The 57,671-nt window shown below is 48.5% G+C and carries 47 protein-coding genes, 1 tRNA gene and 1 pseudogene (1 of these 49 running past the window's edge); 36 read left to right on the top strand and 13 right to left on the bottom strand.

Annotation, left to right across the window (positions count from 1 at the left end; genetic code table 11):
* The 4 genes in view from ACG2F4_RS13365 to ACG2F4_RS13350 are tightly spaced (at most 17 nt apart) and all read right to left on the bottom strand, a layout consistent with a single transcriptional unit that may run on beyond the window.
* A protein-coding gene (locus tag ACG2F4_RS13365; protein WP_395261379.1) for a Pycsar system effector family protein crosses the window boundary here: on the bottom strand, positions 1 to 380 show its 5' portion. It extends 154 nt beyond the left edge of the window; 380 of the gene's 534 nt are visible here — the first part of the coding sequence; it begins with the start codon at positions 378 to 380; its stop codon lies beyond the left edge, outside the window.
* Positions 364 to 1,545 carry a restriction endonuclease subunit S gene (locus tag ACG2F4_RS13360; protein WP_395261378.1) on the bottom strand — a complete coding sequence of 394 codons (1,182 nt, stop codon included), beginning with the start codon at positions 1,543 to 1,545 and terminating at the stop codon, positions 364 to 366. The genes ACG2F4_RS13365 and ACG2F4_RS13360 overlap by 17 nt, the downstream gene beginning before the upstream one ends.
* A gap of 2 nt (positions 1,546 to 1,547) precedes the next feature.
* Positions 1,548 to 3,044, bottom strand: coding sequence for a type I restriction-modification system subunit M (locus ACG2F4_RS13355; RefSeq protein WP_395261377.1), 1,497 nt, complete (start codon positions 3,042 to 3,044; stop codon positions 1,548 to 1,550).
* Positions 3,045 to 3,061: 17 nt separating this feature from the next.
* Positions 3,062 to 3,646, bottom strand: coding sequence for a restriction endonuclease subunit S (locus ACG2F4_RS13350; RefSeq protein WP_395261376.1), 585 nt, complete (start codon positions 3,644 to 3,646; stop codon positions 3,062 to 3,064).
* Between the two features lie 95 nt (positions 3,647 to 3,741).
* On the opposite strand from ACG2F4_RS13350, the gene ACG2F4_RS13345 reads away from it, so the two are divergent.
* Complete coding sequence (locus tag ACG2F4_RS13345; protein WP_395261375.1) at positions 3,742 to 4,692, top strand: hypothetical protein; 951 nt, start codon at positions 3,742 to 3,744, stop codon at positions 4,690 to 4,692.
* Positions 4,693 to 4,780: 88 nt separating this feature from the next.
* Here the strand turns inward: ACG2F4_RS13345 and ACG2F4_RS13340 are convergent.
* A tRNA-Arg gene (locus tag ACG2F4_RS13340) sits at positions 4,781 to 4,853 on the bottom strand.
* 176 nt (positions 4,854 to 5,029) lie between these two features.
* Between ACG2F4_RS13340 and ACG2F4_RS13335 the strand changes: the two genes are divergently transcribed.
* Positions 5,030 to 6,061 carry an SMP-30/gluconolactonase/LRE family protein gene (locus ACG2F4_RS13335; RefSeq protein WP_395261374.1) on the top strand — a complete coding sequence of 344 codons (1,032 nt, stop codon included), beginning with the start codon at positions 5,030 to 5,032 and terminating at the stop codon, positions 6,059 to 6,061.
* 664 nt (positions 6,062 to 6,725) lie between these two features.
* Here ACG2F4_RS13335 and ACG2F4_RS13330 read toward each other — a convergent pair.
* Positions 6,726 to 7,766 carry a zinc-dependent alcohol dehydrogenase family protein gene (locus tag ACG2F4_RS13330; RefSeq protein WP_395261373.1) on the bottom strand — a complete coding sequence of 347 codons (1,041 nt, stop codon included), beginning with the start codon at positions 7,764 to 7,766 and terminating at the stop codon, positions 6,726 to 6,728.
* Positions 7,767 to 8,440: 674 nt separating this feature from the next.
* Between ACG2F4_RS13330 and ACG2F4_RS13325 the strand changes: the two genes are divergently transcribed.
* The 8 genes from ACG2F4_RS13325 to ACG2F4_RS13290 all read left to right on the top strand — a co-directional run bounded on the left by ACG2F4_RS13325 (position 8,441) and on the right by ACG2F4_RS13290 (position 16,297).
* Positions 8,441 to 10,450, top strand: a complete 2,010-nt coding sequence (locus ACG2F4_RS13325) for a cation:proton antiporter (RefSeq protein WP_395261372.1) — start codon at positions 8,441 to 8,443, stop codon at positions 10,448 to 10,450.
* A gap of 57 nt (positions 10,451 to 10,507) precedes the next feature.
* Positions 10,508 to 10,837 carry a TraR/DksA family transcriptional regulator gene (locus ACG2F4_RS13320; RefSeq protein WP_395261371.1) on the top strand — a complete coding sequence of 110 codons (330 nt, stop codon included), beginning with the start codon at positions 10,508 to 10,510 and terminating at the stop codon, positions 10,835 to 10,837.
* Between the two features lie 338 nt (positions 10,838 to 11,175).
* Positions 11,176 to 11,838, top strand: a complete 663-nt coding sequence (locus ACG2F4_RS13315; protein ID WP_395261370.1) for an energy transducer TonB — start codon at positions 11,176 to 11,178, stop codon at positions 11,836 to 11,838.
* A 259-nt stretch (positions 11,839 to 12,097) separates the two neighbouring features.
* Positions 12,098 to 12,295: a hypothetical protein gene (locus ACG2F4_RS13310; protein WP_395261369.1), complete on the top strand. Its 198-nt coding sequence runs from the start codon at positions 12,098 to 12,100 to the stop codon at positions 12,293 to 12,295.
* Between the two features lie 273 nt (positions 12,296 to 12,568).
* Positions 12,569 to 12,820, top strand: a complete 252-nt coding sequence (locus ACG2F4_RS13305) for a hypothetical protein (RefSeq protein ID WP_395261368.1) — start codon at positions 12,569 to 12,571, stop codon at positions 12,818 to 12,820.
* A gap of 748 nt (positions 12,821 to 13,568) precedes the next feature.
* Positions 13,569 to 14,348 (top strand): dihydropteroate synthase, encoded by a 780-nt coding sequence (gene folP / locus ACG2F4_RS13300; RefSeq protein WP_395261367.1) that lies wholly within the window; start codon positions 13,569 to 13,571, stop codon positions 14,346 to 14,348.
* 87 nt (positions 14,349 to 14,435) lie between these two features.
* On the top strand, positions 14,436 to 15,254 hold the full coding sequence (gene cdaA, locus ACG2F4_RS13295) for a diadenylate cyclase CdaA (protein ID WP_395261366.1): 819 nt from the start codon (positions 14,436 to 14,438) through the stop codon (positions 15,252 to 15,254).
* A gap of 152 nt (positions 15,255 to 15,406) precedes the next feature.
* Positions 15,407 to 16,297, top strand: coding sequence for a DUF4097 family beta strand repeat-containing protein (locus ACG2F4_RS13290; protein ID WP_395261365.1), 891 nt, complete (start codon positions 15,407 to 15,409; stop codon positions 16,295 to 16,297).
* 58 nt (positions 16,298 to 16,355) lie between these two features.
* On the opposite strand, the gene meaB is transcribed toward ACG2F4_RS13290, so the two are convergent.
* Positions 16,356 to 17,441: a methylmalonyl Co-A mutase-associated GTPase MeaB gene (gene meaB / locus ACG2F4_RS13285; RefSeq protein ID WP_395261364.1), complete on the bottom strand. Its 1,086-nt coding sequence runs from the start codon at positions 17,439 to 17,441 to the stop codon at positions 16,356 to 16,358.
* A 68-nt stretch (positions 17,442 to 17,509) separates the two neighbouring features.
* Positions 17,510 to 17,811 (bottom strand): annotated as a pseudogene (locus ACG2F4_RS13280) (endonuclease domain-containing protein).
* A 379-nt stretch (positions 17,812 to 18,190) separates the two neighbouring features.
* Here ACG2F4_RS13280 and ACG2F4_RS13275 point away from each other — a divergent pair.
* Positions 18,191 to 18,424: a hypothetical protein gene (locus tag ACG2F4_RS13275; protein ID WP_395261363.1), complete on the top strand. Its 234-nt coding sequence runs from the start codon at positions 18,191 to 18,193 to the stop codon at positions 18,422 to 18,424.
* Positions 18,421 to 18,720, top strand: a complete 300-nt coding sequence (locus ACG2F4_RS13270; protein WP_395261362.1) for a type II toxin-antitoxin system RelE/ParE family toxin — start codon at positions 18,421 to 18,423, stop codon at positions 18,718 to 18,720. Before ACG2F4_RS13275 ends, ACG2F4_RS13270 begins: the two co-directional genes overlap by 4 nt.
* A gap of 68 nt (positions 18,721 to 18,788) precedes the next feature.
* Here the strand turns inward: ACG2F4_RS13270 and scpA are convergent, their stop codons facing one another.
* Both scpA and ACG2F4_RS13260 read right to left on the bottom strand, forming a co-directional pair.
* Complete coding sequence (gene scpA / locus ACG2F4_RS13265; protein WP_395261361.1) at positions 18,789 to 20,933, bottom strand: methylmalonyl-CoA mutase; 2,145 nt, start codon at positions 20,931 to 20,933, stop codon at positions 18,789 to 18,791.
* Between the two features lie 79 nt (positions 20,934 to 21,012).
* The gene (locus tag ACG2F4_RS13260; RefSeq protein WP_395261360.1) at positions 21,013 to 23,037 is read right to left on the bottom strand and encodes a methylmalonyl-CoA mutase family protein; all 2,025 of its coding nucleotides are present in this window, start codon (positions 23,035 to 23,037) and stop codon (positions 21,013 to 21,015) included.
* A gap of 170 nt (positions 23,038 to 23,207) precedes the next feature.
* Between ACG2F4_RS13260 and ACG2F4_RS13255 the strand changes: the two genes are divergently transcribed.
* The 4 genes from ACG2F4_RS13255 to ACG2F4_RS13240 all read left to right on the top strand — a co-directional run bounded on the left by ACG2F4_RS13255 (position 23,208) and on the right by ACG2F4_RS13240 (position 28,550).
* Positions 23,208 to 24,371 (top strand): acyl-CoA dehydrogenase, encoded by a 1,164-nt coding sequence (locus ACG2F4_RS13255; protein WP_395261359.1) that lies wholly within the window; start codon positions 23,208 to 23,210, stop codon positions 24,369 to 24,371.
* 175 nt (positions 24,372 to 24,546) lie between these two features.
* Positions 24,547 to 25,809 (top strand): PAS domain S-box protein, encoded by a 1,263-nt coding sequence (locus tag ACG2F4_RS13250; protein WP_395261358.1) that lies wholly within the window; start codon positions 24,547 to 24,549, stop codon positions 25,807 to 25,809.
* 296 nt (positions 25,810 to 26,105) lie between these two features.
* On the top strand, positions 26,106 to 26,546 hold the full coding sequence (locus tag ACG2F4_RS13245; RefSeq protein WP_395261357.1) for a SufE family protein: 441 nt from the start codon (positions 26,106 to 26,108) through the stop codon (positions 26,544 to 26,546).
* Between the two features lie 159 nt (positions 26,547 to 26,705).
* Positions 26,706 to 28,550: a response regulator gene (locus ACG2F4_RS13240; protein WP_395261356.1), complete on the top strand. Its 1,845-nt coding sequence runs from the start codon at positions 26,706 to 26,708 to the stop codon at positions 28,548 to 28,550.
* Between the two features lie 394 nt (positions 28,551 to 28,944).
* Here ACG2F4_RS13240 and ACG2F4_RS13235 read toward each other — a convergent pair whose 3' ends face one another.
* Positions 28,945 to 29,157, bottom strand: coding sequence for a cold-shock protein (locus tag ACG2F4_RS13235; protein WP_310686388.1), 213 nt, complete (start codon positions 29,155 to 29,157; stop codon positions 28,945 to 28,947).
* Between the two features lie 210 nt (positions 29,158 to 29,367).
* Here ACG2F4_RS13235 and ACG2F4_RS13230 point away from each other — a divergent pair, with 210 nt between their 5' ends.
* Entirely contained in the window at positions 29,368 to 29,871 is a 504-nt protein-coding gene (locus tag ACG2F4_RS13230; RefSeq protein ID WP_395261355.1) for a cupin domain-containing protein, read from the top strand.
* A gap of 244 nt (positions 29,872 to 30,115) precedes the next feature.
* Here ACG2F4_RS13230 and ACG2F4_RS13225 read toward each other — a convergent pair whose 3' ends face one another.
* A complete protein-coding gene (locus ACG2F4_RS13225; RefSeq protein WP_395261354.1) occupies positions 30,116 to 31,345 on the bottom strand; it encodes an MFS transporter in 1,230 nt (409 codons plus the stop codon).
* Between the two features lie 420 nt (positions 31,346 to 31,765).
* Between ACG2F4_RS13225 and ACG2F4_RS13220 the strand changes: the two genes are divergently transcribed.
* The 13 genes from ACG2F4_RS13220 to ACG2F4_RS13160 all read left to right on the top strand — a co-directional run bounded on the left by ACG2F4_RS13220 (position 31,766) and on the right by ACG2F4_RS13160 (position 50,119).
* Complete coding sequence (locus tag ACG2F4_RS13220) at positions 31,766 to 32,464, top strand: class I SAM-dependent methyltransferase (RefSeq protein ID WP_395261353.1); 699 nt, start codon at positions 31,766 to 31,768, stop codon at positions 32,462 to 32,464.
* Between the two features lie 241 nt (positions 32,465 to 32,705).
* The gene (locus ACG2F4_RS13215; RefSeq protein WP_395261352.1) at positions 32,706 to 33,905 is read left to right on the top strand and encodes an ATP-binding protein; all 1,200 of its coding nucleotides are present in this window, start codon (positions 32,706 to 32,708) and stop codon (positions 33,903 to 33,905) included.
* A 2-nt stretch (positions 33,906 to 33,907) separates the two neighbouring features.
* On the top strand, positions 33,908 to 34,345 hold the full coding sequence (locus ACG2F4_RS13210) for a response regulator (protein WP_395261351.1): 438 nt from the start codon (positions 33,908 to 33,910) through the stop codon (positions 34,343 to 34,345).
* 39 nt (positions 34,346 to 34,384) lie between these two features.
* Positions 34,385 to 38,470 carry a PAS domain-containing protein gene (locus ACG2F4_RS13205; RefSeq protein WP_395261350.1) on the top strand — a complete coding sequence of 1,362 codons (4,086 nt, stop codon included), beginning with the start codon at positions 34,385 to 34,387 and terminating at the stop codon, positions 38,468 to 38,470.
* Between the two features lie 102 nt (positions 38,471 to 38,572).
* Positions 38,573 to 38,872, top strand: a complete 300-nt coding sequence (locus ACG2F4_RS13200; RefSeq protein ID WP_395261349.1) for an antibiotic biosynthesis monooxygenase family protein — start codon at positions 38,573 to 38,575, stop codon at positions 38,870 to 38,872.
* A gap of 11 nt (positions 38,873 to 38,883) precedes the next feature.
* Entirely contained in the window at positions 38,884 to 39,939 is a 1,056-nt protein-coding gene (locus tag ACG2F4_RS13195; protein WP_395261348.1) for a cobalamin-dependent protein, read from the top strand.
* Between the two features lies 1 nt (position 39,940).
* A complete protein-coding gene (locus ACG2F4_RS13190; RefSeq protein WP_395261347.1) occupies positions 39,941 to 41,152 on the top strand; it encodes an ATP-binding protein in 1,212 nt (403 codons plus the stop codon).
* Between the two features lie 621 nt (positions 41,153 to 41,773).
* Positions 41,774 to 42,268: an endonuclease domain-containing protein gene (locus tag ACG2F4_RS13185; protein ID WP_395261346.1), complete on the top strand. Its 495-nt coding sequence runs from the start codon at positions 41,774 to 41,776 to the stop codon at positions 42,266 to 42,268.
* Positions 42,269 to 42,496: 228 nt separating this feature from the next.
* Positions 42,497 to 43,828, top strand: a complete 1,332-nt coding sequence (locus ACG2F4_RS13180; RefSeq protein ID WP_395261345.1) for an ATP-binding protein — start codon at positions 42,497 to 42,499, stop codon at positions 43,826 to 43,828.
* Between the two features lie 198 nt (positions 43,829 to 44,026).
* Entirely contained in the window at positions 44,027 to 44,461 is a 435-nt protein-coding gene (locus ACG2F4_RS13175; protein ID WP_395261344.1) for a response regulator, read from the top strand.
* 10 nt (positions 44,462 to 44,471) lie between these two features.
* Positions 44,472 to 47,933: a PAS domain S-box protein gene (locus tag ACG2F4_RS13170; RefSeq protein WP_395261343.1), complete on the top strand. Its 3,462-nt coding sequence runs from the start codon at positions 44,472 to 44,474 to the stop codon at positions 47,931 to 47,933.
* 222 nt (positions 47,934 to 48,155) lie between these two features.
* Positions 48,156 to 48,494 (top strand): DUF6787 family protein, encoded by a 339-nt coding sequence (locus tag ACG2F4_RS13165; RefSeq protein ID WP_395261342.1) that lies wholly within the window; start codon positions 48,156 to 48,158, stop codon positions 48,492 to 48,494.
* A 506-nt stretch (positions 48,495 to 49,000) separates the two neighbouring features.
* Complete coding sequence (locus tag ACG2F4_RS13160; protein ID WP_395261341.1) at positions 49,001 to 50,119, top strand: trans-sulfuration enzyme family protein; 1,119 nt, start codon at positions 49,001 to 49,003, stop codon at positions 50,117 to 50,119.
* 74 nt (positions 50,120 to 50,193) lie between these two features.
* Here ACG2F4_RS13160 and purU read toward each other — a convergent pair whose 3' ends face one another.
* Positions 50,194 to 51,030 carry a formyltetrahydrofolate deformylase gene (gene purU, locus ACG2F4_RS13155; RefSeq protein WP_395261340.1) on the bottom strand — a complete coding sequence of 279 codons (837 nt, stop codon included), beginning with the start codon at positions 51,028 to 51,030 and terminating at the stop codon, positions 50,194 to 50,196.
* Between the two features lie 501 nt (positions 51,031 to 51,531).
* Here purU and mnmE point away from each other — a divergent pair.
* From mnmE to ACG2F4_RS13125, 6 genes are all read left to right on the top strand, one after another.
* The gene (gene mnmE / locus ACG2F4_RS13150; RefSeq protein ID WP_395261339.1) at positions 51,532 to 52,947 is read left to right on the top strand and encodes a tRNA uridine-5-carboxymethylaminomethyl(34) synthesis GTPase MnmE; all 1,416 of its coding nucleotides are present in this window, start codon (positions 51,532 to 51,534) and stop codon (positions 52,945 to 52,947) included.
* A 149-nt stretch (positions 52,948 to 53,096) separates the two neighbouring features.
* A complete protein-coding gene (locus tag ACG2F4_RS13145) occupies positions 53,097 to 54,224 on the top strand; it encodes a phage integrase SAM-like domain-containing protein (RefSeq protein WP_395261338.1) in 1,128 nt (375 codons plus the stop codon).
* Positions 54,221 to 56,011: a hypothetical protein gene (locus tag ACG2F4_RS13140; RefSeq protein WP_395261337.1), complete on the top strand. Its 1,791-nt coding sequence runs from the start codon at positions 54,221 to 54,223 to the stop codon at positions 56,009 to 56,011. Before ACG2F4_RS13145 ends, ACG2F4_RS13140 begins: the two co-directional genes overlap by 4 nt.
* A 240-nt stretch (positions 56,012 to 56,251) precedes the next feature.
* Complete coding sequence (locus tag ACG2F4_RS13135; RefSeq protein WP_395261336.1) at positions 56,252 to 56,536, top strand: helix-turn-helix transcriptional regulator; 285 nt, start codon at positions 56,252 to 56,254, stop codon at positions 56,534 to 56,536.
* Complete coding sequence (locus ACG2F4_RS13130; RefSeq protein ID WP_395261335.1) at positions 56,536 to 57,063, top strand: hypothetical protein; 528 nt, start codon at positions 56,536 to 56,538, stop codon at positions 57,061 to 57,063. Before ACG2F4_RS13135 ends, ACG2F4_RS13130 begins: the two co-directional genes overlap by 1 nt.
* A 32-nt stretch (positions 57,064 to 57,095) precedes the next feature.
* Entirely contained in the window at positions 57,096 to 57,605 is a 510-nt protein-coding gene (locus tag ACG2F4_RS13125; RefSeq protein ID WP_395261334.1) for a phage/plasmid replication protein, read from the top strand.
* Positions 57,606 to 57,671: the final 66 nt, after the last annotated feature.

The raw sequence follows: 57,671 nt of genomic DNA, 5'->3' as shown, positions 1-57,671 counted from the left end.
TATTCATCTTTTGAAAGAGCCTCCTTGTATTGTTTTGCACTTTGATAGTCTGCAACTTCTTCAAAGAAGATTAAGGAGTGATCTTTTATACCATTTTCTTTTCCTATCTCTAGATAGGGCATAACAGAAGAAGTAAGTTTAAAGAGTATAAAAAAACACAGTGCTAAAGTTACCGAAATAAGCCCGTACTGTATATAAAGCCAACACTTAATACTTATACTGTTTGTCAAATACTCTACCTTATAAATGAATGCCGTTATGATAAATGTAGCTAGTCCGGTGTAAAATCGTGCCTTGAAGTTTATACCACTGTAATAAGAATCATATCTGTTAATAATGAATTTCAATGAGTCTGAATGTGATTTAAGGTCTTGTGCCATTTGTAACCCTAGTTTTGCCAGTTAATAATTGTTGCATAAGCCCTTTTTTCTGTTTTTTTACTGCGTCCAGTTCTTCCTCAAGTAACTCAATCTCTTTTTTAGCTTTATTCAGAACTTTTGCAATCTTTTTTTGCTCTTCGATTTGAGGAACTTTAAACCTGATTTTAAAGAAGTCTTTAATACTTACATTTAAAAGACCATGGTTTCTGGCTCCTTCACGAGCAATTTTATATATATCATGATCTAATCCACCATTTTCAAAAAAGTGGGTCATAAAGTCGCTATCCAGTTTAGGAGAATCAATTCTAAAGCAGATATATAGAGGGGATAATACTCCTTTCTCATACTCCTCGAGGCGCTTTATTGCACCGAGAGGATAGCCGTCTGAATAGCTCTTATTGTAAGCGAGGTCCCCTTCTTGAAGTACTATGTACCTTGACAGATCTTTACTTGCTACCGATTTGTCATAGTAATCGGTCTGACTTACTAGCCCATCTTGCGCTGAAATCGTCAGGACATTTGTAACCTCTTCATCTTCATTCTTCTGGGTTACTCTTTGAAATACTTTGCCAAGTTCTACTTCTTGCCACGATTCGTCCTCAAACTCTGGGAAACGCTTCTTCCCAGACAACAACTGCTGCATCAGGCCTTTTTTGTAGCGCTTTTTGGTTTTGATGAGCTTTTTGAGTTTTTGAATACCTCTTTGCCATTCATTTATTATTTCAACTATTTGTTTTCTTTCTTCCTTAGGCGGAATCTTGATTACAAAGTTTGTTACTTCATCTCTTGAAATGCCTGGTATAAGACCTCGTGCATACCTTTCAAAATATTCTCTATTGTTTTGTAAATAGTAGAATAGAAATTCTGTTTCAATTTTTTTTGGTCTTAATGCCATTAATTGGCGGCTTATACAATATCTATCGTCAGAAAAGGCAAGTTTGCCAACACCAGATCCCTTTACCGTTAATAATATATCTCCCGGTTCTGCTACTGATTTTGGCTCTTCTGTAAATTTTGTCGCTTGGATCTGATTTCCAACAAAATCTGTAGGGCCTGTCAAATATTTTAAACCATTGCCAGCCTTGTTACACTTTGCACTTTTGATGTGTCTTCCTGATACCAGTTTGATGACAGATCCTAAATCGGTTTTTCCCCAGTTATCCATAACTATAGGTCTAGCTCTTTAAGGTAAACATTCATTTTTTGCTGTACTTTCTGAAGTTCTTGCTCTAATACTTCAATTTCTCGCTGAACCTCAGTTACATCTACTTCCGACTCAGGTTCATAAGTATCAACATAACGAGGGATATTAAGATTGTAATCATTCTCTTTGATCTCATGAGGCTCCGCTACATATGAGAATTTTTCTTTCTCTTCAAAATCCTGAAAAGTCTTGACAATCTTTCCAATATCCTGTTCACGGAGCTTATTCTGTTTCGTGCCTTTCTCGAACTCCTCACTGGCATCAATGAAAAGTACATTCTCATGCTCTTTGCCTTTGTTAAAGATCATTATTGCTGCAGGAATGCCTGTTCCAAAGAAGAGATTCTCAGGTAGGCCAACGACCGCTTCCAGTAGGTTTTCCTGTATAAGTTGCTTGCGAATTTTTCCTTCTGAGCCACTGCGAAACAGCACGCCATGAGGTACGATAACGCCCACCTTACCAGTATCCTCATAGGCCACTTCAATCATGTGTTGGATAAAGGCATAGTCACCGCGACTCTTGGGCGGTACTCCACGATGGAATCGCTTGTACTGATCATCCTTGGCATCTTCCTTTCCCCACTTCTTCAAGCTAAAAGGTGGATTGGCGGTTACGATATCGAACTTCATCAGCTCGTCGCCTTCCGTAAGTTCCGGCCGTTGAATGGTATCGCACCACCGAATGTCAGCCGCATCCATGCCGTGCAGGAACATGTTCATCTTGCACAGTGCCCACGTGCTACCGTTACTTTCCTGTCCATAAATACGGAAGTCTCGATCTCCGACCTCTTCAGCAACTGTTATTGCCAACGAACCCGACCCAATCGCCGGATCACAGATGCGATCACCGGGCTGAGGATTCAGTAGCTTAGCCAACAGCTTGGAGACCTGGTTGGGCGTATAAAACTCCCCGCCTTTCTTTCCGGCATCAGAGGCAAAGCGTTCGATTAAGAACATATAGGCATTGCCAATAATATCTTCGGTACCAATAACTGAAGGCCGAAAGTTTAATTCCGGTTTATCAAAATCATTGATCAGGTTCTTCAGGCGACGATTGCGATCTTTGGTCTTGCCGAGGTTGGCTTCCGAGTTAAAGTCAACATTACGGAATACCCCTTCCAGCTTTTCGTAGTTGGCTTCCTCAATCTTCTGCAGGATCTTGTTTATTTGATCACCGATATCTTCATCGTTTTGGTGTCTGACCAGGTAGTCGAACGTACAGTCTTCCGGCAATTTAAAGCGCTCACGCTCCATGCGACGCTTAATGCGTTCTTCGTCATCCCCGTACTCCTCTTTATACTTCTCATAGTGATCTTTCCAGATGTCACTCAAGTATTTCAGAAATAGAAATACAAGGATGTAGTTTTTGTACTCCGCGGGATCGACCACACCGCGAAAGGTATCGCATGCCGACCAGAGCGCTTGGTTAATTTCCTGTTGCGTAGGTTTACTGTTGCTCATGTAATAGCTAGTCTTAGTTAATTATTGGATTTCCATTTGTCGGCTTGTTGCTGAAGCATGGTGTCAACAAGCTGTTCCTTTTTAGATGCAATTTGTTGGTGTAAGTAGATTTCTCTTCGCTTTAAACGATCGAGTTCAATTAATTTCACTTGTCGTTCAATGGGTGGAGGATCGATGTCTAGTCCCTCCAGTGCCCTTATGGAAAGGTTAGGAATATTGGTCCCCGCAGCCACGGCTTGAAAAAAATGTTGCGTTCGGTTCGAATTTAGAAACCAGGCCAAGTATTCCGGAAGGATTTTAGAAGTTTTCACCTTCATTACCAAGAAGCTATTAACAGCAACAACCTTTCCCAATCCAGGTGGTACAATAAACGCATTGATGTTATAGCCCTTGCTGATCATGATCACATCACCTGGTTCCAGAAAATAACGATCCTTTCGCGGCTCAAAACCACTGATCGATTGTAACCCCTCCGGAATGATGCCGCGATATTTGTCAACATCGCTCATCTGGATTACCTTGGTTTCTCCCTCGGGGTCATGGTTAATCTTTGACCGAAAGGAGTATCCCGTTGATATGTTGACTATTTCTGTTAACTTCATTTTAAAATAATTAATACTCGAAAGCTTTTCTGTAATAAAATTAATAAGAATGAAAGTTTAATCAAATTATTAACACAATAAGCTTTTACTGTAGAATGAGAATATTCATTGATGCTAATATCATACTTATAGGTGCCTTAGCTCCCAATAGTGCCGCACGAAGTTTAATTTGGTTATCTTTTTATCACCAATTTGTATTTACTGAGCAAATAGAGAGAGAAGTACATAATAAAATTGATGAATATACTATTCCTGGCAAAATAAGGACCAAAGCAAAACAAGAAATTCAAAATTTCTTGAAGGGTCTTGAAGCGCTTTCTATTCCTCCCGGTGATCCAAGAAATGCGGATTCAGTTTCTAATCCTTACGATAAAGCCCATTACTCAGCTGCTAAAGAAAGTGGTTGTGATTGTATTTGTACATACGACTTCACTGACTTCTCTGAACTAGACCTCCCTATAACTACGCCTGCAAACTTGATACAAGAATATGCCGTTGAAACTAAAAGTTCAGACTTAAGTTTATTTTTTGACTATATAGGTTTAGAGGAAGAAGGTACAGTCCTTTTTATTGGACAAATAATCCATCCTACAGGGATTGGCAAAATACTTACCGCAAGAGGCTTTAGAATTGAACCTGACGAGAATGGCTATATCGTGATAAAAGGTACTGATGCCATCAAATCAAATCCAAAAGCTAAACCTGAAGCAAATATCCAGATTGGTTTATCAATACGGTATAAAAATAATTTTATAGAAATTGAAGAATGGCGATCTAAGACTGAAGAATGGGATAATCCCACCGACTTTTCTAAAAGATATCTAACTACAGGTAAAGCTAAATTTCACAACCCGATCAGATCACTAATAAGTGGAGACAAAGGTTTTAATGGCTTTGTAAAACATTTTGGAGTACACCCTTGGTACCACAAAGACAAGTCCATTAGAAACTCACTTACTCAATTATCTTTGAGGCCTCATCGAGAAATCTGGTCAGTAAAACAACTTATTCAACTATTTAAAAGTAGTTTTAATGGAAAAAGATAAAACTACAATTGTTGGCCATATGTTGGACAAGCTATTTTAACGAAATAGCTAAATGGTTGATATACAATACTTTAGGTGATTATTGTAGTACCCCCACCAGGACTCGAACCTGGATTTAGGGCTTAGGAGGCCCTCGTTCTTTCCAGTTGAACTATGGGGATAAAACTCACACCGGAATTTATCAGCCTCAAACGATAAGCATCCCTGCCCCTTAAATTCAAGTCTAATTTTAAGCACTATCAATATTCTGTGAATTTTCTATATTTCCGTATGCCTCTTACCCTATAATTAACAACGTTTTAATGTCTTGATCATGTCTTTTTTAAACAGTCAATATATGTCACATACTGCTGTCTTGTTGACCTTTCTTGCTGTGTTGAGCTTTATATTTGCGGCATGTGGAAGCCGGGAAACAACTACCAGGGATGCAACCCAGAAAACTCCAGGTGACGTAGAGGTGGTGGACTCAACTGTCACCGATCTAATCGATCCGCAAGCCACGCTGCAGGAGCTGGGCAGCGGGTACGAATGGTCCGAAGGACCCGTGTGGGTGGAAGAGCATGGGTTCCTTCTTTTTTCCGACATCCCCAACAACGTCATCCACAAGTGGACGCCCGGCCAGGGTGTCACGGAGTACCTGAAGCCGGCCGGCTATACTGGTGAAACGGAACGCGGCGGCGAGCTTGGATCCAATGGACTTTATATCAGCAACGACGAGCACCTGCTGCTGGCACAGCACGGCGACCGCCGCATCGCCCGTATGGATGCTCCGCTGCAGGACCCCGCACCGATATTTACCACGCTGGCCGACAGCTACAACGGAAAAAGGCTAAATAGCCCCAACGACCTGGTGCAGCACAGCAACGGCGACATCTACTTTACCGATCCGCCATACGGGCTGGAGCAGCGGATGGAAGATCCCGCCAAAGAGCTTGATTTCCAGGGCGTATACCGGGTTACCCCTGAGGGAGACATCACCCTGCTGACCGATGAATTGAGTCGACCCAACGGCATTGAACTTTCTCCGGATGAAAAGACGCTGTATGTGGCTAACTCAAGCATGGAGAACCCCGTATGGATGGCCTTTGATGTAACGGACGAAGGCACTATCACCAACGGCCGCGTGTTCCATGATGCCAGTGCATTTGCCGGCAAGGAGCCGGGCAGCCAGGACGGCATGGATATCGATGAAGATGGGAACATCTACGCCACGGGCCCGGGCGGAGTATGGATTTTTGCCCCGGACGGGAGTCTGCTCGGCAAAATAAAGACCAACAAGCCCACCGCCAATTGCACCATCGGCGGACCTGATGGCAAGACACTCTTCATAACGGCGGATGACCAGCTGCTGAGCATCCCGCTTCGGTAGATTGGTTACTGGTGTCTTTGTTTCTCAGTTTGAAAGGTAAAATCCCAGAAAGCTGAGCAAGTCGCTGGAAATTCAATCTTCCGCAGGGTCTCGATTGAGGGTTAACTACAAAAAACTCATACGCCAATTGCCAAATCAAATACCTGCTGTTCATCCCGTACTGCTCGCGGCCAGAGATCATGCCTGTTTTCCCCGGCATAAAAAAACCGGGGCAAATGGTTCTGTGCCGGCTAATACCCTTTTTAAGAGGACTTTGAAAAACCAGGAGTTTTGTTCAAAATCAACCCCTGAGCGAATTCGAAATCCAATTCCTGTTCTATAAATGAGGATTTCGAATCACGAAGATGCAGAAATTGGGCAAAACAGCGGTTTTGCAAATGCCTCTGGTATATACCCGCGCTATGAAGGTGGGTGCAGTCTTGACCCTAATGCAGTAGCAGCAGCTGTAAATGCAGATTTTTTGGATATGCAGAGCACCTGGACATAAAGCCCGCCGGTACACTCCGACAGGCTTTATTACTTATTTCCGTTTTGTTGGAAGGTGGTTGTATCACCGACCGTATTGCCCTTTAAAAGGGAGTGCAATTTCCTCAGAACGAAGAAATGATAGTTTTACAAGCCCCCATATAGTGAGAAAGCTAAATCTCCCGCTACTGAATAATGGTTATTCATTCTCGAGAATAATCTTTAGAGCTTTTTCTTCGGCCGCGTTGCCGAAGGTGTCATATGCCTCCATGATATCGTCGAGTTTAAAGTGGTGGGTGATAAGTTGTTCAGGTTCGAGCTTCCCAGAATCAAGAGTTTTCATCAACATCGGGATGGTGTAGGTATCAACCAGTCCGGTAGTCATGGTGATGTTATGAACCCACAGCTTTTCCAGTTTCAGATCTACACTTTGGCCGTGAACACCTACGTTGGCAATATGACCGCCTGCTTTTACGATTTCCTGACAGATGTCAAAAGTTGCCGGAATACCCACTGCTTCAATCGAAACGTCAACGCCTTTGCCATCGGTTAACTCCATGATCTTGTCAATGGCGGTGCCATCGCTGCTGTTAACTGTTTTCGTGGCCCCAAATTCTTTGGAAGCCTCCAGTCGGTTATCATCCAGATCTACCATAATAATTTCCGCCGGGGAATAGAATTGAGCCGTCAGCAGGGCGGCCAGTCCAATGGGACCTGCTCCCACAATGGCAACCACATCGCCAGGTTTGACCTTGCCGTTGAGTACACCAACCTCAAAACCGGTCGGTAAAATATCACTTAACATCACCAGTGCTTCCTCGTCAGCTCCTTCCGGGATATGGTACAGGCTGGTATCAGCATAGGGGATACGTACGTATTCGGCCTGCGTACCGTCGATAGTATTACCGAGAATCCATCCCCCATTTTCGCAGTGTGAATACATCTGCTTTTTACAATTATCGCACTTGCCGCAGGCAGTTATACAGCTTATCAGAACGGGATCTCCTTTTTCAAAGTTGGAGACGCCTTTGCCAACCTCTTCAATGATGCCTACACCCTCATGACCAAGTGTACGTCCGTCAGTGACGGTAGGCACGTCTCCCTTCATAATGTGGAGATCGGTTCCGCAGATTGTTGTTTTTGTTATTTTGACGACCGCGTCAGTCGTATCTTGAATTTTTGGCTTTGGTTTTTCTTCGTATGCCCGATCGCCGGGACCGTGATAGACAAGTGCCTTCATAACAGACCTCTCATGTATTTTAGTTGGAACACATCTGCACAATGTATTTGCGGGATGTTGTTATTGCTTATACAGTGAGAAAGGATGCAATTTCTGTACCACAAATAGCCTCTTGAATTAACGCCGTTTGCAGCCGATAAACGATATATTTGGGAAAGAAATCCAGCTGTGTCGAATACCTGTTGCAACGGTGCAATAGCAGGGATGGATGAGATTCGCAGAAATGCAAAAGGATCTATAAGAGGGCTTTGCAAAACATTTGAATTCTCGTTCTGAGGGAGTTGTACTCCGTTTAAAAGGGCAATACGGTCGGTGGTACAACCACCTCCCAACAACATAGCAGGTTCTGCAAAGGGCCCTATGAATAAAAAAGGGTCCAGTTGACCGACCCCAGGCCGTGTGCGTGTACGTTGCACTTGTCCTGCCCGAAAAATGGAATTGCGGTAGTGCAGCTTCTACAGGGAGTAGCTTGTTACAAAACAGACATTTTCAGTTTTGCTTTGAATGGTAACTGGAGTATGTTTGATACTCCTTTTTACCTCAATTTTTTAAGCTATTTTCAGTCATCTGTACACTGGAAGTACCGGGTACTCATCCGGCGGGTGATGCGATGATGGTCGTCATTGTTAAAACACCACACAGCAACACTTATATTCAGTAAATCTTAGAATTACATGGTTTTAGCGGTAGAACTTCCCTTTTTGAATGAACTGGTGGCCCTGTTTTTGGTGAGTGTGGGTATTGCCTACCTGTGTTACCGGCTAAAGCTGGTTCCCATTGTGGGCTTCCTGATTGCCGGTGTCATCATTGGTCCCAACGCCCTGGCGCTGGTCCCCGACCAGGAACTTGTGGATATCCTGGCGGAAATCGGCGTCATCCTGTTGCTGTTTACGATCGGTATCGAATTTAGTCTGGAAAAGCTGAATCGAATCCGAAAAGCGATATTGGTGGGCGGCGGCTTCCAGGTAACGTTAACCACCCTGGCGGTGGTGGGACTGCTTTCCGCCTTTGGCGTTTCATTGAGCAGCAGTATCTATACGGGGTTTCTCGTGGCGCTCAGCAGTACCGCTATTGTGCTGGGCCTGTTCAGCCAGCGCAATGAAACGGATACACCCACCGGACAGTTGTCGCTGGCGGTGCTCATCTTCCAGGACTTGGCTATCATTGTCATGGTGCTGCTGATTCCCATCCTGGCGGGGCAATCCGAATCCACGCTCGATCTGCTGTTGATACTCGGCAAGGCGGTGCTGCTAATTGTTCTGGTTATCGTGCTGGCCCGCCGTATCGTCCCCTGGATCCTGGAAAAAGTGGCCAAGACAAGAAAAAGAGAGCTTTTTCTGCTGACAGTGGTAGCGATCTGTTTTGGTACCGTGGCACTGAGCAGTATGGCGAATGTCAGTCTGGCGCTTGGAGCTTTTATGGCGGGGTTGGTCGTGAGTGAAAGCGAGTTCAGCGAGCAGGCATTAAGCGAAATTTTGCCACTGCGCACAATATTTAACGCCGTATTTTTTGTCTCTGTAGGCATGCTGCTGGATTTCAGCTACGTGCTGGAATATCCGTTGATATTGCTGGGAGTCGCCCTGTTTGTCATTTTGCTTAAGCTGGTAATCACTTCAGCCGGACTGCTTACCCTGGGCTATCCCATTCGCATTGCGGCGGCTTCGGGACTGGCTCTCGCACAAATCGGAGAGTTTTCGTTTGTACTGGAGCGAGCTGGGCGGCTGGCCGGTCTGACCCCCGCCGGGATGGGGGAGCCGGGGTCACAGATTTTTATCGCCGTTTCAGTTCTGCTGATGATCGTCACTCCTTTTCTGCTGAATGCGGGACCGGCACTGGGTACAACGCTTGCCCGCACCCCTCTGAAAAAGTTGAGCCAGGAATCGGACGGTTTGCAAGCGGATCAGAAAAAAGCACTGGAAGACCACGTGATTATCGTAGGATACGGTCCGGCCGGCCGCCACCTGGTACAGGTACTGCACAAAACGGGGATCCCCTATGTGGTTATTGAGATGAACCCGGAGTCGGTAAAGGAGATGAAGGCCAACAACATTCCCGCTATTTACGGGGATGCCGGTCGCGAGCATATTCTGGAACTGGCAGGTATCGCAACCGCCAAGCTGTGTGTTATTGCCACCAACGCCCCCTCTGCCAGTCCCCGCATCATAAGTTTGGCGCGGCACAACAATCCCACCCTGCAGATTATCGTTCGAACCCGGTACCTCAATGAGGTCGATCGGCTTGAAGAGCTGGGGGCCGACAATGTTATACCAGAGGAAATGGAAACCACCGTGCGGATATTTTCACACGTACTCGGCGCCTACATGATACCGCAGGACGAGATTGAAGAGCACATTCAGACGCTCAGAGCCCACGATTATGAAATTCTGAGGGGAAGTGTCCAGGAGGCACATCTGATGGTGTTGCAGGGCCTGGATGAAGAGGGTCTGCATACCCGTGCGGTGGTGGTTCGTGAGGGCGCGCCAGTGGCAGGGAAAACGCTGCAGGAATTACAGCTGCGCAACAGGTACAACCTGACCGTGCTGACGGTCCGCCGGAATGATAAAACATTTGGAAATCCCGCCGGCGACTTCCGGCTGGAACCGGGCGACCGCCTGATTATGGTGGGGCTGGCCAGCCGTTTTGCCGAATGCGCGGACCTGTTCCGCACACCGTTGGAATCCTGACTTTTTAACTTTTCGGGAAGCTTCTTTATAACATCGATATCAAAAACTGGAAATACCATGAATAGCAAAGAGCAGCAGGAGATGAAACAGGTTATCCTCGAAAAAATTGAGGAAACCGAAGAGGAAATAAAACAGCTGAAAGAGCTTACCAAGCCTGTCAAGCCGGATAACGCCTATGGCCGGCTTTCCCGGATGGATGCGATCAACAACAAGTCTATCAATGATGCGGCGTTAAGAGAGCAGAAAAGTAGGTTGCAAAAGCTTGAGCGGGCCCTCGATAAGCTGGAGGAAGGGAACTACGGGAACTGCGTAAAATGCGGGGACCCTATTCCCCTGGGGCGCCTCAAGTTTATGCCCTGGACTGCAAAATGTGTGAATTGCGCATAGCGTATGAACTGGCCCAATTATTGATGAAAATGGTATATAATCCGGGGAGTGCCCCTCTTTCAAAAAATGCTTTTGACCCGGTGCCGGAGAGTTTGCGTTTCTGGAGCGGATCTATCCTACATGTTCATCAGTAAATGTACTACATCGCCCCACGATGTAATAGAATATACTGTATATACGCGGATTACCGTTATTGAAGGTAGACAGAAAGGCGTTGCAAAACCATCCATGCCACTCCCTGCTATCAGGTGGCGGGAACTGTTTTCCCATCAGCAGTGGAAAGATGGTTTGGCAAAGGCTTTAAATAAACCATTAACTCAAGCGAAAAGGTGACTGTTATGGGTCTTACATGGAAAAAGCCGGAAGCTGAGTTGCGAAACTACTATATACTGTTTATTGAGATCGGTATAGTGGTGGTCCTGATTATCTTTTTGACCGCGACAAAACTACACATCCGACCCCAGGCTAAAGAACTTGATTTGACAATGGAGCAGGAGGTAATACAGATGGAGGAAGTCATTCAGACCAAGCAGGAGCAGCGGCCTCCCCCTCCACCACGCCCTCCGGTACCGGTGACGGTTCCCAATGATGCCGTTATCGAGGATCAGATAATCGATATTGACGCCGAGCTTACATTCGAGGAAGAGCTGGAACTGCCGCCGCCTCCAAAAGAGGAGAGCAGGGAAGAGGAGGAAGAGGATTTTTTTGTGGTAGTCGAACAGATGCCACAGCTCAAAGGGGGATTGGCCAAACTGCAGCAGTGTGTTAAATATCCCGAATTGGCCCGCAGGGCCGGCATTGAAGGCCGGGTTATTGTGCAGTTTGTGGTCAATGAGCAGGGAAAAGTTGAAAATCCCCAGGTTGTTCGGGGCATCGGCGGTGGTGCTGATGAAGAGGCCCTGCGTTGCGTACGACTGGCCGAATTTGAACCCGGGCGCCAACGCGGTATTCCGGTGCGCGTACAATACAGCCTGCCGGTCGTTTTCAGGCTCCAAAACTGAGGGAACGACCGCCTCTATTATTATCATTTGTCATCAGCAGGGTGATGAAGGTGGAACATAGCTGCAGCCTCGCAAAGATCTTTGGCATAATCATAATAATACCGCCGTGCGGGAAGGCGGCCCCGGAATCCCGGACTCATCAGCCGGCCTATCTGCGCGCGTTGAAAATGCCTGTTAAATCTATTATTTAAACAACAGGAGAATTTTTCAGGCTTATTTTCCGTTAAATATTTGAATATGAACTTAAGAATATCTGGTTATGGCTGAGAAAAAAGAAAAATTTGAGAAAATGATTGAGAACCCGACCTCATACCAGTTAAAAGCATATTATGATGCAAAAGAGAAGGCGTGTCTGGATGCCATGAAATCGTCTAAATCAAAAAATCCACATAACAAAGGATCTCAACTGGCTGATTTTTGGGATTATGTTTATGAGCAGTTTTATGAGATACAGTAATAAAAATTGGTTTATGCAATTAAATTTAACGTAGTGCCATAGGTAGCAATTGCCCTGGAGCACAACATACGTTATTACCATTGGTTGCAGGATGTACACATCCTGCAATTTTTTTATGTAATTTTTTTAAAAGATTAATTTTCTTTGAAAGAATGCATTGTTCAGTTTTATAACAGTATATTTTATATACAGAAACTTATATTACTTTTTATAAGTTGTATTGACGACTACAGAAGCTACCATTTGTAAAAGGGAATAATATATATACTTGACATGGATATTAAATTTGTAGAAAGAGAAAAGATTAAAACATCTAAAAAAAGATCCTCTAAATTTAAGCCCCTGTTGGAAGCACTTGACCAGCTGGAGGTGGGGGGAGATGCCATCGAAGTGGATTATGAGGATGACAAGAATGTCAACTCTATGCGTACGGCGGTATACCAGTACAACCAGGAGAAAGGTGTTAAAATCAAAAGTGGCAAAGATTCGAAAAACAAAAAGATCTATTTTTACCGTGAAAAATGATTTTTGCCGTCTTTAGTAGATCTTAACAACCCATCTGCTTACGAATCGCGAGGGGGAATTAGGGATTAAGGATTAGGAATTTCGAAAGGGATGCCGGGATGGAGAGCGCCGGGCTTCGATCTTCCTGAATTCCTCTTCTCCAACCGGAACTTTATGGATGCTCATCCCATCCATTAGGAGCTGATTCTTACCTCATCGAGATTCTCCCTGTAGAAGGAGGACAGGAAGATTGACCTTCTGTTTCTTCTAACGCTTACATTATTCACGTATGCAGCTTCTTGTTGAGACTTTTTAGTCAGTCTCACGGAATAGCCCGTTCGTATGTAAAACTAAGGTTATCAGCCTTCCCGGCCTTGAACGGGGCGGGTGTCCATTCCCGCCTAGATCTTTTATGTTTCTTTTGGATCAAGCCAAAATAGGCTACTTTTCCGTTGAGACTTCCTAAGCACCGTTCGCTGTTCTTCTTTTGACCATTTCAAAAAATGGACACCCGGTTATGTTTTGGTAAAGCCTTCCTGCTGTATAATGTTGAAATAGAGTGTAGTATATACAAAAAAGGCGCGTGAAATTAGCAGCCTGACAAAGAAATGGGCGACTACGTTATTACGTTATAATATTGTACTTTAGTTTAGGTCATATCCCTCAATCTAATTATATATCGGCATTAACATTGGAATATTCGATACAGTCTGAGTTGAATCAGTTACAATGCAGAGACAGAAAGCTGGATCTTACCTCACCCGCAGTTATGGGCATATTGAATATTACGCCCGATTCTTTTTCCGACGGGGGAGAATACAATGAACTGGACAGCGCCATGGGCCATGTCGGGTTGATGGTGGGCCAGGGAGCCGACATTATTGATGTCGGGGGAGAGTCGACCCGCCCCGGCTCTGATCCGGTAACCGAAGACGAGGAGCTGCGCCGGGTAATTCCCGTGCTGGAACGAGCAATTCCCGAATTCCCGGAAACTATTTTTTCCATTGACACTACAAAGTACAGGGTGGCTCAGAAGGCGCTTGACTGTGGAGTCCATATCGTAAATGATATCAGTGGCCTGCAACGGGAGCCCCGGCTGGCCGACCTTTGCGCTGAACGGGGCGCTGGATACATCCTGATGCACTCGAAAGGAAACCCGAAAACGATGCAGGACAATCCCCGGTACAATGATGTCGTTGACGAGGTGCATACCTTTTTTGAACGGCAGGCGGCCCTGGCAAAAGGAAAGGGAGTTCAGAATATAATACTGGATCCGGGCATAGGATTTGGCAAGTCCCTGGAACACAATTTGACCCTCCTGTCAAATCTGGATGCATTCGGCGATCTGGGCTACCCCCTGCTGGTGGGAGCCTCCCGAAAGTCGATGCTGGGAGAAATACTCGACGGGCGCGAGGTCGACGGGCGGCTGGCCGGCACCGTGGCGGTGCATTACCACGCCATGATGAAGGGCGCCAAAATCATACGCGTGCATGACGTCCGACAAGCAACAGATTCCGTAATGGTGTATAATGCACTGGCGAAGACGTAGTCTATGCTGAGCTGTTTCCTGCTTAACCGGTCGCGGCCGTACTTCTTACATAATGGAATTATCTGATAACCTTTAACCGATTACAACGTGATTCCCGTAGGATTTCTCGAATTTGGCTTTAAAGACCTGTTCGAGGTACTCATTATCGCTTTTATCCTGTTCTACCTCTACCGGTGGATACGGGGATCGTTTGCAATCCAGGCGGCGGTGGGACTCGTCTTTATTATCCTGATTAATGCGCTTGTCAGTGCCCTCGGCCTGACCACGATCAACTTTATCCTTCGCAGTATACTGGATGTGGGGGTCCTGGCGGTGTTTATCATCTTCCAGCCGGAGATCCGCAAGCTGCTCTACAGCCTGGGGCAGAATACCAACCTCGATCGTTTCTTTATCCGCTCCAACTCAGATACCGTGATTGACGAGGTGATTGAAGCGGTGCGAAATATGTCGCATACCAAAACGGGAGCGCTCATTGTTTTTGCCCGTACCTCCACCCTGCAAGACCTGGTCGACGTGGGAGTAAAGCTGGATGCCCGCGTAAACAGCGAGTTGCTGGAGTCGATCTTTAACAAAACCAGTCCCCTGCACGACGGCGCCATCGTTATCCGCAACAACCGGATCGTCGCCGCCAGCTGTTACCTGCCGATCTCCCAAAATCCCAACTTATCCTCGGTCTTTGGCACCCGTCACCGGGCCGCTGTGGGGATCACCGAAACAAACAACGTGTTTGTGGTGGTGGTATCGGAAGAAACCGGAAGAATATCCGTGGCCCGAAACGGATCGCTGACCAGTGGACTCACGATACAGAAGCTCCGGGCGGAAATGCAGCAGACGCTCGGGGAGCAAAAGATGGATGAAAGCGAAATGAGTTTCTCTTCCACAAAGTCTGAGCTCAACCTGAATTAATCCACGTTCTTTCGCAAGAGAACCTTGAAATCGGGGATTCCATTTTTCTTTTCATAAAAATCCGGTTTGGAAAAGAACAGGATAAACATTTGCTGCCTGCTGTCGCATAAATGTTGTTTAAGAATCAGAATGCAAATCAAATAGTGCTACATATGAAAATGCTCAGGAACTACAGTTCAATACTACTTGGGATTCTGTTTTTCAGTTTGGCAGGTACGACGGCGGCTCAAAAGACCGACACGTATAACCTGGACGAAACGTATGAGATATCGGAGAACGGGACGATTGAATTGCACAGTAACGATGCGGGGCTCGTTGACATTCGCGGTTCCGACCGCAACCAGGTGCGCTTGATCGTCACCTATCGCCTGGAAGTGGATGGACTCAGCATCGGTAAGCAGGATAAATTTGACATGGAGGTTGCAGAGCGAAATGGGGATCTTATCATTAGAGAAACAGCGGATGAGCAGGGATTGAACCTGAACCTGGGCTCTGTCACTAAAAAATACACGATAACAATACTTGCGCCCCGGGATGCAAACCTGGATCTCTATGGGGATGACGATACCTACGAAATTACTGATATGGATGGAAGTATTCGTATCGATTCAGATGACGGCGAAATGTACTTGCGCAACTGCCGGGGTGGTGAGTTTCACTTTGATTATGACGATGGAGAACTCGTGATGGACAGCGGTTCCGGGCGACTGGTGCTGAATGTTGATGATGGGGAGGCGGATGTTCGCAACGGCCGGTTCGATGAAGTTGACATAACGAGTGCCGACGGAGATATCAATTTATCAACTTCGCTGGCCGAGGGTGGAAATTATAATGTCGGTTCCGATGATGGCGATATCGACCTGACAATCCTGGATGGAGGCGGCGAATTTCGCGTGGAACACGATGATATCAGGATCTCGGCCGGTCCCGACTTTGAACAAGTTGAAAGGAATGAAAATTTTACACGTTATCGATTGCCTGGTGGCAGTGCCCGGGTCCGGATAGAAACCGATAACGGTGGTGTGCGTTTTTTCACCCGGTAGCATGATATTCAAGTCTAAAAAACGGTCTGTCCAATTTTTTTGAACAATTTGCGTATGTTCAGACTTGCCGGAATTGATCCAGGAGGATGTTCGCTGCTTTGAATGGGCTTATTTCTCCATTCAACACGTTCTGTTCAACCCGTTCGAGCATTTGTTTTACCCTGGAATCACTATAAAATTCATCTGAGAGCCGGTTTTGGATCGTCTCGTACATCCAGTTGCGCGACTGCCGGTTCCGCTTGTCCCGGAAAAACCCGTTTTCTTTGGTTTGGGATATATACTCCTCAATCATTTCCCAAATTTCCTCAATCCCTTTGCCGGTGGTCGCAGAGCAGGTCGTGACCTGGGGCCCCCAGCCTGATTCCGGCTCGGGATACAGGTGCAGTGCATTCTTGTATTCGCGCACCGCCTGTTTTACCTGGATTGGATCACTGCTGTCAATCTTGTTAATGGCAATGGCATCAGCCATCTCCATGATGCCGCGCTTGATGCCCTGCAGTTCATCGCCGGCGCCGGCCAGCATCAGCAGCAGGAAAAAATCGACCATGGAATGCACGGCCGTTTCGGACTGTCCCACCCCTACTGTTTCGATAAAGATGGTATCGTAGCCGGCGGCCTCACAGAGGTAGATCGTTTCACGCGTTTTGCGCGCCACTCCGCCCAGCGATCCGGCGGTCGGGGATGGACGAATGTAAGCATGTTCATTATTGGCCAGCGTTTCCATCCTGGTTTTATCACCCAGGATGCTGCCCTTGGTCTTGGTGCTGCTGGGATCGATCGCCAGCACGGCCAGCTTTCGCTGCTTCTTATCAATAATATGATTGCCCAACATTTCAATAAAAGTGCTTTTCCCCACGCCCGGTACGCCTGTGATACCTACTCTGATGGAATTACCGGTATGTGGCAGACACTCTTCAATGATCTCTTCGGCCTGCTCGCGGTGTTTCGATCGGGAGCTCTCAATCAGTGTAATGGCCCGGCTGAGGATAGTACGGTTGCCTTCCCGAATGCCTTCCACGTAATCATCAACTGTCAGCTTTTTTTTACGATTTTTCAGGCGTTCCAGTCCCCTGGGATTGATGGAGTCGGAGAGACCATCTTGTTCTCGGGATGCTGATTCGGTTTTATTTTTTGAGTCAGACAATAGGGTGTTTGCTTGGGTTTTAGTTCAGCATAATATTTAACCGGAAAGGACTCGAAGAATATGTTTGGTTAGGTATTCTTATTGATCCAGTATTCCAATGAATCCATAACTTCATCCATATTTTCTTTGATTTCCATGTCTTCAAATCTAAGAAAATGGACTCCCAGCTTTTCTATTTCTTTTTGACGATTCAGATCCGAAACACTGACTTCGGGATGCAAGTGCGTTACTCCATCCACTTCGATCGCCAGTTTTAATTCATGGCAATAAAAATCAACAATATAGTCAAGAATAGGTACTTGTCGATGTAATTGAACACCCAGGCTCGTTTCCTGATTTTCTGCCAAAGCAATACCTCACAGAAAGTCATATTCCTCCTTAACTTTCTTGCCAGCGGCTTTAGTTTAGGGTTATATGGCAGAATTTCGTTTCGAGCCATATTCTATATTTTTGCAACTTGAAAATCCCTCCTTGAGGAGGGTGCACAGATTCCGCGGGTTTTCGGAATTTGAGCGGGAGGTGTCCTTTATTAAGTGGGAGTTTTCACACTCCTCAGATAGATTTGAGGAACAGCTAAAATCTATCATCTCCCCTCGAGGAGTTCTACATTCCCAGTTGGAAATAATTTGCTCTAAAAGAAATTGCGACCTATGGTTTCTTTGAAACTTACAAAGTTGTTCTATCGACAAAATGTTATCATATTGAAGAACAATGATACATAAATAAATGTTATCAAAACAATTGTGGCAATGGAAACAGACAACAAAAAACTTGAGCTGATTCGCTGGCTAACAGAGGTTGAGGATGATGCTATTCTTGAGCAAATAGAATTTATAAAACGAAGCGACCGGGAAAATTGGAATGCTCTTGCAAAGGAAGAGCAAGAGGCTATCCAAGAGGGACTTGCAGAACTTGAGCGAGGTGAAGGAATTGAGCATGATACCGTAATCAATGAGTTGAGAAAGAAGTACTCAGCCGAATGAGTTACTCGATCAGATGGTCACCGCGTGCAGTCGATGACATCTCTATTCAACTGGATTACATTGAGCAGGAATGGAACAGAACCGTTGTAAATAAATTCCTAAACCGTATTGAAGATGTTTTGGAGACCATTGCTGATAACCCTAAGCTTTTTCCTCAAATTCAAAAAAAGAAAGCAATTCGCCGGTGTGTTATAAATTCACATCTTGTACTTTACTACCGCCTTTCCGGAACACAAATTGAGCTAATCACATTCTGGAATACAAGTAAAAATCCAGAAAACTTACCTATAGATTAAACTCTGTGTAACTTTGTGCCTTCTCTGCGCAACTCTGTGGTACAACCCCAACAGCACAATATCTAATCCTACTCCTCCCGGCTCTCAATCAGCACCTTCAAAATCTGCTGGGCGGCCAGCGAAATGACGGTGCCGGGACCAAAGATGGCAATCACGCCCTTGTCGTAGAGAAACTCATAATCCTGCTTGGGAATGACACCGCCGACAATCACCATAATGTCATCGCGACCAAGTTCCTCCAGCTCCTCGATCACCTGCGGCACCAGTGTTTTGTGTCCTCCTGCCAGGCTGGAAACACCTAAAATATGCACATCATTTTCCACCGCCTGCTGAGCGGCCTCCTCCGGTGTCTGGAACAGCGGACCGATATCCACATCGAAGCCGAGATCAGCGAAGCTGGTTGAGATCACCTTGGCGCCGCGGTCGTGCCCGTCCTGGCCCATCTTGGCCACCATAATGCGCGGGCGGCGGCCCTCCAGCTCCGCAAAATCATCTGCCAGCCGCTGGGCTTTTTTAAAATTTTGATCTTTGTCTATTTCTGAAGAATACACGCCTGATATCGATCTTACGGTTGCCTTGTAACGTCCGAACACCTTCTCCATAGCATCGGAGATTTCCCCGAGGGTCGCCCGTTTGCGGGCGGCTTCCACGGCGGTCTCCAGCAAGTTGCCATCGCCGGATTCCGCCACGTCAGTCAGCGCATCAAGTGCTGATTGCACCTCGGCCTCGTTGCGTTCGTCGCGCAGTTTTTCGAGGCGGCGGAGCTGGTTGTTGCGGACTTTCGTGTTATCCACCTCAAGAATGTCAATCGGTGATTCTTTGTCAACCCGGTACTTGTTGACGCCCACGATGGTGTCCTTGCCGGAATCGATGCGCGCCTGCTTCTTGGCGGCGGCTTCTTCAATCCGCATCTTCGGCAGACCCGTTTCAATAGCCTTGGCCATGCCGCCCAGCTCCTCCACCTCCTGGATCAGCTCCCACGCACGGCGGGCGATGCGGTCGGTGAGATACTCAACATAATAGGAGCCCGCCCACGGGTCCACGGCGTGCGTGATGCCGGTCTCTTCCTGCAGGTAGATCTGTGTGTTGCGGGCGATACGCGCCGAAAAGTCGGAGGGCAGTGCGATCGCCTCATCCAGCGCATTGGTGTGCAGCGACTGCGTGTGCCCCAGCGCCGCGGCCATCGCCTCAATAGTGGTACGCGTCACGTTGTTGAACGGATCCTGCTCTGTCAGGCTCCAGCCGGAAGTCTGGCTGTGGGTACGCAGCGACATCGACTTGGGATTTTGGGGATTAAATTGCTTCACCAATTTTGCCCAGAGCATACGCCCGGCGCGCATCTTCGCAATCTCCATAAAATGATTCATCCCGATGGCCCAGAAGAAGGAAATCCGCGGGGCAAACTCGTCGATATCAAGCCCGGCGTCCAGCCCGGTGCGCAGGTATTCCAGCCCGTCGGCCAGCGTGTAGGCCAGCTCAATATCACAGGTAGCACCCGCCTCCTGCATGTGATAGCCGCTGACGGAGATGGAGTTAAACTTCGGCATATACCTGGAGGTATATTCAAAAATATCGCCGATAATCCGCATGGAGGGCTTGGGCGGGTAGATGTAGGTATTGCGCACCATGAACTCCTTGAGGATGTCATTCTGGATGGTGCCTGCCAGCTGTTCTTTGGCCACGCCCTGCTCCTCGGCCGTCACGATGTAAAACGCCATGATCGGGATTACGGCCCCGTTCATAGTCATGGAAACCGACATCTCATCCAGCGGAATCTCATCAAACAGGATCTTCATATCCAGGATAGAGTCGATCGCTACGCCGGCTTTGCCCACATCGCCGGTCACGCGCGGGTGATCGGAATCGTAGCCGCGGTGGGTGGCCAGGTCGAATGCCACGGAGAGCCCTTTCTGTCCCTGGGCCAGCGCTTTTCGGTAGAACTCGTTCGATTCCTCGGCCGTTGAAAAGCCCGCATACTGTCGGATAGTCCACGGCCGGAGCGCATACATGGTGGAATACGGTCCGCGGAGATAGGGCGGAATGCCGGCCGCGTAGTCAAGATGTTCAACCCCTTCGAGGTCTTCTTCCGAATAAAATGGTTTGACCGGGATTTGCTCCGGCGTTTCCCACTTTTCTGCCGTCTTGTCCGGCGGACTTTGGCCGTTTTCGGGAAAGGTCGATTCGTAAGTGATGTCGGCAAAGTCAGGTCTCATAGGAATTAAAAATTAGGAATTAAAAATGAAGAATTGGTGGATTGCTCAGTTCCAATTTTTAATTCTTCATTCTTCATTTTTAATTAAGTTCGATTCCGAGTTTCTGATGGAACTCTTTGAGTGTTTCCAGTACGTTTGATTTTCGGTGGATAAAAGCCTCGATACCCGCTTCCATGTAGGATTCAATCCGCTCCCCGGGATCGCCGGCCAGTACTGCTATCGGTTGCTTGTCAAGAGATTGAAGCTGTTTGCACATTGGCTCAACCAGTTCGGTGTATTCCTGGTCGGAGCTGCACAGAACCACGATATCCGGCTGCTGCTCCTTAACTGCTGTTATAGCTTCCTCAATATTTTCGTAACCCAGCGGATCCTCAATATCGTAGCCTGCGCAGCCGAAGAAGTTGGCGGCGAATGTGGAGCGGGCCTTGCGCATTTTGCGGTCGCCGAGCGGCAGCATCAGCACCGTCGGGGTTTCAGGATGTCGCTCTGTGGCCAGCCGCAGCTGCTCGAAGGCGTCAGTACCCCGGTAGGGCTGAATGTTGCGGAACAGCTGCTTGCCGTGGTCAAATAGCCCGGGAATCACATCGCCCAGCTGGGCCCCGGCTTCAAACTGGTCCGCCAGCGAATTCACAATACGCCCCTGGTCGATCTCCACATCGCGATCCGACTCCTTCAGGGAAACGGCCCGGTATTCGGAATCAAACTTATCGGCCATTCTATCATCCGGGTTGGGATACTGGTTGATGCCCACAAAAATGCGTCCCCGTTCGGCAATGGCACGGTTTCGTTTTTCCACAGAACCCCGGATCACGGTAGCAATAGTACCATGTTTAAGAGCTTTGAAAATACCGCCCTGCTTTTCGATCTCCTGGAACTGTTGCCAGGCTGCAGCTGCAATCTTGTCGGTCAGCATTTCAATATAGTAGGAGCCCGCCCCGGGATCATACACCTGGTCAAGATAGGCTTCCTCCTTGAAGATGATCTGGGAGTTTCGGGCTATGCGCTGCCCAAACTCATCCGGCTGCTGGTAGGAAAGATTGAACGGGTTTATCGTGATCGAATCGCACCCTGCGATGGCGGCCGACATCCCCTCGGTGCTGGTTCGCAGCATATTCGTATGGGGATCATAAACCGGTTTGTTCCAGCGAGAAGTTTCCCCGTGGATGTATGTCTGTGACGATTTTTCTTCGTCAGGTTTATAAGCTTCTACTACTTTTTCCCAAAGGACTCGGGCGGCACGGAACTTGGCTATCTCCAAAAAATAGTTGCTGCCGATGGGAAGCCTAAAGTGAATACGAGAAGCGATGGCATCCACCGGGCAATCCTGTTCAGAGAGTTTGGCCAGGTATTCGCTGCCGGTTGCCAGTGCCAGTGCCAGCTCTTCCGTGATGGTCGCCCCGGCCTCGTGCCAGGTTCGCCCGTCAATTCCAAGGCAGCGTACGCCCGGCAGATTTTGATCACAAAATGAGACCATCTGGGCCGCTTCATCAAGCAATCGCCCTTCCGGCTTGGGCAGCTGACCGTGGATGGCGATGTAGGAATAGGGATCGTACAAAAATGTAGCCTGTACGGAATCCGGATGTACATTGCGTTGCTTCAGTTCATTGTGGAGCAACGCCATAAGCACAGGCGTGCCAAGGCCTGAATCAAAATGGAGGGTCACATCTTCCAAGGCAACCTTGTTCAACAATTCCCGGAAATCTTTTTGGCTTTGGATGGCTGTTCCCTGCAGGTCGCCCCCCAGCCCGCCCTCGGTGCGCTGGACATGAAATTGGAATTGCAGCGCCTCAGCACCGCGCTCGATGGCATTTCGGGCGGTTTCATTGGCCCGGGTGACATCCTGCCCAAAAATGGGCTGGCAGATCTGCCACTCGTTTTTCTCTTTGTCGGGCGGGGGCACGGGACGTGTATGCTCGAGTTCATCCATATCCTCGCGCCGGTAAAAAGGCAGGGCGTTGATACCTTCACCGGTTTCCCATTTCAGTTTCTGCCGGTAGTCGGCGCCTTTAAGATCTTCTTCAATTACTTTTTCCCACTCTTCCCTTGAGACGGGCGGAAACTCCTCAAAGAGTGATTGCCCGGTATCGATCTCCTTATTTCCCATAATCACCTGTGATTTTTATGAAAGATAAACAGTCACATTCTAAGATAATAACAGCAGTTTTTGGGGATTGATTCATATTAAGTTGTCAACTCAGCAGGAAAATGAATATCATTCTTCCGGTTTTGTTCAAAATAAAATAGGGAAACTCACCACATTTTAATCATCTATTTATGGACCAGGTTAAACAAGAGATGATGCCACTTACCAATCTCACCGAAGATGAACGCATGCTGAAAGAGGCCGCCGCTGACTTTGCCCGGGCCTCCATCAAGCCCAAAGTGGAGCAGATGGACGAACAGGCCAAGCTGGATCCCGACCTGATGCAGGAATTTTTTGAGATGGGCCTGATGGGGATCGAAATTCCCGAGCAGTACGGGGGCGCCGGCGGCAGCTTCTTCATGTCTATCCTGGCGATTGAGGAGATCTCCAAAGTGGATGCCTCGGCCGCCGTGTTCATGGATGTGCAAAATACGCTGGTCAACAACGCCTTTCTGCGCTGGGGTAGCGAGCAGATCAATGAGCGATATCTTCCCCGCCTGGCTACCGAGAAGGTCGGCGCCTACTGTCTTTCGGAGGCGGAATCCGGCAGCGACGCTTTTGCCATGAAGACTACTGCCAAGGAGCAGGGCGACCACTACCTGCTAAACGGTGCCAAGATGTGGATCACCAATGCGGCGGAGGCAGACATTTTCATCGTTTTTGCCACGCTTAATCCCGAGGCGGGCTACAAGGGGATCACCGCTTTTGTGGTGGAACGGGATTTTGACGGATTTTCTGTTTCAAATAAAGAAAACAAGCTGGGCATCCGTGCCAGCTCAACCTGCGAGGTGCTGCTGGAGGACTGCAAAGTGCCTAAAGAGAACATCCTGGGCGAACCGGGCAAAGGCTATAAAGTGGCCATGGAGGTGCTGAATGAAGGCCGCATCGGCATCGGGGCGCAGATGGTGGGCATCGCGCAGGGCGCCCTGGATGCCGCGCTGGACTACACGCAACAGCGAAAGCAGTTTGGACAGGCGGTATCTGAGTTTCAGGGGGTCCGCTTCCAGCTGGCAAAGATGGCCACCGATATTGAGACGGCGCGGCTGCTGGTCTACAACGCCGCCCGCATCAAGGAGCAGGACCAGGATTTTACCAAACAGGCGGCGATGGCCAAGTACCACTCTTCGGAGGTGGCTGAACGAGTCTCTTCACTGGCTATAGATCTTTTTGGTGGGTATGGGTATGTAAAGGAGTACCCGGTGGAGAAGTTTTACCGGGATGCGAAAATTGGGAAAATTTACGAGGGGACCTCAAACATGCAGCTCAATACCATTGCCAAACTGCTGATCAAATAATGAGGTCTGGAAGTTCCATTCCATCCTGTTCCCGCTGTTGATGTACTGAAGGCGCCCCGCCTTTTTCGCCATGGAACGAAATTCATTGCCAAAAAATTAGTTTGTATGGAATGATTTGATTTGGTATTACTGTTCCTTCCGCTTGAACCCGAAATAGAGAACAAACGATCGAACAATGGCGTCGAACTGGCAAGAAAAGATTAAGAACCTTGGAAAAGACAAAGAATCCCAAAAGCAGCTGGAAGAGCTGTTTAAAGAACTGGAGAGCGAGAAAGAGCGGTATAAAACCGATCTTAATCTGCTGGAGTCGGCGATCAAGAATGACTACGACTCGATCCTGATCACAGAACTGAACCTGGATGAACCCGGTCCCCGTATTGTGTACGTGAACGAGGGTTTCACCAGGATGACAGGGTACAGCCGGGAGGAAGCGATCGGCCAGACCCCCCGCATCCTGCAGGGGCCGAAGACCGACCGAAAGGTGCTCGATAAACTGAAGCAGCGCCTTAAGGCGGGCAAGTCATTTTTCGGGCAGGCGGTCAACTACCGGAAGGATGGATCCGAATTTGTAAATCAGTGGGATATTCACCCGCTTACCGACGCGGCGGGCAATATAACACACTGGGTCTCGTACCAGCACGACATCACCGAGCGGAAACGAGCCGAGGAGGTACTCCTGGATACCCAGCGTGAGTTTGACGAGCTTCGGGAGGCTTCACACAAAACAGTCCTGGACGTGGATTTGCAGGGAAACATCGTGATGGCGAACAAATCGTTTCGAGAGCTGGTCGGATACAGCAAGGATGAACTCAAGCAGATAAAGGTGTGGGACCTGTTTCCCCAAAAATATCGCGATTCTCTCAAAAGCCGGTTTGACCAGGGAGCGGATGAAGAGCGGTTTGGCGGCCGACATTTCAAGGGCATTATCCGCCACAAGACCGGGGTCCCGATACAGATAGAGGGGGATACGAGGCTCCTGGATCTGAAGGACGGGACGCTGATCCGGGCTGAAATTCTCAATGTCACCATGCAGAAGCGGATTATGGAAACCTTGAAGCGCCGGAATCAGGAGTTTGATCGGCTCATGAGACAGGCGTCGGAATTCACATATCGGCTGCAGCTGATGAATGGCGAACCGATCTTTGAAGCTGTTTCCGAAGAGTTTCCGGTCTTTACCGGTATTTCGGCCGAGTTGGTACGGCAAGAGGGGGGATACAAAGAGTTTATCCACCAGGAGGACCTGGAAAAGGTCCGGAAGCACTATCAAAACGTGTTGAAAGGGAAAAGTTGTACCTGCAACTACCGGATTCACACCTCCGAAGATGAGTATGTGGAGATCATCGATTATGCCAAGCCGGAGTGGGACAACAGCCGTCAGTCGGTCGTTTGCGTGTGTGGAGCTGTAAGCCTGAAGCCTCAAACCGAACCGGCCGTTTAGTCTTGCATCAGCCTGGATTTTTCACCAAGAAATTTGTTCTTCAGCGAGGCAAAGGGGAAATGGCCGTGCAGACGTACTGTTGTACGATGAGCAGGTGATGTTCCCTTTAACGCAGTTGAAGGACAGACCCTTTACACCCTGTCAAGTAAAAAGGCCGTAAAATATGAGGTAAGATACTGCCTGCCATCAGGATACATGACTTTTGCATGCATTATAGTGAGAAATACGGGCTAAACATCGATCAGAATTCTTCTTATCTTGTAAGGAAACAAAATGATCTGTGGATATTTATATTTATGTCTGATATTCAGGAAATACAGCAAGAAATTATAAACGAGTTTCAGGCGCTCAGCGACTGGACCGAGCGATACAAGTATATCATTGAACTGGGTCGTCAGCTCTCCCCTCTTGATGAAGAATATAAAATTGAAGAAAACCTGGTGCGCGGATGCCAGTCTCAGGTATGGCTGCATACCCACCTCGATGACGGCATGGTAATATTTGAGGCTGACAGTGATGCCGCAATTACCAAGGGGCTGGTTGCACTGATGGTCCGTTTCTACTCTGGCCAGGATCCGGACACGATTATATCCACAAAACCCGCATTTATCCAAAAAATCGGGATGGAGAAGCATCTGTCTCCCACAAGATCCAACGGCCTGGCATCGATGGTAAAACAGATGAAAATTTACGCCATGGCATACAAAACCAAGCTTGACCAGCAGGCCGCGAATTAAACCAAATCATCTACAAAACACAATAGCGCGAAGTCGTTGGTTCGCAGGGCAATAGCAACATGCAGCCCAAGGAAAATATTAAGATGCCTTAAATAAGTTTGCGCGGTTTCTTTTTCTTTGTTATTTCTCCCTGTGCATAAAATGAACAACGAACAGGCGATGGGTACTCTATCTGCAATTAAGAAATATGCGCTGGGGCTCGACCTCAGGGAAAACCGGCGGGATGTCATCAGCAAAAGCAGTTTGATCGTCTTGAACTCGGTTTCCTTTTTTTTGGCCGGGGTCAGTATCGTGTTTTTGATCGCCTTCCACCTCAACCGGTCGGTATCCCTCTCCTGGTTTTTTCTATGCGAGGCGGTCGCGTTTACGCTTATCCCGATTCTGGCCAGGCAGGGATATGAAAACAGCTCTAAGCTGCTGCTGATTATTTATGTGGACGTGGCGATAGTCATCCTGAGCTCGGTGTTTGGCACCAACATGCTTATCCAAACCTTTTTTATTCCCGCCAGCGGTCTCTCCATCCTGCTTTTTGACAAGGATAAAAATGTGCTGCGCAATGCCGGTATCGGTTTTTCCATACTTTCCTATTTTGTGCTGGACTACATCATTTTTGACCAGATCTACTTTACATCCGAGGGATACTGGCTCATTAAATGGAGCGTGCTTTCGGCAGCTTTCATCTCCACTTGGATGATCTTTAATTCATTTTCCGAATCGAAAGAGCGGGCCGAGGAGCAGACCCGGCAGCTGCTGGAAGAGCAGAAAGAGCTCAATGCCGAGCTCAACAAAAAGAAAAAGGAGCTGGAGGAGAACCTGGCCGAGCTGGAAAAGGCAAAAGCCAGTGTGGAGGAGGGATCGAAAGCGAAATCGGAGTTTCTCTCCACGATGAGCCATGAAATACGAACGCCGATGAACGCGATTATCGGAATGACAAACCTGCTGGCCAAGGACAATCCCCGGGAAGATCAACTTGAGCAGATCGAAATTCTGGACTTCTCTGCCAAGACGCTTTTGGCACTGATTGATGACATCCTGGATTTTTCCAAAATCGAATCCGGGAAAATTGAACTTGAGCATGCCGAATTTGATCTTCGGCGGCTGGTGCACGAGGTCATCGAAAGCTTCAAGTTTACCGCCGGAAAGAAAGATATTGTGTTAAAAGCGGACGTTGATGAGGATATCCCCGACCTGATATGCGGTGATTCGGCCCGGATGACACAAATCCTAAACAACCTGACAAGCAATGCGGTCAAGTTCACCGAGCAGGGAGCGGTTGAGATCCGGGTGAAATGCAGGGAGCAATATGAAGACCGGGTTCGCGTACAATTGCAGGTCTCTGACACCGGCGTGGGCATCGCACGCGAGAAGCAGGCCGACATTTTTGAGAGTTTTACCCAGGAGCGAACCGATACCACGCGGGTTTTCGGGGGAACCGGCCTGGGTCTTTCGATTACCCAGAAGCTGGTAGAGCTGCAGGGAGGCACCATAGATATCGAGAGCAGAAAGGGGGAAGGAAGCACCTTTTACGTTGACCTGGAGTTCGAGATCGCCGATGAAAAGGAGGGAGAGACGAATGGACTGACTTCAACATCCCAGCGCGTCAACAGTCTTGAGGGGGTCAAAGCCCTGGTGGTGGAGGATAACCCGATTAATCAGAAAGTGATGAAGCGGTTCCTAGATCGCTGGGAGATGGAAATTTCTGTGGCCGGGGATGGAGAGGAGTGTCTGAGGGAGATCAAAAATAACAATTATCACATTGTGTTAATGGATCTGCAGATGCCCAACATGGATGGATATGAGGCAACGCGGCAGATCCGGATGCTGGATGAGGTGCACAAACGTTCGGTGCCGATAATTGCATTGACGGCTGCGGCACTCAAGGAGGTAAAGGAGAAGGTATTTGCCGCCGGCATGAACGATTTTATAACGAAACCGTTCAACCCGAACGAATTGAAAAGCAAGTTGGAGCAGCACGTTCTGAACGAGGATGGAAATTACCTGTAAGAAGGCTTTGAAAAACCAAGAGCTTTGGTCAAGATCAAAAATGACGATATTGGGCCAAAACAGCGGTTTTGCAAAGCTCTCTGTAAGTAAAGACTTTCCCCAGAGAAAAATTTGAAGTAGGGCCTGCTCGTATCTCCCTCGTACAAGATACGGGCAGACAATAACCTGGCATCGGTTGGGGAATCGCTGGCTGTGGTGACGCCAAAACGAAGCGCAATGCCGCCCGCTACAGGGGGCATAAACGTGAAAACGCTTGCCTGCAGGCGGCGTTCGCATAACCCCAATCCCACGTACGATATTCTTTCACCGCTCTGGCAGCGTTGCGTACGCCATGTCTCCAAAAAAATAAAAAGCACCATGAGGGCCATGGTGCTCAAAAATATTACTATTGATTCTAATCGAGGAGAATCACCTCCTGAGCCTGTAGCCCCTTGTCACCTTCAGCTACAGTAAACTCGACTTGCTGACCTTCCTCAAGCTTTTTATATCCCTCCATATTGATTTCACTGTAATGTACGAAGATATCTTCTCCTTCTTCTCGGGAAATAAATCCGTATCCTTTACTGTTGTGAAACCACTTGACGGTTCCAACTTCTCTATCTGCCATAATAAATACTCCAAATTTAACTTCTTTACTACTGTTCAAACGTCTTCTTTGGGAGTAAATATGGTAAAATTCCCCCAACAGACGTCTTAGTATAAAATATTTTTTGGGGATTCCCTACTTTTTATGAATCAGAGCGTTAATTTTTTGGGAATGCAGTACCGGAGATGCTATGTTATTCGCTGAAATAGTTATTGAAACATGAATTTCCCGATGAAAGAATGCCGCCCCTACTTTTTTGATGATGACGGAACTATACCCAATAATCCGAGTCTGCCGCTGCTGGTGTATCCCGGCGTCTTGGAGTCTGCGGAAGGGGATCCCGGGGCCGTAAAGAGGCTGCTTGGCCGGCACAAGTGGAAGGGCGCCTGGGTCAACGGCATCTATTCATATCCCCACTATCACAGTACGGCGCACGAGGTTCTGGTGGTAACCGGGGGATCGGCTGAGGTGCAGTTTGGCGGGACGCAGGGAGAACAGATGCAGCTTGGGGCGGGAGACGCCGTGGTGATTCCCGCCGGAGTTGGTCATTGCAGGATCAGCAGTTCTCCGGGTTTCCAGGTCGTGGGAGCCTATCCCGAGGGGCAGTCGTGGGACCTGTGTACCGGCAGGTCCGGGGAGCGGTCCCGCATTCTGAAAAATATACGATCGGTCCCCTTGCCGGAACGGGATCCCCTTTCGGGCGAACGGGAACCGTTGCTGAGATATTGGGAATAGCCTGTTCCCTTTTTGGACTTCCCAATCAGCTTCCCCTGTTCATTTTTGTACATTAAAAATAAACGCCCCGTTTAGCCCGGATTTCTCGCCAAGAAATCCGGGTTAGCCTAGCAAGTTCCTGGTAGATCGTGAGTTAGCATCTGTCTGAGGATGCCGTGGTTCCCGTGCGAAATGTAGGGCAGCCCGATCCACAGCTTTGATGCGACATCGCATTTGCCCCGGGATAAGAGAATGCCAGGTTTTACTACCTGTTAAGCCGGCTGAAAAAGAGGCGGACCCGTGACGAAAAGGCGCACATCGCCAGGAGCGTCCCCACCAGCGTGGTTACCACTGCCCAGAAAAGGATCGTAGTCATGGGAGTGCCGTTGTCGATAAGCCAGCCCATCATGAAGGGACTCAGTGCAGAACTGAAGACCATGAGGGCGGAAAACATGCTGCGTACGGTGCCCACCGTTTTCGTTCCGTAGAGCTCTGCCCACAAGGCCGATTTTATGGCACCGCCCATCCCCATGGTAGCACCGAGCAGCGCCATATAGACAAAGGCCGACCACGAACCGGGATGGTAGAATGCAAATACAAATCCGGCGGCCATCGGCAGCATGTAATAGGGAAAGATGGTACGGGCCTTGAACAGGTCGATTAACGGCCCCACTCCAAGTGACGATAAAATACGGGCGACCGCAAACATCACGAAGGCGGAAGCGATGAGGGTAGCGGTCCACCCCAGGGATTCGGCCACCGATACCTGGTAGAGGAAAAAGCCGGTAGCCCAGAACGGGGGCAGCAGTACAGCGGGAAAGAGAAAATAGAAGCGATAGTCGCTGAGGATCCGCATGTAGGAGTAGTCGGCGTCGGAGTTTTGAGAGACAGTCTGGTTGTCTTCCTCGAGTTCGCCCTCCTCCTTGCGAAGGATGATATGGATAAACGGGATCATGATGCACGCGATAATCAGCAGAATTGTAGCCCAGGTCATCCGCCAGTGGAACACCGTGAGCAGGGCGGTAACCCCCAGCGGCAGAATCGCTTCCCCGATGGGATAGCCAAGGTTGGAGATACTGAGCGCCTTGCCGCGCTGATGGTCATAAAATTTGGCCATTGCGGTTTGGGCTGTATGGCTGCTCAATCCCTGTCCGGCCAGGCGCAGCAGCAGTAACCCCACAAACAACAGTCCCACGTGCCACGAGATCGCCACCATAAATGAGGCGATTACCAACCCGACCGCCACGCAGGTGCTGTATAGGCGGAGTGGAATATGATCAATCCACTTGCCGAGCCAGGGAAGTACGGCAGCGCTGGTAAGGGTGGCGGCCGAATAGAGCGAGCCAAATCCGGCATTGGAAAGCTGAAACTCCTGCAGGAAATAGGGAACAAACAGGGAGATCAAAAAGGTTTGTCCAAAACTGGAAAAAAAGGTGAATGAGAGTCCAAATGACAGCAGCCGCCGTTCTTTGAGGACAAATGTGAGGTAACTCATTATGTTGTGTAAAACGGGATTGTGTATATATTTAACGATCTTTCAACAAGCCGCAAAGATACGGTTAAATGCGTTAAACATAAAGGAATCCACCACTACTTAATATTGTCTTAATATCCGGAATGTCGATTTCAAAAAACGGTACACCTTGATATGTTAACCTGTTATTCAGGTCTGGAGATGGTTTTAATAAGTCGGTTTTAGAATATTTGATTGATCAGGTCAGCAAAGCCGGAGCGAATTCGAAACCACAGTTAACATTCCATAAGTGAGTATTTAGCATCCGCAGAAATACCGGAATTGATCAAAAGAACGGTTTTGCAAAGGCTTCAATTTGCCTTCCAGCCATCTCTTAAACCGAGCTGATTGCAGTTTAATTTGCTATCTTCAGAGTATCCGAGATATACATTAAATTCTTGCATGCAGAACTCAAAACAGCCTGACACCATCCATTCCCCAGCAAAACCCGATACCTGTATCCTTTGCCACGGCTCCAACGTGCGACTTTTCTACCAGGATGTTACCGAGCAGTACCGCTCCGATTACTATCAGTGCGATACCTGCCGCCTTATCTTTGCCCCTGAACGCCACCGGCCGACTCCACAGGAGGAGCTCGAACGCTACGACCAGCATAACAATGATCCCGAAGATGAGCGGTACCGCGCGTTTCTCGGCCGGTTGTTCAATCCGCTGATCAGGCTGCTCGGGAAAAACAGCAAAGGACTGGATTTTGGCTCGGGACCGGGACCAACCCTGAACATCATGTTTGAGGAGCAGGGACATACAATGCGCATCTACGATCCCTTTTATGCCGATGATCCCTCCGTGTTTGGCGAGACCTATGATTTTATTACCTCAACCGAGGTGGCTGAACACCTGCATACCCCCCGGCATGAGTTCGACCGGCTGTGGAACTGCCTTCGCCCCGGCGGATACCTGGGAATTATGACCAAGCTGGCCGAAGATGACAACGAGCACTTCGCCGACTGGCATTACCGGCTGGATAATACCCACGTCACCTTTTACACGAAGCAGACGTTCCGCTGGCTGGCCCGGCAGTGGAACGCCACACTCGACTTTTACGAGAACAATGTGATGATTTTCCAAAAAAGTTCGTAAAATTCGGGCTGGACTATTGTTTCCAATACATGGAAATCACCTGTTGACCACCTCCCGGGGCTGTTATATACTGATAACAAAGAGACGGGCGAAAAAAACGCGACCGAAATTGAGACCTATCGGGAAAACGCACCCCGGAGATACTGCATAGAACAGGGTGCGGGACGACTCTAAAACAGGATTGAGAACATCGCGGGCCGCACAGGTCCCTGGAAAACCGACATACAGACGACAGGCTTTTATGATGCTTGATTTGGCAGAGTATAAATCAATATTTGAAATATTACCAGTCCCCTCGCTCGTTCTCGCTCCCTCGGGAGGTGACGCCCGGGTTGCGGCCGCAAATGAAGCGTACCTTGATGTAACACGTCTGGACAGGTCGCAGGTGCTCAACAAGGATCTCCTGGCGGACCTGGTTCCGCTCCTGGCAGTCAAAAGTGAATCCCTGAAATCCCTGTTAGCAGTATCCATTGCACAGGTAAAGAAGAGGGCTGAAGCTCATCATACCGATATTGAACTTTGTCGGATCGCCGACTCCTCAGGCTCCCGAGAGTGTTTTTGGCAGTTCACGCACACTCCTGTCATGAATGAAGCAGGCGAAATAAGATATCTGATCCATACGCTTGAGGACATGACCGACCAGTTTACCGAAAGGGAAAAACAGGAGAGGAAGACCCGGAAAGTGCGGACAAGAAGTGAACTGCAGGGAGAGAATGAAGACCTGGAAATGCGCATTGCCCGGAAAATGGCGCAATATGAGGCCGCCAGTGAAGAACTTAACGACTTTATCTACTCGGTCTCGCACGACCTGCGGGCCCCGCTTCGCCGCATTGACGGATTCAGCCAGGAGCTGGTCAATGAATACCTTGACCAGCTGGATGAGACGGGCGCCCACTACCTGAAAAGGGTCCGGCAGGGCGCGCAGGATATGGGCAACCTAATTGATGACCTGCTGAAACTTTCCCGTATCTCGCGGCGCGAACCTGAGTTTGAAGAGGTTGATATTTCCAGGCTTGCAAAAACAGTATTCGATGATTTAATTGAATTGAAACGGGATAACGGGATAGATCTGCAGGTCGAAAAGGATTTACGGGTTGAGGCGGACCGCGGACTGGTAAAAGCGATGCTCACGAATCTGCTTTCGAATGCGATCAAGTTCAGCTCCGGGGAGGAACAGCCGGTGATACAAATCGGGACAACCATCCGTGATACAAAGAAGTTATTTTTTATTAAAGACAACGGCGTTGGTTTTGATCCCCGCTACTCTGACAAGCTGTTCAATGCGTTTGACCGCCTCCACAGCCAGAAAGAGTTCGAAGGCTCGGGCATCGGGCTGGCAACGGTAAAACGTATTATAAATTTGCACGGCGGCGAGATCTGGGCTGACAGCACGCCCGGCGAGGGAGCCACCTTCTATTTTAATTTCAGAACAGAAACATAGTTATGGCAGGAGACGAAAACTATATTTTGCTGGTTGAAGACAATCCCGATGACGTGGAGCTGACAATGCTCGCGTTCAGGAAGAATAACTTTGCCAATGATATAGCCGTGGTGGAGGACGGCCAGGAGGCGATCGATTTTCTGCTGGGTGACGGTCCGGGCGGGGTGGCAGAGCGGGGCTACCCGGAGCTGATTCTGCTTGACCTGAAGCTCCCGAAGCTGAATGGGCACGAAGTGCTGAAGCGGGTAAAGGCAGAACCGGCCACCAGGCGCATTCCTGTCGTCATCCTGACCTCCTCGCAGGAGGAAGAGGACATTATCAGGGGCTACGACCTGGGCGCCAACAGCTATGTGCGCAAGCCGGTGGACTACCAGGATTTTGTGGAAGTGGTGAACAACATGGGAATTTATTGGCTGGCGATAAATAAAAGCTCTTTCTGAAAAGGGCGCGCTATTAATAGCAAGGATTGAGGAAGCGGTATGGGAAAAGTCTACCAGGTATTACTGATTGAAGATGATGAACGTGATGCAGAGCTGATCGAGATAGAGCTGAAAAAGCTCAAAATCGAAATTGAGCTTGAGATCGTCCACCAAAGGAAGCAGCTGGAAGACCGGCTTGAAAACAGCCCGCCCGACCTGATTGTCAGTGATTACAACCTCCCCTCCTTTAACGCGATCCAGGCCCTGAAACTCGTAAGAGAGAAAGATCCGCACCTGCCCTTTATCCTGGTTTCAGGATACATCGGGGAGGAGAAAGCGGTCGATGCGATGCTGGAGGGCGCCTCCGACTACGCCATGAAAAGCAACCTGGGGAGGCTGGGACCCGCAATTCTGAGGGAGATCACCAACTACGAAGAGCAAAAGCAGACCACCAAGATGCTTAGCGAGGCGCGTGATCGGTACCAGGCACTCATTCAGTCGGTGGAAGGCATCGTATGGGAGGCAGATGCCGAGACATTTGAATTTGAATATGTCAGCCCAAAATCACAAAAATTGCTGGGCTACAGCCCGGAAGAATGGCTGAGCAAACCGAATTTTTGGCAAAACCATATCTATCCCCAAGATCGGAGTCGCGCACTCAACTTTTGTCATCAAAAAACACGGGAGGGAGAAAACCACGCCTTTGAATACCGTATGATGTCGGCGAATGACGAGGTGGTGTGGCTTCGGGATTATGTTACCGTAATTACCAAAAATGGCCGCCCGGATCGCCTTCGGGGCCTTATGGTGGATATCACCAAGGAAAAGAAAGCCGAGAAGCAGCGCGACAAAGCCTACCAGATTGCCGAGATCGGCCACTGGGAGCTGGACTTGATCCATGACAAGCTACACTGGTCGGATACCGTTAAAAAGCTCCATGAAGTAGAGCTGGAATATGAGCCGGATCTTGATTCAGCCATCAGCTTTTATAAAGAAGGCAAAAATCGCCAAAAAATAAGGGAAGCCGTCGAGCATGCCATTGAAGACGGCGAACCGTTTGATGTAGAATTGAAAATCATCACGGCCGAAAATAACGAGCGGTGGGTGCGCGCCGTGGGTGAGACGGAATTTCGCCATGGGAAATGTGTTCGCATTTTTGGAAGTACCCAGAACATCACCAAACGCAAGGAGGCCGAACAAAAACTGCGCGATGTGGTGGAACACAGCACCAACCTGTTTTACCGGCACGATACCGACCACAAACTAACTTATGTAAGCCCCCAGGCAGAGCAGTTTCTGGGCTGTACGCCCGAAGAGGCCCGGCAGCAGTGGACCGAATTTGTGACGGATCACCCCGTCAACGAAGAAGGGTTCCGGCATACCCAGAAAGCGATAGAAACCGGCCGCGCCCAGCCCTCCTTCCCTCTGCAGCTGCAGAAAGCAAACGGTGAAAAAATGTGGGTACGGGTCAACGAGGCGCCGATCACCGAAAACGGGCAGACCGTGGCTGTCGTTGGTTCGCTGACCGACATTACCGAGCAGAAACAGCTCGAAAGGCTGTTGGAGCAAGCCCATAAGATGGCACGGATCGGGGCCTGGGAGCTGGATCTGAAGACCGAAGAAATTTTTTGGACGTCTATGACGAGGGAAATTCATGAAATTGATGATCCCAATTTTGCGCCCGACCTGGAAACCGGTATTACCTTTTATAAAAAAGGTGAAAGTCGGGAGACGATTCGCCGGGTGGTGCAACGAGCCATTACAGAGGGCATCCCCTGGGATGAAGAGCTTCAGATTGTGACTGCAAAAGGTAATGAGCGCTGGGTACGGACCAAGGGGGAGCCGTATATTGTCGATGGGGAATGCGTCAGGCTGTACGGCAGCTTCCAGGATATCCACGACCGCAAAGAGGCCGAGCAGAAGCTGCAGCACGTGGCTGATAATATCCCGGGAGCTATTTTCCAGTACCGCCTGTATCCCGACGGGACGGATGAGCTGATGTACCTGAGCAAGGGCGCAAAGGAACTCTGGGGGATTTCACCTGAAATGGGAATGCAGCACAACGAGCTTATCTGGGACCAGCTCCCGGAAGCGGATTACCAGCAGGTTAAACAATCTATCGCCGATTCTGCCGAAGCCATGGCCCACTGGAACGCCCAGTGGAGGAGCCGGCACCCGGAAAAAGGAATCCGCTGGCATGAGGGCAACGGTATTCCCCGCAAGCTGCCGGACGGAAGCATCGTGTGGGACTCCATCATCCTGGATATCACCGAACAGAAACAGGCGGAGCAACAGATTACCAAGATCAACAATAAATTAAAGTTAGCCCAGGAGATCGCCAGCCTGGGGTACTGGGAACTGGACCTTGAGACCGGCAATGTCTATTGGTCGGAGCAATCGTATAAAATTTGGGAATTCGACCCGAAAGAAGTGCAACTGACTACAGATCTTGTTTTTGACCGGATGCATCCCGACGATCGGGAATATTTCAGGGAGCAGCATGAGAAAACTCTGGAGACCGGCCAGCCGCTGGACCTGGAGCATCGCATCTTGCTACCGGATGGTACTGTAAAATGGATACATGTGCTGGGAGAACTTAAAACATCAGCACAGGGACGGCCAATAGCAATGGAGGGAACAGCCCAGGATATAACGAAAGAGAAAGAAGCCCAAATACAGCTTGAGAAAGCATACCAGGAAAACGAGACCATTCTGGAAAGCATCGGGGATGCCTTTTTTGCTGTAGATGAGAACTGGATTGTCACCTACTGGAACAAGGAAGCTGAGCAGGTCCTGGATAAACCCAAAGAGGAGATCATCGGTAAAAACCTGTGGGAGGAATATGATGATGCCGTTGACCTCGACTTCTATACCCAATATCACAAGGCTGTTAATGAAAATGTATCTGTTAGTTTTGAAGAGTACTATCCCGGCGTTGAGAAATGGTTTGAAGTCAGTGCCTATCCTTCTAAAACGGGTCTTTCGGTATATTTCAGGGATATCACCGACAAGAAAAAAAGAGTAGAAAAAATACGCCAGGTCAACGAGCGGTTCGATAAAGTAACCGAGGCCACCAACGATGCCATCTGGGATTTTAACGTAACCGAAGACGAGCTGTTTTGGGGCAAGGGTTTTGAAACCCTGTTTGGGTACGACCTGGATGAGACCAATCCCACCCTGGACTTCCTGGTCAGCCTGATCCACCCCGAAGACCGCGGTGAGGTTGTACAGAAGATTGAAGAATATATGCAACCCGGTACAAAAACCGATTGGTACCAGGAGTATCGGTTCAAAAAGGATGATGGCAGTTATGCCCCGGTCATGGACCGCGCCATATTCATCCGGGACAACCGTGGAGAGGTCACACGCGTGGTGGGCGCCATGACCGACCTGACCCGCCATAAGAAGAACGAGGAAGCCCTCAGGCAGCTCAACCGGGAGCTGGAAAAGCACGCCGAAGAGCTGGCCGCCTCCAACGCCGAGCTGGAACAATTCGCCTATGTGGCCTCCCACGACCTGCAGGAGCCGCTCCGCATGGTCTCAAGCTTCCTGAAACGGCTGGAGAAAAAGTACGGTGACCAGCTTGACGAGAAAGCCCGCCAATATATCGATTTTGCGGTGGACGGGGCCGGGCGTATGCGGCAGATTATCCTGGACCTGTTGAACTATTCAAGAGTGGGACAACATGAGTTTGAACGACAGAATCTTTGCCTGGAGGAGTTGCTCAATGAGATCCTGAAGCTGGAGCACCGGGCGATTGAAGAGAGCGGTGCAACCGTCGAATGGGATCCGCTCCCCGAGATTCGGGCCGCCGAAACCCCGGTCCAGCAGGTATTCCAGAACCTGATCAGGAACGCCATAAAGTATCGAAGGGCGGGCTGCGAGCCGGAAATTCATATCTGCGGGGAAGAGACCGGCACGCACTGGAAATTTTCAGTTTCCGACAACGGCATCGGCATCCGGGAGGAGTTCCAGGAGAATATTTTCAACATTTTCCAGCGGCTGCATACACAGGAGGAGTACTCCGGCACCGGCATCGGGCTGGCAGTGAGCAAAAAAATTGTGGAAAAGCACGGCGGGGAGATCTGGGTGGAGTCGGAGCCCGGCGAAGGCAGCACCTTCTGTTTTACGATCGCGAAAGAATGATAATGGCAGAAACAACCCTCCAGGGGTTTGGAACCCTTGGAGGGTTATGACTATTATGTTGTTGTGCCAACAAGTATTCTGGATTAAAATCATCTTTTTGAAATGGCTTTTACCACGATCAGCAAGTTCGAAGTGCGAAACAATATGGAGGACGAGGTGCGGGAGGCCTTCCGCAACCGGCCGCACCTGGTAGATGATGCCGAGGGGTTTAAAGGCCTGAACGTGCTGAATCCCCGGGAAAATCCGGCGGAATTCTGGCTGATCACGCACTGGGAGACGGAACAGGATTTCCATCACTGGCACAGGCACCACCGAAGCGAGGCCCACAAGGGGATCCCAAAAGGATTAAAGCTGGTGAAACGCAGCTTTGAGCTCCGCTTTTTTGATCACATTACCTCTTAAGGCATGTCCCCATGAAAAAATACAGCGATCTTATAGCGCAGCTGGAAGAGCAAAAGCACCCGCTGGCCGAGCGTATCACCGCACTGCAGTTTAAAAACAACCCGATGCTGGAAGAGCGTTATGGACAGGAGGGCCGAGACCGGTGCCGCGAGGATGCAATATATCACCTTGAATACCTGGTTGAGGCGCTGCGGGTGCAGAGTCCCGGGATTTTCAACCATTACCTGGAGTGGGCCCACCACATGCTCAGTGCCCGCAACATTCCGCTGAGCGATCTGGCGGAAAATGTCAGGTACATCAAACAGGCCGTCCGTGAAAAGCTGCCGGAGGAAGATCTGTCGCCGGCGGTTGATTACCTGGATTCGGGGATCAACCACCTTAAAGATATTAACCCTCACAATGAAACCCATCTGAAGCCCGACAATCCGCTGGTTGAAGAAGCCCGGGAGTACCTCAACCTCTTGCTGAATTCCAAACGGCAGCGGGCCGCCGAACTGGTGGACGAGCTCGTGGATCGGGGCGTATCGGTTTCGGATATCTATGAGCACATATTCCAGGCTACGCAGTACGAGGTGGGCGTGCTCTGGCAGCGCAACGAAATTACCGTGGCCCACGAGCACTACTGCACCGCGGCCACGCAGCTGATTATGTCGCGCCTGTACCCGTTGATTTTTTCCGGTCAAAAGAAGGGCTCGCGCCTGGTGGCCTGCTCGGTCGCCAGCGAGTTGCACGAGATCGGCATCCGCATGGTGTCCGACTTTTTCGAGATGGACGGCTGGGACACCTACTACATGGGCAGCAACATGCCGGACCGCCACCTGATGCAGTCGATCCGCGAGCACGAGGCCGATCTGCTGGCGATATCGGTAACGCTGCCACTGCATATCGGCAAGGTGGAGCAGCTGGTGGACGACATCAGGAGCCGAAGCGAATTTGATCACCTCAAGATCATGGCCGGGGGGTATCCCTTTACCGTGGTTCCGGACCTGTGGGAGCGGATCGGGACTGATGCCACCGCCCGAACTGCCCGCCAGGCCGTTTCAAAAGCAAATAAGCTGGTGAACTGATATGAATATCGACACCCATGAGATCAAAAACGGGCTCTGCCTGGTCTGCAGCCGGGAGGGACAGATTCTGCGGGTGCCGTTCGACGACCTGGAGATGGTGCCGAAGGACCGCCTGCCTGCGCAGTTTTCCGATATCATCGACCGGGAAAGTATCGGCAAGGCGGCCAACTTCTGGGAGGAAATCCTCGACAACGAGTTCGTCTTTGACTACCAGCTGTATGTGAGACAGGATGAGGAGCCGGTGCCGCTGCATTTTTCAGCAGCCACGTTTAACGGGCAAGTCTGGATTATCGCCGCGGCCAACGACGAGATGCTGGAGAAGATGCTGGATGAAATGATGCTGATCAACAACGAGCAGCAGAACAGGATTCGCCGAACAGAGAAAAAGCTGAGCAAGCTGGAGCAGTACCGCCCCGACCCCTCGCTCGACACCTACGATGAAATATCAAAGGTGAATAACGAACTGATCAACGTCCAGCGGCAGCTGATGAAGCAGAACAGGGAGATTTCAAACCTGAATGAACAGCTCAACCGCAGCAACCGGGAGCTGGAACATTTTGCCTATGCGGTATCCCACGACCTGAAAGAGCCGCTCCGAATGATCCGCTCATTCATGCGGCTGCTGGAAAAAAAGTACGGCGACGAACTCGACGAAAAGGCCCGGGAATATATTCACTACGCGGTGGACGGGGCCGAAAGGATGAACGCGATGATCAGCAGCCTGCTGGAGTACTCCCGGGTCGGGCGGAAAAACAGGGAGGCTGAGGAGGTGGATCTCAATAAGGTGGTGGATAAAGTCACCAGGCTGAACCGCTCGGTGATTGAGGAGCACGGCGGCGCGGTGAAGTGCGCAGACCTGCCGGTAGTTGTTGGGCAGGAGGTGCCGCTGCAGCAGCTCTTCAACAACCTGGTTTCCAACGCGCTCAAGTATCGAAAAGCGGGAACAGCCCCGGTTGTTGAGATCAGGTTTAAGGAGAAGCCGAAGGAGTGGATTTTCACGGTTTCCGATAGCGGCCGGGGAATCGCCCCCGAGTATCACGAGACCATTTTTGACCTCTTTCAGCGTGTTGAAAGTGCAGCAGAAGAGGAGACCGGAACCGGCATGGGGCTGGCGATCTGCAAGAAGATCGTGGAGCACCATGGCGGAGAGATCTGGGTGGAGTCGGAACCCGGCGAAGGAAGCACCTTCTATTTTACCATCGCTAAAGAATGATAATGCCAATACCAACCCTCCAGGGGTTTGAAACCCCTGGAGGGTTAAGCCAGATGTGTGGATATATATTTAACTATTAGAATCAGTGGGCTGCAGCGTGATTTGTTTCTACGATCATGACAATATGAAGCATACGGAAGATGTATTACAGTTTGTGATCGAGTGTTGTTACCACAAAAATTCGTTACGTAGCGAAACCAGGTAATGGGGAACACTACATCCCCCAAACCCCCTTCGAAGGGGGAAATTCGTGCAGGTATTTTAGTTCGCGTTCAAATTTGAAGATGGCAGCCTATAAATAAATTATGAGCATTATGTTCCAACAAGCAAGAACATTCCCCCTTCCCAAAAGGGGCTAGGGGGATTTGCCAGAAATTGGAACAGGGTCTAGACACATAAAATGAGATCGGAAAACTACCACCTTATATCCTTCTACACCTCCTTCAAAGGAGGAAGATTCTTGCTTAATTAGAGCACAGTACATGTAATCTGAAGAAGGCAACAGAAGAAATGAATGTTTCACAGTAATTCATAAGCAAACAAGTTCCCCCTTCCAAAGGGGGTTAGGGGGATTTAGCGATAGATATCTTTGGCAAGTACCATAAAATAGATTTCCATAATTTGAAAAATGACTTGCCGCGCACCCGCTCGGGGAGCTTACGAAACGGGCACTACATCCCCCAAAACCCCTTCGAAGGGGGAGTAATTAGCTATTATTGGAATATGGGTTTTATTAAGTACAATCCAAAGCTAAAAGAACGAGCACGGGAGCTGCGCAAGAACAGTACTCCATCAGAGGTTGAACTGTGGAAAGGACTGCGAGCAGGTAAGATGCTTGGATATACGTTTAATCGTCAAAAGCCATTAAATAATTATATCGTGGATTTTTACAATAAGTCATTGAAACTTGTAATCGAAATAGATGGCGATAGCCATGACGAAAAGCAAGTGTACGATAAAAAGCGCCAGAAAAAATTAGAGTCTTTGGGCTGCACTGTTATCCGATTTAACGACGATGATGTGATGAAACATACTGACGGTGTTTTGTACAAAATTGAACAAACGATCAAGAAATTAGAAAAAGATAAGAACATTCCCCCTTCCAAAGGGGGTTAGGGGGATTTAGCGATAGTGAACCCTGGCAAGTACTGTGAAGATAGATTTCCAGCATGTAACAAATAAGCCTGCCGGGAAACCGCTCGGGGAGCTTGTAAAACAGGCACTACATCCCCCTGCCCCCCCCCAAAGGGGGATTTCGTGCGGGTATTTTAGTTTGTGATCTAATTTGAAGGTGGCAGCGAATAAAATTCAGACTTTTAAAAAGTCTCAGATTAACCCAATACCATGTTGAGTGACTACTGGAACAAATACAAAACCCATATCTATGCCAACTGTACCGACCCGGAGGCCCGGCGCAATTCGGTGTACTACTGGCAAAACCGGATGTTTGCGGCCTCGGCGATCTATATTATCCCGCTGAGCCTGGTGGCTGTTATTCCGGGCCTCTACATGGCCTACAAAATGGATCTCAAGCCGCTGCTGCTGGTCGACTTTATCGCGATAAGCACGGTTCTCAGTATCGCTTTTCTTCCAAGAATTTCAGTCTTTACGCGCAAAATACTTTTTAACGGCGTGCTGTACCTGGTCTCGGTTGTGCTGCTTCACTACCTGGGGTCCAGCGGGCCGGGCCTGCTCTACCTGCTCGGCATCTCTGTCTTCGTGGTCCTGAGCCTCGACCGCGTGTACGGGTTGATCATGCTGGCCCTCAATACCCTCATCTGCATCTATTTTGCGCTGGCTATCCACTACGGCTTTGCCAGCACGGTGATTCTGTCGGAATACCAGCTGGATGCCTGGATTGCGATCTCCGCCAACCTCGTATTCCTCAGCGGCACCGCGGTGCTGTTGATTCCCAAGTTGTTCGAGGGGTTGCAGTCTGCTTTTGACGAGCAGGAGGAGCTGAGGAGAGAGCTGGAGGATACCGTGGATGACCTGAACGCCAAAAACGAGGAGCTGGACCGGTTTTCCTACATCGTGTCGCACGATCTCAAGGAACCGCTCCGCATGGTGCGCAGCTTTATGGAGCTGCTGGAAAAAAAGTATGGTGACCGGCTGGACGACAAGGCGCACAGCTATATCCACTACGCCACAGACGGGGCCGACCGCATGAGTACCCGCATCAACGACCTGCTGGAATATTCTCGAATCGGGCGGAAGTACACCTCCTTTGAAGTGGTTGACTTGAACGCCGTCCTCGAGGAAGTGACCGGCTTTCTCGATGCTGAAATTAAAGAAACCGGCGCCCGGGTCACCGTTCCCGACCTGCCATCGATCAAGGCGGTGCCGGTGGCGATAAAAATGCTGTTTCAAAACCTGATGGCCAACGCCCTGAAATACCAGCCGGCGGGTCAGCGCCCGATCCTTGAGATAGCGTACCGCGAGGAGGAGAAGCACTGGCAGTTTTCGGTGTCCGACAACGGCATCGGGATCGACCCGGAATACCACGAGCAGATTTTTGCCGTATTCAAACGCCTCCATACCGCCGAAGAGTACGGGGGGAGCGGCATGGGACTGGCGATCTGCAAAAAGGTGGCAGAGCAGCACGGCGGCGATATATGGGTGGAGTCAGGGAAAGGAAACGGAAGTGTATTTCACTTTACCATTCGTAAATGGTAAGTTATGCAACTTATAAGAGAAAAAAATATTTCCAATAGAAACGAAAGCACAGAGGCTTTATTCAATAGAGGAAGGATTGAGAACGGTCCCCGCTAATGGGATCACAACCTGTTGAGCGTACAACAATTTAGGATACAGCTGTCGAAGCGTGGCCGAGGTGCTGTTACCATCATATAGAATTAATTTCCGGCAATTATTATGGAACCGATACACATTTTACTGGTGGAGGACAACCAGGGCGATATTGTGCTCACCACCGAAGCGTTGGAAGAGGGACAGATAAGCAACTCACTGTCAATAGTACGGGATGGATGGGAGGCGATTCAATACCTGGACCAAAAGGAGGGGTATGAAGATGCAACCCCGCCCGACCTGGTGTTGCTGGATATCAATCTGCCCAAGATTAACGGGCACGAGGTGCTGAAGCACATAAAAAGCAGCCCGGAGCTAAAACAGATTCCCGTGGTGATGCTGACCACTTCGTCCGACCAGGTGGATATCAAAAAATCGTATGAAAATCACACCAACTGCTACATCACCAAGCCGGTGGATATGGATAATTTCATGAAGGTGATTTCATCTATCGAGGATTTCTGGATCTCCATCGTCCAGCTTCCGACTAAAGTAAGATAGTGTAACAAGTATGGCAGCGTTAGAAAAGGAAATTCGGCTTTTGGTCATAGAGGACAATCCCGGTGACTATTTCCTGATCCAGGAATACCTGCTGGAGAAAATCGAGGAACCTCACCTGAAGCACGTAACCACTCTTGCGCAAACAGAAAATGCCCTGGAGGATCACCTTTACGATGCGATCCTGCTCGACCTTGCGCTGCCGGATGCCAGCGGGGAATCCTTGGTACAGCAGGTGGTGGCGATGTCGAAGGATATCCCCGTCATTGTACTTACCGGGTATGAAAATGAGGCATTTGGCCTTAAAACCCTGGGTATGGGTATCGCAGACTACCTGCTGAAAGATGAGCTGACGCCCTTTTTGCTGTACAAAAGCATCTCGTACAGTATCGAGCGGAATCGCGTTAACCGTTCGCTAAAAAAATCGGAAAAGAAGTACCGGGAGATTTTCAACCTGTCGCCCCAGCCGATGTGGGTATATGACCTGGAAACGCTGGCATTCCTGGATGTCAATCAGGCCGCCACCGATCACTACGGCTACAGCAGGCAGGAGTTCCTGGAGATGACGCTCGAAGATATACGCCCCAAAGAAAAAATACCCGACCTTATTGAAGCGGTGGAGCTGTCGCGCGGCAGGGATCAGTTTTTTTATGAGGGGGTGTTCCAGCACCTGACGAAAAGCGGGAAGCTGCTGGATGTAAAAATCAAAAGCAATATCATAGAGTACCAGGGGCGCAAAGCCGAAATGGTACTGGCGGAAGATATCACGGATCAGCTAAAAGCCGAGCGCGAACTGAAGCTCAGCGAGCAGAAGTTCAAGGCCCTGGTCCAGGAGGGAGCGGATATCATCTCCATTCTCGATTCAAAGGGCCGGTACAAGTACTCCAGTCCCAACCACCGGCAGATTACCGGCTGGACCCCCGGTGAGCTGAGCGGGACAGAGGCCGCCGATTATATTCACCCGGAAGATTTAGACGCCCTCTACGAGGCATTTGAGACCCTGGAACACAACCAGAGCAAGCAGCTGCAGCCGTTTCGGTTCCGCCACAAGGAGGAAGGGTGGATCTGGTTTGAATGCGTGGTTTCCGACTTGACAGACGATCCCGCCATCGGTGGATATATCATCAATACCAACGATATCACGGAGCAAAAATACTACCGGGATCTTGAAAAGCTGGAACGCGACGTGCTGGAGATGAATGTCCGCGGCGAGGATACCATCCGGGATATCGCCCGTGAATTTATCCTGGGTATCGAGCAGCTTCATCCCAGGGGCATCTGCTCCATAATGCAGCTAAAAGAGGGGGCGCTCTGCAACTTTGCTTCTCCCGGTCTCCACGATGGATTTCTTGAGGCCATTAATGGAGTACCAATTGGACCGGACATCGGGACCTGCGGGGCGGCCGCCTTTAACAAAGAGCTTGTTATCACGGAAAACATATTCGAAGATCCGAACTGGAAAGCATTTGCTGATATCGCAAAAAAATATAATCTGAGCTCTTGCTGGTCGCAGCCGGTTACCAACAACCAGCAGGAGGTGGTGGCTACTTTTGCCGTCTATTACCGGGAGCCCAATACCCCGAACGAGCTTGAACTGAATACGATCAAGCGTGCAACGCATATCCTCAGGATGCTGTTTGAAAGTTTTGAAAAGAAAAAGACGGAGCGGCAGCTGGCTCTTAGCGAGCAGCGGTTCCGCTCGCTGGTGCAGGACGGCTCCGACCTGATTGCGATCCTGGATCAAGAAGGCACCTACAAATATGTTGCGCCCTCCTCCATCCCGGCGTTGGGGATCTCCCCGGAAGAGTTTACAGGCACCAACGCCCTCGACTATATCCACGAGAATGACCGGGAGCGTATCGCCGAGATAATCGAGAACCTGCCGAGCAGGGAGCGGGCGGAGATCAAGCCCTTTCGATTCAGAAATGCCGGCGGCGATTGGCGATGGGTGGAGACGATCATCACCAACATGCTGGAAAACCCGGCGGTCGAGGGTTTTGTGGCAAACTCGCGGGATGTGACAGAACGGATCGAGCGCCAGCAAAAATTAAAAGAGAGTGTACACCGGTATGAAATCGTCGCAAAGGCCACCAGCGATACCATCTGGGACCTGGACCTTGAGGAAGATACCATCCGCTATAACAGGAATATCTACAGCATGTTTGGATATGCCAGGCAGGAGGTCAAGAAGGTGGGGGAATGGTGGCGCCAAAACTTACACCCGGAAGACCGGGAAAAAGTGCTGAACCAGATCGAGAAGACGCTGGCGGCAAACAGGAACCGGTTCCAGCTGGAATACCGGTTTCAATGTGCCGACGGCAGCTACAAGGATATTTACGACCGCGCATTTGTGGTGACCGACGACAAGGGGGAGCCGGTCCGCATCATCGGGGCGATGCAGGACGTGACCGAGCAGAAGGAGGAAAAAAGGTGGCTCAAGCTGTTTGAGTCGGCTGTGGCAACCACCAGCGAATCAGTGGTGATTATTGAGGCGGAGCCCACCGATCTGCCCGGCCGGAAAATACTGTATGTCAATGACGCCTTTTCGAAAATGACCGGGTACTCCAGGGAGGAGGCGACCGGCAATACCCTGCATATCCTGAATGGTCCCGAAACCAGTCAGGCGAAGCGCGACAAGCTGAGGGAAGCGATGGAACGGTGGGAATCCTGCGAAACGGAATTCATTAACTACACGAAAGAGGGAGAAAAGTTCTGGATTCATGTTTCAATGGCCCCCGTAAAAGAAAAAGATGGGGAATACAGCCACTGGGTGTGCGTGGGCCGGGATGTCACCAACCGGCGGCAGCGGGAGCGGGAGCTGAAGGTTTCGCTGGCCGAAAAGGAAACCCTGCTATTGGAGATCCATCACCGGGTCAAGAACAACCTGGCCGTGGTCTCCGGCATGATGCAGCTGCAGGCGTTCGGTGAAGAGGATGAGCGGGTTCGCCAAAAATTGATCGAGAGCGTCAGCCGGATCCAGACGATGGCCTCGATCCACGAGTTGCTCTACCAGTCCGAAAGTTTTTCCAGGCTGAGTCTGGATGAAAATATTGAGCAGCTTGTTTCTACAATCATCGATACAGTCCAGGTTGCGATAGACCTGGATGTGTCGTATAAGCTGGATCCGGTCATACTCAATATCAACCAGGCGATTCCCTGCTCTCTTATTGTGAATGAAGTGGTCACCAACGCGCTGCAGCATGCATTTAATGGAAGAGATATCGGCCAATTATGGATCGATCTTGATGAGAAGAAGGATCGCATCGAGGTCAGGATAAAAGACAACGGCAGGGGACTGCCCGACAATTTTGGCACCATTTCCCTTGATAACTCCCTCGGCCTGAAGCTGATTGACACCCTGGCTACCCAGCTGGATGGAACGTATTCGTATAAAACGCAGGAACCGGGTGCCCTGTTTACCCTCTCCTTTGAAAAGGCGGAGGTGAAAGGAGTCGGTAATGTACACCTGAAATGAGCGGGCCACTACTGCTTTGAACCCGGGGTTGTCCTCCGGGAATAATACCCCCTGCAACGCTTTGAACCTTCCGGCGTAATTCCTACCTTCCGCCCGTTGACCTCTCATGTTAACGAACGGCAGCGCAGGCCGGGAAAGCGCGCAGCGACCCGGTCACGGCAGAGTCGATGAGATGTGGTCATTCGGTCAGCACAAAACAGATAAATAACAGCTATTCAAAGTATGATCAGATACGCGATACAAAACATCTTTAAAAAGATAGAAAGCCGGTGGGGCGTCGAGAGTTACCGGCACCTGGCCGTTATTCTGTGTGTGTTTTTGATCTCCGGGTTGACGGCTTTATATGTGCGCAAACTCGCTTTTGCGTGGCTGGAGTTTGGCCGGCAAACCCCGCTGTGGGAAGAAGCCCTGGTGTGGGTCGTTTTTGTGATCCCCTCCTATAATATCGTGCTGCTGTTATACAGTTCTGTGGTGGGTCAGTTCGATTTTTTCTGGCGGTTTCAGCGAGACAATTACCTGCGCATCAAGGACCTGGTAACGCAATTTTCGATGAGGAAATGAAATGGCCTCCCCGGACCAGCCTGCATTTATTACCAGTAAATTTAACTTGATTCTCGTTGGAAATACGGACAAGTGTACTTAGCTCTTAAAAAGTAAAGCATCACAGGTTGGGTTGTTGAGTTATTGAAGACTACTGCCATGAGAAAGGGACAATCTTGATCTTTTGAGCAAGCCACTCTCTTAATTACTTCTCGTGTTCAAGAAGAATATTTGGGGTGTAAAACGAGCTAAAGATACAGTTCCGTACTTCATCCCGGGGGTTTAAATTCGTACCTTCGGTATGCCCCTGGCATTATGACAATGGAGCTTTGGAGAACCAGTAACTTTTTCAAAACTCTTTAAGGGACCTTTGCGGAACCTGCTATTTTGCTGGGAGGTAGTTGTACTACCGACCCTGGTGATCTTTTAACGGGAGTACAACGCCCTCAGAACGAGGAATTGAGGGTTGTGCAAAGCCCTCTTTAAAATAATTTCCAATTAACCCACAGTTTACAGCAAGGTATTCTATGCGTCTTGAAACGAAAGCGATCCATGCCGGACTCGATGTACTGAAGGAATCCAAAGCGGTAGTTCCGCCGCTGCAGACGAGCACTATTTTTGAACACGATAAAGAGGGGCACAAGCCCGGTGACCTGACCTATACCCGGGCCCAAAATCCGAACCGGGCCCAGCTTGAAGTGCTGATCACGGATTTGGAGGAAGGGGCTGCCACCGCCACCTTTGCCTCCGGGGTAGCGGCAGCGGCGGCCGTATTCCAGGCACTTGAGCCCGGTAACCACGTGATCATGCCGCAGGATGTCTATCACGGCAACCGTCTGTTGATCAAGCAGTTGATGAGCCGGTGGGGCCTGCAGGCCGATTATGTGGACACGACGGATCTCAACAAGATAGAGGAGGCGATTAACAAGCAGACAAAATTGATCTGGCTCGAGACCCCCTCCAATCCGCTGCTGCTGGTTACCGATATCCCGGCAGTCTCGGAGCTGGCCGGAGAGCACAATATTTCGGTTTGCGTGGATAATACCTGGCCGACGCCGGTCAACCAGCTGCCGCTGGAGCTTGGGGCGGATCTCTCCCTGCACTCCACTACAAAATATTTTGGAGGACACAGCGATATCCTGGGCGGGGCCGTCGTGGCCAGGCGGGAGGACTCCTTTTTTGAACGAATCCGCAGTATCCAGATCACCGCCGGGGCCGTACCCTCCCCGAGGGATTGCTGGCTGCTCTCCCGCAGCATCCGAACCCTGCCCTACCGCATGCGGGGACACAACGAAAATGCAATGAGGGTGGCTAAATTCCTGCAGGGCCATGCAAACGTTGAGAGGGTGTTTTATCCCGGCCTGGAAAGTGACCCGGGCCACGAGATCGCCCGCAACCAGATGAGCGGTTTTGGAGGAATGGTCTCGTTCCTGTACCGCGGAACCCGGGAAGAAACCATACAGGCAGTAGGGCGTTCTAAGCTGATAATGCGGGCTACCAGCCTGGGGGGCGTGGAAAGTACGTGGGAGCATCGCCGCAGCAGCGAGGGTGACGACTCAACGACCCCACAAAACCTCGTGCGCATCAGCGTGGGACTGGAACACCCGGAAGACCTTTTGGAAGACCTGGCACAGGCGCTGGGTTAACAGGGCAGACTGGCTAACTAACCAGCTTTCCTTGTTCCCTTTTTGATTATTCAAAAAGAGATACTCCATCCGGGTTAATCAAACACAATCGTCCGGTTGTTGTGGATAAAGACCCGCTCTTCAAGCACCAGCTGCAGTGCCCTGGCCAGCACAACCTTTTCCACATCGCGACCGGCCTGGGCCATCTGGCGTGCCGTGTAGGTGTGGTTGACCGGCGTCACATCCTGGGCAATGATCGGACCTTCATCCAGGTCTTCCGTCACAAAATGAGCCGTGGCCCCAATAATTTTGACTCCTCGCTCAAACGCCTGGCGGTAGGGACTGGCACCGGCAAAGGCCGGCAGAAAGGAGTGATGGATGTTTACAATGCGTTCAGGATATTGATCGATAAATTCAGGTGTAAAAATGCGCATATATTTCGCCAGCACCAGGTAATCGGGATCATACTCATTGATGATCTCCGTAATTTTCTGCTCATGGTCGCGGCGGCTTACCCCTTCGTGACTCACGCAGTGAAACGGGATGTCAAACGAATCCGCAAGCGAACCCAGTGTGGCATGATTGCTGATGACCGCCTTGATATCTGCAGGCAGCTCACCATACCGGTACCGAAGCAGCAGGTCTCCCAGGCAGTGGGGCTCTTTGGTGGCCATCACCACCACCGACCGATTGCCCCTGGGCGTCAGACGGATATGGGCCGCATCGGGCAGTACGCTGTTCAGGTCCTGCTCAATCTGGCCGGAGTTGTCAGATCCCTCAAAAGCCGTTCGCATAAAGAAGTGATCGGTGGCGGCATCGACAAACTCCTGGTTACTGATGATGTTCAACCCGTGATCGTACAGCACGCCGGTGATTTTATGAACCAGTCCCTTCTGGTCGGGACAATCGATTAACAGTACTTCCTGCTCCATAATAATTGTTCATTTCTGTTGTTCAAATGCGGGGCGTAAATTACGAGTAATAAGCAAAACAGCAAGAAATTGTTATGGTTCTGTAGTAATAAAATTCGGGTACTGTTCTGTAATATTAACCTGAATTCGACTTAGTGATCTCAACCAGAATGCCTGTTTGCCTTGAAATGACAGGAAAACAGTCCCTCCTCGAGGAGGGTGGCCAATTGCATGGGTCTGGCGATTGCGTCGGGAGTTGCAGGTCTGACATAGAGAATAACACCCCTCCCGCCTTTGGCGGGGCTCCCCTCAAGGGGAGAATAAAGACCTGCCCCAAGAAATTAAGAAACAATGTTAAAGCTGGAAGATATATCTAACTCGCGTTAATATTACAATAAAGGAACACCGGTAACGGCGTCCTTTTTTATATGGGAAAATGCTTGTTAAACCGCTTCCAAAAAAACTCTGAGGTCCTGATAAACAGGCCTGATTGGAGGTTCCAAACACGTTATATTTTGATCTATGGCACAACAAACTCAGCAGCAACAACCGACGACCGAACAACGTGAAATCACCCAGAAGGAGCCGATTGCGGCCATTGCCACGCCGATCGGGGAAGGCGGAATTGCGGTGATCCGGGTATCCGGGAAGAACACGATTGAGCGGGTAAACCGGGCGTTCACGGGTACCGATCTGAACCAGGAAAAGAGCCACACCGTGCATTTTGGTAAGATTGTGAACAAAAAGGGAGAGGTCGTGGATGAAGTGTTGGCCACACTGTTTCACAGTCCACGGTCCTATACCGGAGAAGAGACGGTGGAGATCTCCTGCCACGGCGGGGTGCTCGTCACGCAGGCGGTGCTGGAAGCGGTGCTGGCCCTCGGTATCCGTTCGGCGGAGCCCGGCGAATTCACCCAGCGCGCCTTCCTCAACGGCAAGATGGAACTCAGCCAGGCGGAAGCGGTGGCCGACCTGATCCACGCCAAAAGCCAGAAGGCGATGGATGCGGCCCACCAGCAGCTGGAGGGGCGGCTGGGCGAGCATATCAAGAAATTTCGACAGCAGATCATCGACGCCACGGCGATGGTGGAGCTGGAGCTCGACTTTATTGAGGAAGATGTCGAATTTGCCAACAAGGAGCAGTTGAAAGAGCTGTTGCTGGCCCTGGATGCCGAGATTGACCGCCTGCTCGACACCTACGAAACCGGCCGGCTGGTAAAACATGGGGTGCGTACGGTGTTCATCGGTCAGCCCAACGTGGGCAAGTCGACCCTGCTGAACACGCTGGTGGGCAAAGACCGGGCCATCGTCACCGATATTGCCGGCACCACGCGCGACACTATTGATGTAGACTGGAGTTACGACGGCCTGCTTTTTAAACTCACCGACACCGCCGGACTCCGCGAGACCGAGGATCTGGTGGAGGCCGAGGGCGTCAAGCGTTCCCAGAAGGCGTTTGAGGATGCCGACCTGGTGGTCTACCTGAAGGATCTGTCCAGGAAGGGGACCCCGGAGGAGCGAAAAGAGATCGGGACTTTCCAGAAAAAAGCGGGAGATACGCCCTTCCTGCTGATCGGTACAAAGAATGACATTGCGCTGGAGGTGGAGGATGAACGGATGGCGTATGATCTCAAAATATCGGCCCTGGAGGGCGAAAAGATCGAGGAGCTGAAAAAGCTGATGAAACAGCGCGCCCTGGAAAACAAGGACTACGACACCTCAAGCCTGCTGGTTACTTCCAGCCGCCACCGGGAGGCTTTGCTGAACGCGCAGGAAGATGTGCAAAGTGCCATCCAGGCCCTCGAGCAGGGAATGACCGGCGACTTCCTCTCCATCGACCTGCGCGCCGCCCTGAAAGAGCTCGGCACCATCACCGGCGAAATCACCAACGAAGATGTGCTGGACAGTATCTTTTCACGGTTCTGTATCGGTAAGTGAAGTAGTTTTCTGTTCTTTGGCTAACTCCTTTTAATCCTTTCAGTTAGCCTGATTTAAGCACATCTTATTTATACTTGTTTTGTTGTTATTTATCAATTCTTTGTTGTTATATTGTTGTTAGAATCAATTAGCAACAAATAGCAACAAAAATGAAAGTACATCTCAGGCAGAGAAAGCAGACTAAGAAAGGTAAGATCAGCCTTTATCTGGAGTATTATAAAGGCACTATCAAAACAGATGAAGGGAAGACCAAAGTTCTGAGAGACTATGAGTATCTGGATTTATATCTGATTGATAATCCTCAGACTAAGCAAGAGAGACAGACCAACAAAGAGACTCTGGAGCTTGCCAAAAGCATTAAGGCAAAAAGAGAGTTGGAGATCAAAAATAACCAGTATGGCTTTAAAAGAACAGGCAATCAGAAAGCTGATTTTGTGAAGTTCTTTAAAAAGCAGAGAGATAAAAGAGAGGATAATGAGAATACCTGGAGTAATTGGGATTCATCTATCAAACAATTTATTGACTATGCTGGTGAGAAAGTGCCGTTCAAAATGATTGATGAGCAGTTCTGTGAAGGGTTTAAAGATTATCTCTGTAATGTGGAGAAAACCTCTGGGGATACTCTGGCAACCAGTACTATCTCCTCATACTTTGGTAATTTCAGAGGAGCACTCAGGCAGGCAGTTAAGGAAAAAGTAATTCCTCACAATCCAGCCAAAGATGTAGAACTGCCAACTGTCAAAACTCCTAAAAGGGAATACCTAACAAGAGAGGAGCTTAGAGCAGTGGCCAAAGAGGAGTGTAGGTATCCTGTTCTTAAAAGAGCCTTTCTATTTGCCTGTTTAACAGGTCTCAGGTGGTCTGATGTACAAAAGCTTACTTGGTCTCAGATTGTAGAGTCTGAGGATGGCTGGAGGGTTATTTTTCACCAACAAAAAACTGATGGACTCCAGTATCATGATATTCCTGAGAATGCACATCAATATTTAGGAGAAAGAAAAGCGGATGATGACAGGGTGTTTAAAGGCCTCAAATATTCATCATATATGAATGTAGCTCTCCAAAAGTGGATGATGAAAGCAGGAATAACCAAAAATATAACCTTTCACTGTGCCAGACATACCTATGCAATCTTACAGCTGGAATTGGGAGCAGATATCTATACAGTCAGCAAGCTGTTAGGCCATAAGAATTTAAAGACTACTCAGATTTATGCTGATATCCTGGATAAAAAGAAGAGAGAGGCTGTTAACCGCTTAAATGATATTGAGCTATGAAAACAGAGGAATTCTTTGAGCAAATTCTTAGTGGAGAGTTGAAAGAGCTGGATATCTATAATCATGCTCAATCGTTAACTGATGATTTTCAGGATGACAAACTCAATTTACTTTGGAATGAATACTGGGAATATCTTAATAGGAATAAATCCTTTAGGACGCAGATAAGTAGCTTAGATGATTTTATGCCAGAAGATCCTTTTGAGTATAGGTTTAAACAATTAGGTAAACTGCTATCAGAGAAAAGAGACAATACCTCAGCCATTTATGATCAGTTGTCAAAAGAAGATACTGAGTCAGCTAAATGGTTAAATAGTATTCAAAAGAGAGATACCTATAAATTTTTTGAAAAAATAAATAATGGAGAAATATCAGAGTCAAAGCAATGGAATTACATTGAAAATCAAACAGATTATAAATTACAAAAGTTAAAGGCTTTAAGGCATGATTTGGATGAATATTTGCTTATTAAAAAAGCTCCTTTTCTTCAGAATATTGATGATCAACAAAAAAAGGACGTGATAGATAAATACAATGACAAGGGATGGGAATTGCCAATAATTGAGCAAATTTATGACCCAAAATTGGATAAATGGAGAGATAGAAAAGGAGATGAAAAGTTTGATACAGATTCAAAGAAATATAAGGAGGAGATACTACCTGAATTATTAGACTTAGAAGCTATCTTTTTTCCAGATAAATTCAATAACATAAATCACTTTGAACTTAAGTTATTGCAAAAAATTGAAGAGGTAGAAAATAAAACTGAAATAGAATCAGTAAGTTCTAAAACTCAGCATAAATCTAATAATACTATTCAGCAAGAAAATAATAGTATTAGCTTCTCAGTATTGGACAAAATTGTATATCTAACAGGTTACTGGTATCATGGAAATGAATCAGCCATTGATGAATTACTAAGGAACTCAACTGATTTTATTGAGATCACTGAGAAGTTTGAAAAGGAGCTAAAAAGAAACATCGTCTTAGCTCAGTCTGATTCATCATTAAAAAGACTTTTCAAGCATTATTTACTTGAAATGAATGATCTTTATAGAAGTGAAAATAAAATTCAGGATTTAAAATCCTATGGCAATTCACCTAATTCACACAAAGGAAAATATAGGAACTACAGATTTAAAAGAAGTAGAGATGATGAATATACAGAAGCTGATGAGTTTCAGAATTATATCTTAGCAAAAGATGAGTTTTTGAGCATCATCTTTGAAAGCCTCAGAAATAATATACACAGAACTGGACTCTCAATTTCTTATTTTGAAAAGGAGCTTAAGAACTCATTTCTATTTTTAGATGGTGAATTAATAAGGGAGTTTAATATTGCTAAAGATATTGAAGGTATTTATAAAACTGATGAGACTTTAAATCAAAACCACATCAACTGGCTTAAATCTGATGATTCACTGGAGCAGTTTATAGAGGCACTAATAAAGCAGAAACTAATAGAGGAAAGAGAGTCTGAGGATATCATCAAAGATCATTTTGAGCCTGTCAGAGAGCAGATTATAGAGCCTGAGCCTATTGAGTGGCTTAATACTCAGGCTTTACTTGCTTATATGATTGATGAACTGAATGAAAATCATATACAGACCAATAATATTTGGAAGGATACAGCTCCTCACTTTTCAGTAAATGGACAAACTCCAAAGAATCTTAGGCAATCTGCTAAAGGTTACAGAGATAATGAGACTGGTAGGAATGGAGGCTTAATTGGCAAGCCTAAGAATCATCAACTCATAGACAATATTCTCCAGAACCTACCTGAATAAAGCCCCCCTATCACTTAAAAGCTTTATCCTACATTACATAAATCGCTATATCAGCTTTTTTTCTCTCTCTGACTTCTGAAAAAACTATAAGGGATAGATAATACTTTTACCATTTACAGCCCCTTTACAGTAAAGGCTGGTCTATTTTTATGCTTTCCTGAGTTGTTAATATTTGGAATGCAATTGCAAAAAACTTCAGACCGGCCGGTCTATTATTTCCAATTTTAAACCATAGGAATAATGGACTCTGTAAATTTAGACCAAAGACTAACCAAAATAGAAAATCTGCTATTAGAGCAGAAAACAGTACTAAATTTTAATGAAGTAGCTGAATATACAGGCCTATCAAAAAGCTACCTGTATAAGCTCACATCTACAGGAGGTATTCCCTGTTATAAGCCAACAGGCAAGAAAATTTACTTCAAAAAGGATGAGATAGATCAATGGCTCCTCACTAACAAAAAGCTTTCATCTGATGAAATAGATGAAAAGGCTGAAAACTATATCCTGGGAGGTGGCCAATAATGAAACAGGATATAGCCTATTTCAAGTTTTTGAACTTACCAGAGCCGATAAAGAAAGCCAACAATATCAGGTCAAAAAAGAGGCTGGATTGTATTCAGTACTCAGGAGATTACAAAGGCCTGGATTGTCTAAAGAATAATAAAGGAATGCTCTTCTTTTATAAGACTCCAGCCAGAGAGTTTGTTAATGCCGATTCTCAAAGAGTGGCTGAATGGAGTCTCACTAAATCCAGCCTCAATGTTACCAGCCTTTTTATAGAGGATCTGGACTATCCAGAGCTGGCTTATGGGTATCCTAACAGCTCCAGACTGCTTAACAATGGAGATAAAAATCCATTCTATCCATACAGGAATGATGGCTATTTGTTCATCATGAATAAGGATATTACAGAACTGGAGATGCTGGTTATTCCAGACAGCAGAAACCTGATTAGATCCTTTTATCAACTTTTGATAGATGGAGAGTTGGACTCAAACATCAATCAACTCAGACAGCAAGCTCAGGCCTTTTATGACTATGGTCTATAGTAGTAAGCTGTTACTGATGACAAATTTTGTTAATGATGTTTGATTCTTTAAAGCTATATCTAAAACAGGAGAGAGCCAGTAATACAGATTTGCTGGCTCAAACTCCTGTCCATTTAGAGAAGATAAAAGAGCATAGGCAAACTGGCAGAATACACTATTCAGGTAAACTTAAAAATCTGAGTATTTATGTATCTGAGAGAGGAGTTTCCATAAGAGGGAGCCTGGCTAAATACTACCTGGATGATAATCTCCAGACCTTAACCAGACAGGATACTGAGCAGGCAATAAATAAACTCACTGATGATCTTCATATACCTGTAAAGAAAGCTGATGTATTCAGAATAGATTTTGCTTATAATTTTGTCATGAAATATGAGCCAACGATTTATTACAACTATTTAGGAGGCAGTCAATATTTCAGCAGATTTAGACAGCCTAAGAGCCTTTATTATAAGAATGGTAAAAGGACTAAGCTTTTTTATGATAAGCGGTCTGAGGCTAAAAATAAGGCTGTGGAATTGCTACAAAAAAATGGACAGTGAGTTAAGCCAGATCATGCAGCCAGTTCTTGTTGTTGGGTTAAATAATCTTGCATTTCCGCAGGCGTG

The sequence above is a fragment of the Halalkalibaculum sp. DA3122 genome, from assembly GCF_043951865.1.
Classification (GTDB): Bacteria; Bacteroidota; Rhodothermia; order Balneolales; family Balneolaceae; genus JAMQKA01.
This window is presented reverse-complemented; position numbering and strand designations above follow the sequence as displayed.

Bases quoted from the DNA above. Each gene is read 5' to 3' on its own strand.
- ACG2F4_RS13320 (WP_395261371.1), top strand. From the start codon at position 10,508: ATGAATAGCAAAGAGCAGCAGGAGATGAAACAGGTTATCCTCGAAAAA.
- ACG2F4_RS13175 (WP_395261344.1), top strand. From the start codon at position 44,027: ATGGAACCGATACACATTTTACTGGTGGAGGACAACCAGGGCGATATT.
- ACG2F4_RS13305 (WP_395261368.1), top strand. From the start codon at position 12,569: ATGGATATTAAATTTGTAGAAAGAGAAAAGATTAAAACATCTAAAAAA.
- ACG2F4_RS13125 (WP_395261334.1), top strand. From the start codon at position 57,096: ATGATGTTTGATTCTTTAAAGCTATATCTAAAACAGGAGAGAGCCAGT.
- ACG2F4_RS13355 (WP_395261377.1), bottom strand. From the start codon at position 3,044: ATGAGCAACAGTAAACCTACGCAACAGGAAATTAACCAAGCGCTCTGG.
- ACG2F4_RS13190 (WP_395261347.1), top strand. From the start codon at position 39,941: ATGAATATCGACACCCATGAGATCAAAAACGGGCTCTGCCTGGTCTGC.
- ACG2F4_RS13240 (WP_395261356.1), top strand. From the start codon at position 26,706: ATGGGTACTCTATCTGCAATTAAGAAATATGCGCTGGGGCTCGACCTC.
- ACG2F4_RS13130 (WP_395261335.1), top strand. From the start codon at position 56,536: ATGAAACAGGATATAGCCTATTTCAAGTTTTTGAACTTACCAGAGCCG.
- ACG2F4_RS13260 (WP_395261360.1), bottom strand. From the start codon at position 23,037: ATGGGAAATAAGGAGATCGATACCGGGCAATCACTCTTTGAGGAGTTT.
- ACG2F4_RS13245 (WP_395261357.1), top strand. From the start codon at position 26,106: ATGTCTGATATTCAGGAAATACAGCAAGAAATTATAAACGAGTTTCAG.
- ACG2F4_RS13210 (WP_395261351.1), top strand. From the start codon at position 33,908: ATGGCAGGAGACGAAAACTATATTTTGCTGGTTGAAGACAATCCCGAT.
- folP (WP_395261367.1), top strand. From the start codon at position 13,569: ATGGGCATATTGAATATTACGCCCGATTCTTTTTCCGACGGGGGAGAA.
- ACG2F4_RS13350 (WP_395261376.1), bottom strand. From the start codon at position 3,646: ATGAAGTTAACAGAAATAGTCAACATATCAACGGGATACTCCTTTCGG.
- ACG2F4_RS13145 (WP_395261338.1), top strand. From the start codon at position 53,097: ATGAAAGTACATCTCAGGCAGAGAAAGCAGACTAAGAAAGGTAAGATC.
- ACG2F4_RS13140 (WP_395261337.1), top strand. From the start codon at position 54,221: ATGAAAACAGAGGAATTCTTTGAGCAAATTCTTAGTGGAGAGTTGAAA.
- ACG2F4_RS13205 (WP_395261350.1), top strand. From the start codon at position 34,385: ATGGGAAAAGTCTACCAGGTATTACTGATTGAAGATGATGAACGTGAT.
- ACG2F4_RS13250 (WP_395261358.1), top strand. From the start codon at position 24,547: ATGGCGTCGAACTGGCAAGAAAAGATTAAGAACCTTGGAAAAGACAAA.
- ACG2F4_RS13160 (WP_395261341.1), top strand. From the start codon at position 49,001: ATGCGTCTTGAAACGAAAGCGATCCATGCCGGACTCGATGTACTGAAG.
- ACG2F4_RS13360 (WP_395261378.1), bottom strand. From the start codon at position 1,545: ATGGATAACTGGGGAAAAACCGATTTAGGATCTGTCATCAAACTGGTA.
- ACG2F4_RS13225 (WP_395261354.1), bottom strand. From the start codon at position 31,345: ATGAGTTACCTCACATTTGTCCTCAAAGAACGGCGGCTGCTGTCATTT.
- ACG2F4_RS13135 (WP_395261336.1), top strand. From the start codon at position 56,252: ATGGACTCTGTAAATTTAGACCAAAGACTAACCAAAATAGAAAATCTG.
- ACG2F4_RS13215 (WP_395261352.1), top strand. From the start codon at position 32,706: ATGATGCTTGATTTGGCAGAGTATAAATCAATATTTGAAATATTACCA.
- ACG2F4_RS13220 (WP_395261353.1), top strand. From the start codon at position 31,766: ATGCAGAACTCAAAACAGCCTGACACCATCCATTCCCCAGCAAAACCC.
- ACG2F4_RS13170 (WP_395261343.1), top strand. From the start codon at position 44,472: ATGGCAGCGTTAGAAAAGGAAATTCGGCTTTTGGTCATAGAGGACAAT.
- mnmE (WP_395261339.1), top strand. From the start codon at position 51,532: ATGGCACAACAAACTCAGCAGCAACAACCGACGACCGAACAACGTGAA.
- ACG2F4_RS13330 (WP_395261373.1), bottom strand. From the start codon at position 7,766: ATGAAGGCACTTGTCTATCACGGTCCCGGCGATCGGGCATACGAAGAA.
- ACG2F4_RS13310 (WP_395261369.1), top strand. From the start codon at position 12,098: ATGGCTGAGAAAAAAGAAAAATTTGAGAAAATGATTGAGAACCCGACC.
- ACG2F4_RS13255 (WP_395261359.1), top strand. From the start codon at position 23,208: ATGGACCAGGTTAAACAAGAGATGATGCCACTTACCAATCTCACCGAA.
- ACG2F4_RS13325 (WP_395261372.1), top strand. From the start codon at position 8,441: ATGGTTTTAGCGGTAGAACTTCCCTTTTTGAATGAACTGGTGGCCCTG.
- ACG2F4_RS13335 (WP_395261374.1), top strand. From the start codon at position 5,030: ATGTCACATACTGCTGTCTTGTTGACCTTTCTTGCTGTGTTGAGCTTT.
- ACG2F4_RS13315 (WP_395261370.1), top strand. From the start codon at position 11,176: ATGGGTCTTACATGGAAAAAGCCGGAAGCTGAGTTGCGAAACTACTAT.
- ACG2F4_RS13165 (WP_395261342.1), top strand. From the start codon at position 48,156: ATGATCAGATACGCGATACAAAACATCTTTAAAAAGATAGAAAGCCGG.
- purU (WP_395261340.1), bottom strand. From the start codon at position 51,030: ATGGAGCAGGAAGTACTGTTAATCGATTGTCCCGACCAGAAGGGACTG.
- scpA (WP_395261361.1), bottom strand. From the start codon at position 20,933: ATGAGACCTGACTTTGCCGACATCACTTACGAATCGACCTTTCCCGAA.
- ACG2F4_RS13345 (WP_395261375.1), top strand. From the start codon at position 3,742: ATGAGAATATTCATTGATGCTAATATCATACTTATAGGTGCCTTAGCT.
- ACG2F4_RS13270 (WP_395261362.1), top strand. From the start codon at position 18,421: ATGAGTTACTCGATCAGATGGTCACCGCGTGCAGTCGATGACATCTCT.
- ACG2F4_RS13230 (WP_395261355.1), top strand. From the start codon at position 29,368: ATGAAAGAATGCCGCCCCTACTTTTTTGATGATGACGGAACTATACCC.
- ACG2F4_RS13195 (WP_395261348.1), top strand. From the start codon at position 38,884: ATGAAAAAATACAGCGATCTTATAGCGCAGCTGGAAGAGCAAAAGCAC.
- ACG2F4_RS13275 (WP_395261363.1), top strand. From the start codon at position 18,191: ATGGAAACAGACAACAAAAAACTTGAGCTGATTCGCTGGCTAACAGAG.
- ACG2F4_RS13200 (WP_395261349.1), top strand. From the start codon at position 38,573: ATGGCTTTTACCACGATCAGCAAGTTCGAAGTGCGAAACAATATGGAG.
- ACG2F4_RS13290 (WP_395261365.1), top strand. From the start codon at position 15,407: ATGAAAATGCTCAGGAACTACAGTTCAATACTACTTGGGATTCTGTTT.
- ACG2F4_RS13235 (WP_310686388.1), bottom strand. From the start codon at position 29,157: ATGGCAGATAGAGAAGTTGGAACCGTCAAGTGGTTTCACAACAGTAAA.
- ACG2F4_RS13180 (WP_395261345.1), top strand. From the start codon at position 42,497: ATGTTGAGTGACTACTGGAACAAATACAAAACCCATATCTATGCCAAC.